Annotated in this window: 57 protein-coding genes, 1 pseudogene and 1 riboswitch (1 of these 59 only partly in view); of the genes and pseudogenes, 28 read left to right on the forward strand and 30 right to left on the reverse strand. The window is 39.7% G+C overall.

Annotated elements, in window-relative coordinates; all coding sequences use genetic code 11:
- From KME09_15570 to KME09_15590, 5 genes are all read right to left on the reverse strand, one after another.
- On the reverse strand, positions 1–130 hold the beginning of the coding sequence (locus tag KME09_15570) for a hypothetical protein (protein ID MBW4535354.1). Its footprint begins 455 nt before the window's first position; the window shows 130 of its 585 coding nt (coding positions 1–130); it begins with the start codon at positions 128–130; its stop codon lies beyond the left edge, outside the window.
- A 642-nt stretch (positions 131–772) separates the two neighbouring features.
- Entirely contained in the window at positions 773–1,249 is a 477-nt protein-coding gene (locus tag KME09_15575) for an Orange carotenoid protein (GenBank protein MBW4535355.1), read from the reverse strand.
- 243 nt (positions 1,250–1,492) lie between these two features.
- The gene (locus tag KME09_15580) at positions 1,493–2,353 is read right to left on the reverse strand and encodes a peptidase C39 bacteriocin processing (protein MBW4535356.1); all 861 of its coding nucleotides are present in this window, start codon (positions 2,351–2,353) and stop codon (positions 1,493–1,495) included.
- A 91-nt stretch (positions 2,354–2,444) separates the two neighbouring features.
- Positions 2,445–3,239, reverse strand: a complete 795-nt coding sequence (locus tag KME09_15585) for a biotin transporter BioY (GenBank protein MBW4535357.1) — start codon at positions 3,237–3,239, stop codon at positions 2,445–2,447.
- Positions 3,240–3,320: 81 nt separating this feature from the next.
- Positions 3,321–3,746 (reverse strand): gamma-glutamylcyclotransferase, encoded by a 426-nt coding sequence (locus KME09_15590; protein MBW4535358.1) that lies wholly within the window; start codon positions 3,744–3,746, stop codon positions 3,321–3,323.
- Between the two features lie 47 nt (positions 3,747–3,793).
- Here KME09_15590 and xth point away from each other — a divergent pair, with 47 nt between their 5' ends.
- The gene (xth, locus tag KME09_15595; GenBank protein ID MBW4535359.1) at positions 3,794–4,585 is read left to right on the forward strand and encodes an exodeoxyribonuclease III; all 792 of its coding nucleotides are present in this window, start codon (positions 3,794–3,796) and stop codon (positions 4,583–4,585) included.
- Positions 4,586–5,043: 458 nt separating this feature from the next.
- On the opposite strand, the gene KME09_15600 is transcribed toward xth, so the two are convergent.
- Positions 5,044–5,433 (reverse strand): hypothetical protein, encoded by a 390-nt coding sequence (locus KME09_15600; GenBank protein ID MBW4535360.1) that lies wholly within the window; start codon positions 5,431–5,433, stop codon positions 5,044–5,046.
- Positions 5,434–5,914: 481 nt separating this feature from the next.
- Here KME09_15600 and KME09_15605 point away from each other — a divergent pair, with 481 nt between their 5' ends.
- Positions 5,915–6,136 (forward strand): HAD hydrolase-like protein, encoded by a 222-nt coding sequence (locus tag KME09_15605; GenBank protein ID MBW4535361.1) that lies wholly within the window; start codon positions 5,915–5,917, stop codon positions 6,134–6,136.
- Between the two features lie 60 nt (positions 6,137–6,196).
- Here the strand turns inward: KME09_15605 and KME09_15610 are convergent, their stop codons facing one another.
- Together KME09_15610 and KME09_15615 are read right to left on the reverse strand one after the other, a co-directional pair.
- Positions 6,197–7,216 (reverse strand): sirohydrochlorin chelatase, encoded by a 1,020-nt coding sequence (locus KME09_15610; protein ID MBW4535362.1) that lies wholly within the window; start codon positions 7,214–7,216, stop codon positions 6,197–6,199.
- 32 nt (positions 7,217–7,248) lie between these two features.
- A riboswitch (cobalamin riboswitch) is annotated at positions 7,249–7,403 on the reverse strand.
- Between the two features lie 176 nt (positions 7,404–7,579).
- A complete protein-coding gene (locus tag KME09_15615; GenBank protein MBW4535363.1) occupies positions 7,580–7,720 on the reverse strand; it encodes a high light inducible protein in 141 nt (46 codons plus the stop codon).
- 473 nt (positions 7,721–8,193) lie between these two features.
- Between KME09_15615 and KME09_15620 the strand changes: the two genes are divergently transcribed.
- The 10 genes from KME09_15620 to KME09_15665 all read left to right on the forward strand — a co-directional run bounded on the left by KME09_15620 (position 8,194) and on the right by KME09_15665 (position 14,879).
- Positions 8,194–8,529: a cation:proton antiporter subunit C gene (locus KME09_15620; GenBank protein ID MBW4535364.1), complete on the forward strand. Its 336-nt coding sequence runs from the start codon at positions 8,194–8,196 to the stop codon at positions 8,527–8,529.
- The gene (locus KME09_15625) at positions 8,526–10,004 is read left to right on the forward strand and encodes a cation:proton antiporter (protein MBW4535365.1); all 1,479 of its coding nucleotides are present in this window, start codon (positions 8,526–8,528) and stop codon (positions 10,002–10,004) included. Before KME09_15620 ends, KME09_15625 begins: the two co-directional genes overlap by 4 nt.
- A complete protein-coding gene (locus tag KME09_15630; GenBank protein MBW4535366.1) occupies positions 9,977–10,378 on the forward strand; it encodes a Na+/H+ antiporter subunit E in 402 nt (133 codons plus the stop codon). Before KME09_15625 ends, KME09_15630 begins: the two co-directional genes overlap by 28 nt.
- A 362-nt stretch (positions 10,379–10,740) precedes the next feature.
- The gene (locus tag KME09_15635; protein MBW4535367.1) at positions 10,741–10,992 is read left to right on the forward strand and encodes a hypothetical protein; all 252 of its coding nucleotides are present in this window, start codon (positions 10,741–10,743) and stop codon (positions 10,990–10,992) included.
- Positions 10,989–11,276 carry a monovalent cation/H(+) antiporter subunit G gene (locus tag KME09_15640; protein ID MBW4535368.1) on the forward strand — a complete coding sequence of 96 codons (288 nt, stop codon included), beginning with the start codon at positions 10,989–10,991 and terminating at the stop codon, positions 11,274–11,276. The genes KME09_15635 and KME09_15640 overlap by 4 nt, the downstream gene beginning before the upstream one ends.
- A complete protein-coding gene (locus KME09_15645) occupies positions 11,269–11,823 on the forward strand; it encodes a DUF4040 domain-containing protein (protein MBW4535369.1) in 555 nt (184 codons plus the stop codon). The genes KME09_15640 and KME09_15645 overlap by 8 nt, the downstream gene beginning before the upstream one ends.
- Positions 11,823–12,485, forward strand: a complete 663-nt coding sequence (locus KME09_15650) for a Na(+)/H(+) antiporter subunit B (GenBank protein ID MBW4535370.1) — start codon at positions 11,823–11,825, stop codon at positions 12,483–12,485. The genes KME09_15645 and KME09_15650 overlap by 1 nt, the downstream gene beginning before the upstream one ends.
- A gap of 532 nt (positions 12,486–13,017) precedes the next feature.
- On the forward strand, positions 13,018–13,389 hold the full coding sequence (gene speD, locus KME09_15655) for an adenosylmethionine decarboxylase (GenBank protein MBW4535371.1): 372 nt from the start codon (positions 13,018–13,020) through the stop codon (positions 13,387–13,389).
- Between the two features lie 161 nt (positions 13,390–13,550).
- Positions 13,551–13,922: a hypothetical protein gene (locus tag KME09_15660; GenBank protein MBW4535372.1), complete on the forward strand. Its 372-nt coding sequence runs from the start codon at positions 13,551–13,553 to the stop codon at positions 13,920–13,922.
- Between the two features lie 93 nt (positions 13,923–14,015).
- The gene (locus KME09_15665) at positions 14,016–14,879 is read left to right on the forward strand and encodes a branched-chain amino acid ABC transporter permease (GenBank protein ID MBW4535373.1); all 864 of its coding nucleotides are present in this window, start codon (positions 14,016–14,018) and stop codon (positions 14,877–14,879) included.
- Between the two features lie 362 nt (positions 14,880–15,241).
- Here KME09_15665 and KME09_15670 read toward each other — a convergent pair whose 3' ends face one another.
- From KME09_15670 to secD, 9 genes and pseudogenes are all read right to left on the reverse strand, one after another.
- Positions 15,242–15,568: a DUF2488 family protein gene (locus KME09_15670; GenBank protein ID MBW4535374.1), complete on the reverse strand. Its 327-nt coding sequence runs from the start codon at positions 15,566–15,568 to the stop codon at positions 15,242–15,244.
- 878 nt (positions 15,569–16,446) lie between these two features.
- Complete coding sequence (locus tag KME09_15675; GenBank protein MBW4535375.1) at positions 16,447–16,668, reverse strand: DUF2283 domain-containing protein; 222 nt, start codon at positions 16,666–16,668, stop codon at positions 16,447–16,449.
- Between the two features lie 2 nt (positions 16,669–16,670).
- On the reverse strand, positions 16,671–16,904 hold the full coding sequence (locus tag KME09_15680) for a hypothetical protein (GenBank protein MBW4535376.1): 234 nt from the start codon (positions 16,902–16,904) through the stop codon (positions 16,671–16,673).
- A gap of 387 nt (positions 16,905–17,291) precedes the next feature.
- Entirely contained in the window at positions 17,292–19,022 is a 1,731-nt protein-coding gene (locus KME09_15685) for a hypothetical protein (GenBank protein ID MBW4535377.1), read from the reverse strand.
- A gap of 979 nt (positions 19,023–20,001) precedes the next feature.
- A pseudogene (locus KME09_15690) lies at positions 20,002–20,355 on the reverse strand (hemolysin XhlA family protein).
- A gap of 192 nt (positions 20,356–20,547) precedes the next feature.
- Positions 20,548–20,763: an acetyltransferase gene (locus KME09_15695; GenBank protein ID MBW4535378.1), complete on the reverse strand. Its 216-nt coding sequence runs from the start codon at positions 20,761–20,763 to the stop codon at positions 20,548–20,550.
- An 88-nt stretch (positions 20,764–20,851) separates the two neighbouring features.
- A complete protein-coding gene (locus KME09_15700; GenBank protein ID MBW4535379.1) occupies positions 20,852–21,226 on the reverse strand; it encodes a hypothetical protein in 375 nt (124 codons plus the stop codon).
- A gap of 177 nt (positions 21,227–21,403) precedes the next feature.
- The gene (secF, locus tag KME09_15705) at positions 21,404–22,360 is read right to left on the reverse strand and encodes a protein translocase subunit SecF (GenBank protein ID MBW4535380.1); all 957 of its coding nucleotides are present in this window, start codon (positions 22,358–22,360) and stop codon (positions 21,404–21,406) included.
- A complete protein-coding gene (gene secD, locus KME09_15710; GenBank protein ID MBW4535381.1) occupies positions 22,357–23,799 on the reverse strand; it encodes a protein translocase subunit SecD in 1,443 nt (480 codons plus the stop codon). The genes secF and secD overlap by 4 nt, the downstream gene beginning before the upstream one ends.
- 347 nt (positions 23,800–24,146) lie before the next feature.
- Here secD and KME09_15715 point away from each other — a divergent pair, with 347 nt between their 5' ends.
- Complete coding sequence (locus KME09_15715; protein ID MBW4535382.1) at positions 24,147–25,868, forward strand: peptide ABC transporter substrate-binding protein; 1,722 nt, start codon at positions 24,147–24,149, stop codon at positions 25,866–25,868.
- An 87-nt stretch (positions 25,869–25,955) separates the two neighbouring features.
- Here KME09_15715 and KME09_15720 read toward each other — a convergent pair whose 3' ends face one another.
- The 5 genes from KME09_15720 to KME09_15740 all read right to left on the reverse strand — a co-directional run bounded on the left by KME09_15720 (position 25,956) and on the right by KME09_15740 (position 29,993).
- A complete protein-coding gene (locus KME09_15720) occupies positions 25,956–26,531 on the reverse strand; it encodes a Uma2 family endonuclease (GenBank protein ID MBW4535383.1) in 576 nt (191 codons plus the stop codon).
- A 140-nt stretch (positions 26,532–26,671) separates the two neighbouring features.
- Positions 26,672–27,793: a tRNA (guanine-N1)-methyltransferase gene (locus KME09_15725; GenBank protein MBW4535384.1), complete on the reverse strand. Its 1,122-nt coding sequence runs from the start codon at positions 27,791–27,793 to the stop codon at positions 26,672–26,674.
- A gap of 34 nt (positions 27,794–27,827) precedes the next feature.
- Positions 27,828–28,409 carry a Uma2 family endonuclease gene (locus tag KME09_15730; protein ID MBW4535385.1) on the reverse strand — a complete coding sequence of 194 codons (582 nt, stop codon included), beginning with the start codon at positions 28,407–28,409 and terminating at the stop codon, positions 27,828–27,830.
- A gap of 156 nt (positions 28,410–28,565) precedes the next feature.
- Entirely contained in the window at positions 28,566–29,225 is a 660-nt protein-coding gene (locus KME09_15735) for a DUF1295 domain-containing protein (protein MBW4535386.1), read from the reverse strand.
- Between the two features lie 120 nt (positions 29,226–29,345).
- On the reverse strand, positions 29,346–29,993 hold the full coding sequence (locus KME09_15740; protein ID MBW4535387.1) for a hypothetical protein: 648 nt from the start codon (positions 29,991–29,993) through the stop codon (positions 29,346–29,348).
- Positions 29,994–30,353: 360 nt separating this feature from the next.
- Here KME09_15740 and psbU point away from each other — a divergent pair, with 360 nt between their 5' ends.
- Both psbU and nadB read left to right on the forward strand, forming a co-directional pair.
- Positions 30,354–30,764 carry a photosystem II complex extrinsic protein PsbU gene (gene psbU, locus KME09_15745; GenBank protein ID MBW4535388.1) on the forward strand — a complete coding sequence of 137 codons (411 nt, stop codon included), beginning with the start codon at positions 30,354–30,356 and terminating at the stop codon, positions 30,762–30,764.
- A gap of 129 nt (positions 30,765–30,893) precedes the next feature.
- A complete protein-coding gene (gene nadB / locus KME09_15750) occupies positions 30,894–32,510 on the forward strand; it encodes an L-aspartate oxidase (GenBank protein ID MBW4535389.1) in 1,617 nt (538 codons plus the stop codon).
- Positions 32,511–32,526: 16 nt separating this feature from the next.
- On the opposite strand, the gene KME09_15755 is transcribed toward nadB, so the two are convergent.
- Positions 32,527–33,090: a nicotinate-nucleotide adenylyltransferase gene (locus KME09_15755; GenBank protein ID MBW4535390.1), complete on the reverse strand. Its 564-nt coding sequence runs from the start codon at positions 33,088–33,090 to the stop codon at positions 32,527–32,529.
- Positions 33,091–33,236: 146 nt separating this feature from the next.
- Here KME09_15755 and KME09_15760 point away from each other — a divergent pair, with 146 nt between their 5' ends.
- The 4 genes from KME09_15760 (at position 33,237) to KME09_15775 (ending at position 37,536) form a co-directional block, all read left to right on the forward strand.
- Positions 33,237–33,554: an NfeD family protein gene (locus tag KME09_15760; protein ID MBW4535391.1), complete on the forward strand. Its 318-nt coding sequence runs from the start codon at positions 33,237–33,239 to the stop codon at positions 33,552–33,554.
- 20 nt (positions 33,555–33,574) lie between these two features.
- Positions 33,575–34,930, forward strand: a complete 1,356-nt coding sequence (locus tag KME09_15765) for a flotillin family protein (protein ID MBW4535392.1) — start codon at positions 33,575–33,577, stop codon at positions 34,928–34,930.
- A gap of 121 nt (positions 34,931–35,051) precedes the next feature.
- A complete protein-coding gene (locus KME09_15770) occupies positions 35,052–36,338 on the forward strand; it encodes a flotillin family protein (GenBank protein MBW4535393.1) in 1,287 nt (428 codons plus the stop codon).
- A gap of 49 nt (positions 36,339–36,387) precedes the next feature.
- Positions 36,388–37,536 carry an alanine--glyoxylate aminotransferase family protein gene (locus KME09_15775; GenBank protein ID MBW4535394.1) on the forward strand — a complete coding sequence of 383 codons (1,149 nt, stop codon included), beginning with the start codon at positions 36,388–36,390 and terminating at the stop codon, positions 37,534–37,536.
- A gap of 48 nt (positions 37,537–37,584) precedes the next feature.
- Here KME09_15775 and KME09_15780 read toward each other — a convergent pair whose 3' ends face one another.
- The 3 genes from KME09_15780 to KME09_15790 all read right to left on the reverse strand — a co-directional run bounded on the left by KME09_15780 (position 37,585) and on the right by KME09_15790 (position 42,137).
- Positions 37,585–38,337 (reverse strand): DUF3153 domain-containing protein, encoded by a 753-nt coding sequence (locus KME09_15780; GenBank protein ID MBW4535395.1) that lies wholly within the window; start codon positions 38,335–38,337, stop codon positions 37,585–37,587.
- Between the two features lie 97 nt (positions 38,338–38,434).
- Positions 38,435–39,739, reverse strand: coding sequence for a TldD/PmbA family protein (locus KME09_15785; protein MBW4535396.1), 1,305 nt, complete (start codon positions 39,737–39,739; stop codon positions 38,435–38,437).
- 139 nt (positions 39,740–39,878) lie between these two features.
- Positions 39,879–42,137: a ribonuclease R gene (locus tag KME09_15790; protein MBW4535397.1), complete on the reverse strand. Its 2,259-nt coding sequence runs from the start codon at positions 42,135–42,137 to the stop codon at positions 39,879–39,881.
- A 499-nt stretch (positions 42,138–42,636) separates the two neighbouring features.
- Here KME09_15790 and KME09_15795 point away from each other — a divergent pair, with 499 nt between their 5' ends.
- Together KME09_15795 and KME09_15800 are read left to right on the forward strand one after the other, a co-directional pair.
- Entirely contained in the window at positions 42,637–43,416 is a 780-nt protein-coding gene (locus KME09_15795; protein ID MBW4535398.1) for a hypothetical protein, read from the forward strand.
- A gap of 197 nt (positions 43,417–43,613) precedes the next feature.
- Positions 43,614–43,925: a hypothetical protein gene (locus KME09_15800; protein MBW4535399.1), complete on the forward strand. Its 312-nt coding sequence runs from the start codon at positions 43,614–43,616 to the stop codon at positions 43,923–43,925.
- Between the two features lie 29 nt (positions 43,926–43,954).
- Here KME09_15800 and KME09_15805 read toward each other — a convergent pair whose 3' ends face one another.
- Both KME09_15805 and KME09_15810 read right to left on the reverse strand, forming a co-directional pair.
- Positions 43,955–45,613 (reverse strand): MBL fold metallo-hydrolase, encoded by a 1,659-nt coding sequence (locus tag KME09_15805; protein MBW4535400.1) that lies wholly within the window; start codon positions 45,611–45,613, stop codon positions 43,955–43,957.
- A 458-nt stretch (positions 45,614–46,071) separates the two neighbouring features.
- Positions 46,072–47,997 carry a cation:proton antiporter gene (locus KME09_15810; GenBank protein ID MBW4535401.1) on the reverse strand — a complete coding sequence of 642 codons (1,926 nt, stop codon included), beginning with the start codon at positions 47,995–47,997 and terminating at the stop codon, positions 46,072–46,074.
- Between the two features lie 883 nt (positions 47,998–48,880).
- Between KME09_15810 and KME09_15815 the strand changes: the two genes are divergently transcribed.
- Positions 48,881–50,299 carry a glycosyltransferase family 39 protein gene (locus tag KME09_15815; GenBank protein ID MBW4535402.1) on the forward strand — a complete coding sequence of 473 codons (1,419 nt, stop codon included), beginning with the start codon at positions 48,881–48,883 and terminating at the stop codon, positions 50,297–50,299.
- 360 nt (positions 50,300–50,659) lie between these two features.
- Here the strand turns inward: KME09_15815 and KME09_15820 are convergent, their stop codons facing one another.
- The gene (locus KME09_15820) at positions 50,660–51,046 is read right to left on the reverse strand and encodes an AbrB family transcriptional regulator (protein MBW4535403.1); all 387 of its coding nucleotides are present in this window, start codon (positions 51,044–51,046) and stop codon (positions 50,660–50,662) included.
- A 249-nt stretch (positions 51,047–51,295) separates the two neighbouring features.
- Here KME09_15820 and KME09_15825 point away from each other — a divergent pair, with 249 nt between their 5' ends.
- The 6 genes from KME09_15825 (at position 51,296) to KME09_15850 (ending at position 56,129) form a co-directional block, all read left to right on the forward strand.
- Positions 51,296–51,739 (forward strand): RrF2 family transcriptional regulator, encoded by a 444-nt coding sequence (locus KME09_15825; GenBank protein MBW4535404.1) that lies wholly within the window; start codon positions 51,296–51,298, stop codon positions 51,737–51,739.
- Positions 51,740–51,900: 161 nt separating this feature from the next.
- Positions 51,901–52,290, forward strand: a complete 390-nt coding sequence (locus KME09_15830; protein MBW4535405.1) for a GFA family protein — start codon at positions 51,901–51,903, stop codon at positions 52,288–52,290.
- Positions 52,247–53,275 (forward strand): adenosylcobinamide-phosphate synthase CbiB, encoded by a 1,029-nt coding sequence (gene cbiB, locus KME09_15835; protein MBW4535406.1) that lies wholly within the window; start codon positions 52,247–52,249, stop codon positions 53,273–53,275. The genes KME09_15830 and cbiB overlap by 44 nt, the downstream gene beginning before the upstream one ends.
- Positions 53,276–53,719: 444 nt before the next feature.
- Positions 53,720–54,076 (forward strand): Mo-dependent nitrogenase C-terminal domain-containing protein, encoded by a 357-nt coding sequence (locus KME09_15840; GenBank protein ID MBW4535407.1) that lies wholly within the window; start codon positions 53,720–53,722, stop codon positions 54,074–54,076.
- Positions 54,077–54,120: 44 nt separating this feature from the next.
- The gene (locus KME09_15845; GenBank protein MBW4535408.1) at positions 54,121–54,888 is read left to right on the forward strand and encodes a hypothetical protein; all 768 of its coding nucleotides are present in this window, start codon (positions 54,121–54,123) and stop codon (positions 54,886–54,888) included.
- Positions 54,889–55,019: 131 nt separating this feature from the next.
- Positions 55,020–56,129 carry an ABC transporter ATP-binding protein gene (locus KME09_15850; protein MBW4535409.1) on the forward strand — a complete coding sequence of 370 codons (1,110 nt, stop codon included), beginning with the start codon at positions 55,020–55,022 and terminating at the stop codon, positions 56,127–56,129.
- Positions 56,130–56,179: 50 nt separating this feature from the next.
- Here KME09_15850 and KME09_15855 read toward each other — a convergent pair whose 3' ends face one another.
- Entirely contained in the window at positions 56,180–57,607 is a 1,428-nt protein-coding gene (locus KME09_15855; GenBank protein MBW4535410.1) for a glycosyltransferase family 2 protein, read from the reverse strand.
- Positions 57,608–57,671 lie beyond the last annotated feature (64 nt).

The following is a 57,671-nucleotide window of genomic DNA, read 5'->3' on the forward strand; positions in this document are numbered from 1 at the left end:
ATACTCGTCCATTAATAGCAATATGAGATTTAATTTCAATCTCAGCAGCAAAGTCTGAATCGACTTTGATAACTAATTCAGGTTCGATTTGTTCGACAATTCCCGTATCTTTGATAACTCCAATAAACATTTATACAGTTTTGTTATAAAAATTATTTTTACTTTAGCCAAACAGTTTGGATCGTAAACACTTCAGTAACTTAACATTTACTGTCCCTACTGCATAGTGTTTTTTTACAGATTATATAGCGAAGTCCTACTATACAAAGCCGTAGACATTTGGTTCTCTGACAATATGTACTGATTGCATACATCATATAACAAACCTAGTTTTTAGTAATCTCAATCTTATATTTATTCAAGAATTAAGTGGTAAAAAAGATTAAATTCCTGAGTTCATCTTATATTTTCAATATATTCACAGCATTGGATTCTAGTAAATTTTATCTATTTTGAATAATTGTATTCAGATTAAGAATAATATGCAAAAAACTCTTGCCGCGAAGGGGCAAAAGTCAATAATTTTTTCTGGTTAATTTTCTCTAGCAGTGGAACTGTAGAAGTAATAATCAGTGGCGTAACCTACAGAAATCTCTGTATTTTGGCGATCGCGATCGCAATTTTGCTTAGGAAGGTGATCGCCAGTCTTATACAAACGCTGAATCCATACTTTTAATTTTGCTTTTTAATTTTGCTATTTTTTAGCTTTTGTTGGGTTGCACTATTGTTTAACCCAACTTACTAAGTCTCCAATGACTTTTGAGAATTAGTATTAATTATTACTATTAAGACTCAAATTATCATCAGTACTATAGCCTACAGCATCACGCATAAATGTTAATTGCTGAGAAAAATCAATTGTTTTGAGAGATTTTACTAACTCTTGTCCTTCGTTAGATAACTGATAGTCGCTAGGAAACTCTACTACAGAACCTTGTTCCATTTCTGCTGCCAATTGATACCAGAAAAATAGTTTTTGATTAGAAGAATATGATTTATAAGTACTAAATTCTTCGCGATCGCTACCAGCTAAAATATCTTTTTGCACCTGTAGCTGATCCTCTTTTGACATTGCTTTAATACTGTCAATCAAGCTATTAGCCTGTTCTAAGTTTTCGCCTTCTCTCTCTGCCTCAGGAGTAATTTTATCCTTGACTAAATCTTGATATAAAAACCACAAGACAGCAAGTTGATCGTCACTAGATAATGACTGCAATTGGGAAATTTTTTCTTCTACTGCTTGACTCATAAATTACCTCTAAATTTTGTACAAGATCGCAGAATTAATTACTAACTATTTAATAATTAATTGCTTACTCTATGTTCATAATGAACAATAATCTTTAGCACAACACCTATAGTTAGTTGTAGATCTAAAAAATTATTTAAGTATTTAAAATTAAACTTTTGTTAGAGGTTTAAGCAAAATTATGATTTAGCATCATGCTTTTTGGCAATTAGGTTAAAAATAATAGTTGTAAGATCTGCTCATCTAATTTAAGGTTATTGCTTCTCCAAACCAGTATTGATCTAGCTCAGCAAAAGTTTTGATCTGTAGACCATAAAGAGGATTGCCGATTAAAACTAATTTTTTGGTACGATCAACTGCTAAATAGGCAACAGCATGAGAAAATCTTACTCCTTTACCTGTTTTACTTTTTTCCTTAACATGCATTAAAGCGGGTTGACCTAACGTGATTAAATCATTAACAGTTAGATTATGACGATACTGGGGATTAAGATCTAGATTTTTTAAGGCTCTGATTTCCGCTAAGGTAGTTGTGCCAAAGCGATTAGTTTTGGTTAACTTGACTGCTTCTTTTTCAGTCAGGTGAGGATATTTTTGCGTATATCTAGCCAAAGTAGCAATACTAGCAGGAGCGCAGGTATAGGGAGTCGTCTGCATCACAATTCCAGCAATAATTTTTGGCTGAGCAACTAAAGCTTGTACTGGTCGGAGAAAAAACAGTAAGATACTTAGAGCAAAGGCGATCGCACCTGTAGCCACTAGTAATTGAAAAATTTTTTGTCGGGAGCGTTTACCCGATAATTCTAAGAAAACCAGCAATCCTAGGAAAAAACAGCCTAAACCGAGCAAAATTTCATTAAAATAACCCGCCAGATAAATCAAGAGCATAGGTGGAAAGATCTTGGGGAGCAAAGGGGCAAGATGAAACTTATCCAGTAGGATTAAGCTACCCAAAAAAGGCGCGATCGCTAATAATAAGTACAATAAAGGCTTTTGATAATTTTTCAGCGCATTATCAGAAGTAATTCCCTTGGCAGCTAGATTCTTACCCAAGATACAGCCACCACCGAAAGCCAAGACAGATACCAAAACTAAACTAATCATAAATAACTTACAGGTACTTGAAGTAACTCTGCTTTGAGGGTCTAATTCCAGTATGGAAAGCTTAGTTAGTAATGTCAGTGATCCTCAAAATTTAGGTAAACATAATTTTGCGCATGACAAAGGCAATTAAACTGGTGGCACAGACGACAGCTATTTGTCCAGGAAGAGGCTGGAGAGAATAAATTGCGATCGCCTGCATTAAAGAATTGATTTCTGCTCCCAAACCAGTAATAAAATACATTACCGTCAGATAAAAAACACCAACTAAATGAATCGCAATCAAACCTACCATACAGCTAGCAATTAGGGTGGCAAACTTAGCCAGACTTTGAAACGCCAGCCAGCCACAAAGCCAAGCACCAACCACAAATCCCAGTAGATAGCCAAAGTGGGGTTGTTGCAGATAAATCGCACCACCACCGCGATCGAATATCGGCAGACCCAAAAGACCTAATAAAATATAAATAATTTGGGACAGCATAGCTGCATTTTTGCCTCCCAAGCAAGCCGTCAGCAAGACTGCTCCAACCTGATAGCTTACTCCTAAAGTTTGTATGCCAAATCCGCTTCCCCACCATGACCAAGGCGCAGCAAAACTAGAGGCGGGAATAAAAGTGCCAGCAGCCGTTAAAATAACGCCAATAGCCGTCCACAGCATTACTTCTGGTAACGGAGGCACATGGGGACGATTTGGCTTATCTAGAGTGATTTCAAGCTGATTGCGCAACCACTTATTTTCTTGCTGTAATTTGTCTAGATGCTGTTGTTTTTGCTGTAGTAGCTGCTGAAGCTGATTGATAGTTGATTTAACAGGAGGCGGAGTAATTCCCCACTCATAGTCGTTAATCTCAGAATTGGGTTTGGGTAATTCTTTCAAGTTGGACATAGACAAGGAAGGTTGTGAGCATGATCCAGTTTAGCTGTGGATTAATTATTTGTGGATTAATTATTTCTGGAACTTATCCAGTCATGTAGTTTGTAATTTGCTCGTCCAGCTAGTCGAATTGAGTTTAATACCCTGATACTGTTTAACTTTCGCTAGGGTCATATAGTATGCCCAGACTTGATTGATGGGGCGATCGTCAAGACTGTACACTGTAACAGAAGCACGATAATATTCGTTAAGATGGGCTGCCCTTTGTGGCTGATAATCTTCTAATCTATCCAAACTATCTAAGATCTGAGCATCGTTAAAAGACAAGAGCATCCCTTGAACTTTGCTGTTTCCTTCCGTTATCGCAGGATAGCCTACAGGTAGAACATATAAATCGCCCCAGGTGTAGGCAGGAGTTTGAGCAATTACTTTGCCCTCACAATAGGCAGAAAAGTTCGCCTCCCCAGGTTTAAGCGTGCCATAGACAAAAACATCACAGGTTGATGATTCAGATTTCATTGGATAATGATAATTTGTTTAATTGTTAACAACTAGGATTTGATCAATTGAAAGTAGCTACTTGGAACGTTAATTCAATTCGGACTCGTTTGCAAATCGTTACAGATTGGCTACAGCAACATCAGGTAGATGTACTCTGTCTCCAGGAAACCAAAGTTCAAGATCACGAATTTCCGCGATCGCCTTTTGAGGATTTGGGTTACAACATCTATATTTCAGGTCAAAAATCCTATAATGGCGTAGCTCTTTTAAGTTTAAATCCACTGACGGATGTTAGCTGTGGTTTTAGTCCCATAGTCGGCGAAATAGTCGGTGAGGTAGGGGATCTCGATTTACAAAAGCGGGTGATTAGTGGGGTGATTGATGGGGTCAGGATCGTTAATCTCTATGTGCCTAACGGTTCTGCGATCGCCAGTGACAAATATTTATATAAGCTGGCATGGCTCAAGATGCTGCGCACATATCTCCAAAAGTTGCAGGCTCAAAAACTAGAAATTTGTGTCTGTGGTGATTTTAATATTGCCTTAGAAGATAAAGATATCTACACAAACAAAGGGAGAGACCAACATATCATGTCTTCTGCGCTGGAAAGAGAGGCGTTAAACCAGGTATTGGCATTAGGTTTTCAGGATGCTTTTCGCAAGTTTACCAATGAGCCAGAACAATATAGCTGGTGGGATTATCGTTCTGGTGGTTTTGCGCGTAATCGCGGTTGGCGCATCGATCATCACTATCTTACAGAGAAGCTCTATCAACAAGCGATTAAATGCTGGATTGATGTTGAACCCAGGAAGCTAGAAAAACCCAGCGATCACGCCCCAGTAGTGGTGGTATTTTAAATAGAGGCGTTGCTGATTAACTAATGCTATACAAAGGATTACTGCTCGCAGCTATAAGCTATAAGCACGGGGCGTAAGCCCCAAGCGCGAAGCGCGCTTGCCCCGAAGGGGCTGTAGCTTTTAGTTAATTTTTACTGTTTGGTAGGGGAACAAAATATTTTATAAACATTACGCCTTTACCAACACCTAAATAGATTATCAATTTAGAACATCGACAAGTCTATAAAGCGATCGCGCCAGAGGTCAATAATCTTCGGCGTAATCCCAAAATGACGACCATAACTAAAGTTTCTGCTGGCAATACCTCATCACAGTTGCGGGACAGTGTTGGACTTGTACCAAACTTTCCCGATTACTTCTAAATAGATGTTGCTAATTAGAACCGAACAATACCTACACTAGCAAGATTAGACCAGATAGAGAGTACGTTGAGCAAAACTTAGCTTTAATTTAAATAACTAAAATTTTTCTTTGTTAATTGATTTGATTAACACAACAATTAATACAAAGATAGCGCAACAAAATACTGCCACCATATTTTCTTGAATTTGTGGTGATATTACGACAATAAATCCTTGTCCTTTGATCAACGCCGAAAAACTTGAAACGCAAAACGGCATCAGATATAGCCTCAATGTCTGCCAAGGATCTTTGAACCCAATTTTTTGGGAAGAAACACTCAAAATCAAACCAGTACCAATTACAGCACTAATTCCAATTGCATTAATCCATATTTTCGGTGAAGGATCGAAATAAAAACCAACGATTACAAAATACCAAATCAAATAACACCAGAGAATTGCTTTATCTAATTTGAGTTGATAAAAATACTTAGTCAACAATTTCATTTAGTTAAGATATTTTTTGACTGAGATTCAGGATCAAGCTTATCTAACATTGACTTGAAGCATTGTCTAATTGATTACCTTACCAAAAAAGGCAAAAACTCTAATAAACCCTAGTACATCTGTAGTTTTTTTACTACCTAATTTTTTACTACCTAATATGAGCGAATTTACCAGCAACAATATAGATAACTCTAATCAAAAAGCACTGAAATTCGCTTTTAAATTTATCTTTCGTATTGCACTAATATTTAGGTAGTAGTATTTCAAGAATGTCCTAACGTTTTTACGTATGACTATAATTTTGCTGGAACAGGTTTTTGATTAAAATGTCACTTCTAAAAGTCCAAACTACAAAACCTAATCCTCAAGTATTAGAAATCCCCTTAGAACATCGATAAGTCTATGAAGCGATCGCCTTGCAAAATGTAGATTTAGCTCAAGCAACAATTAAAGAACATTACCAGAGATCTTTAATCTTGCCTTGACGGAGTTGGCGGTAACCTCAGCGAAAACCCTGTTCGTCGGTGACTCAATTACTCACGATTATCAAGGTGCAATTAATGCAGGAATTGATTTTTGTTATTATCAAAAGCGATCGCCAACTGTGGAAGTCGTTCAATCGCAATCACCGAAACTAGATTTCCAACCTCAATACACCATTGAAAATATGAGCCAGTTAATTAATATTTTAAATCAGGGTTGATCGGGGCGAATGACCCTAAAGGATTAGTTCCGCGTCACCATTCGCCCCTACATTATGTATTTACGGTGCTTGCCAAATACGTTGATGATAATCTTCTAACTTAGCGTAGGGATCGCTAGCATGATGATGGTGATGTCCGTGTCCATGTTCGTGTCCGTGTCCATGTTCGTGTCCGTGTCCGTGTCCATGTCCGTGTCCATGTCCGTGTTCATCTACTGCTGCTAGGCGAAATTTACACATTTCGCAGTTCATGGCTACTTGACCCAACTGCGCTTCTATTTCCCTTTCCCGAAACACCTGTAGCAACTGAGTAGCAATACCCATTTCTGGTAAACAAGCAAAATCGATTTCAGGATGTTGTTCTTCTTGTTGAGCAGTAAGATTTTGGATCTTTTCCATCAATGTGCCAGTAAACAAGAAATAGGGCAGCACAATTACTCGTTTTGCCTGATATAGATATGCTCGATGGAAACCTTCTTCTAGACGGGGATGGGTAATACCAATAAAGCAAGTTTCTACTGTTTTATAGCCACTACCTTCCCACATAATGCGGGCTAGTTTGCAGACATCACCATTGGCATCAGGATCGCTAGAACCTCGACCTACAAACAGTAGTACAGTATCTGCACGGTCAATATTACGCGGATTATGTTCTGGCTGATCTAATTCTGCCAAGCGATCGCGCCAGAGGTTAATAATCTTCGGTGTAATCCCAAAATGACGACCATAACTAAAGTTAATTTGCGGATAGGGCGATCGCGCTCGATCTAGTTCGTTGGTAACATCAAACTTATTATGTCTGGCAGCAAATAATAAAATGGGCAGCGCTGTAATGTCTGTATAGCCTCGTTCGACACAAGCTTTAACACCCTCCTCAATTGTGGGTTCAGTTAATTCTAGAAAACAGGGAATTACAGGACGAGAAGTGTCTAACTTTTGGTAAGTCTCCACAAAATCAATGAAGGTTTGTCTGCCGCGATCGTTTCTAGTACCGTGACCGATGGCGAGTAAAGGTCTTTGATAGGGTAAGGGCGGTAATTGTAGGGAATTAGAGTTGGTTTGAACTAAAGCATTGACCATGAATATCTGTACCTCGCAGATTTAATTTAGCTAACTATGGCGATTAGATCGGCGGGCATCCTGACTAAGAGATAATCTGCTGGCGCTACCTCATCACAGTTGCGGGACAGCGTTGGACTTGCACCAAACTTTCCCCATTACTTCTAAATAGATGTTGCTAATTAGAACCGAACAATACCTACCCTAGCAAGATTAGCTTAGATAGAACGCGCTTTGAGCAAAACTTAGCTTTAGTTTAAATAAGTAGAGAGTTCGATCTGACAATGATCTAAATGATCTGTCGAACCAAACTCTCTTATTACTTAATATTTATGGAATTGATGAGTGCAATTTATGATTTAAAACAATCAAGAAGGCAAGACCTTACATAATCCCTAGCTGACCCAGAATGCCGTTCCCAGTAAAGTATTCCACTGCCATAGCAGTAACGAAACCTAACATAGCTAAACGACCATTCCAATCTTCTGCAAATTTAGTAAAGCCAAACTTATTTTCTGGTTCCATGAGTTTTTACCTGCGTTAGTAAGTATGAATATATATTAACGCAAGTAAATTTTTATTAATGTAAGTTGACATACAAAACTGTAATAAAATTCAAAATCTTCAAAATCTGTTTAAGTCAAAGCCAGTGCAAATATATTTGGACTTGTTTTTTTTTAACTTTTAGCATAGTATCTTAACTATGGAAAACAAATATTCATAGATTTAAGTCTATTTTCTAGGAAGCATCATGAATTACTTATTCTCAGGTCAAAATACTCTAGTTTGGTTGTGTTTCATTGCTTATGCTTTTACGGCAGTTTTTTTAATACCCAATATGAGCGAATTTAGCACCAACAACATAGATACCTCTAATCAAAAAGCATTAGAATTCGCTTCTAAATTTATCTTTCGTATTGCACTAATATTTCCGATGCTTTTTTTACTTAAAAATGCTATTTAGCTAGTTGCAGTTGTTTTAGATTGGTTGTTGGAAAATGTTAGAAGCTTTAGTATTCGCTACTGTTTTATGTGGTTTTTTTGGCATCATTTTTAAGCAAAATCTAGTGATGAAGATCATTTCAATGGACATTATGAGTACAGGAGTGATCGCCTACTATATTGTGGTAGCTTCCCGTAGTGGCTTATTTACGCCGATTGTTGGCAATAGAGAGCAGGTTACTTATGCCGATCCTGTACCTCAAGCGATTATTTTAACGGCGATTGTCATTGGGTTTTCGATTCAGGCTTTAATGCTGGTGGGGGTGATGAAGCTAGCAAAAAATAACCCTACTTTAGAAACTAGCGCGATCGAGGAAAATAATACGCCATGAGCAATATAACGATCGCCTGGCTAGCTTTGTCTTTTTTGATCGGGTTTGTGATTTATCTGTTACCTAAGCTAGATCGCCTTTTAGCATTAGGCATGGCTGTAGTTTCCGCTGCTTATGCCGTGCTAATATTTCTCGAGCGATCGCCTTTAAATATTCAGTTAGTAGATAATTTTGGCGTTACTTTAACCGTCGATCGCTTAAGTGGCTTTTTTATCTTAACCAATGCTTTGGTAACAGCAGCAGTGATTGTTTACTGTTGGCAAACTGGTAAAACCGCCTTCTTTTACATGCAGCTAATTATTCTTCATGGCAGCGTTAACGCTGTTTTTATTTGTGCAGATTTTATTAGTTTATATGTGGCGTTAGAAGTAATCAGTATTGCTTCATTTCTCTTGATTGCTTATCCTCGAACAGATGCAGCAATTTGGGTTGGTTTACGCTATTTATTTACCAGTAATGTAGCCATGCTATTTTATCTGGTGGGAGCGGTGTTGGTATATCAAGCACATCATAGTTTTAACTATGCGGGTTTACAAGGTTCTCCCCCAGAAGCTGTGGCGCTTATTTTTCTCGGATTACTAGTTAAAGGGGGAATTTTTGTGTCTGGCTTATGGTTGCCCCTAACCCATTCCGAATCAGAAAGCCCAGTATCAGCTCTACTTTCGGGAGTGGTAGTTAAGGCAGGGGTATTTCCGCTGGTGCGTTGTGCCTTAATGCTCGAAGAAATCGATCCGATCGTGCGCTTTTTTGGGGTAGCTACAGCACTTTTTGGAGTAGGTTTTGCGGTATTGGAAAAAGATACCAAGCGGATGTTAGCATTTCACACGATTTCCCAGTTGGGTTTTGTTTTGGCTGCGCCTGTGGTTGGCGGGTTTTATGCTCTGACTCACGGTTTAGTCAAATCCGCACTATTTCTGATTGCAGGTGTTTTACCTAGTCGTAACTTCAAACAATTACAGCAGCAACCAATTGAGAACAAGATTTGGCTGGTTTTAGCGATCGCCAGTTTTTCCATCTCTGGTTTTCCGTTACTGTCTGGTTTTGGTGCCAAGATCTTAACTAGTAAAAATTTACTCCCCTGGCAGGCGATCGCGATGAATATTGCTGCCCTAGGTACGGCGATTTCCTTTGCTAAATTTATTTTTTTACCACATAAAAACTTTCACCGACAAGTAGAAGAAAGCAAGCTGGAGGAAAAAGAACTTCAACCTGGGTTTTGGTGGGCGATGGTTATTTTACTCGGAGGTTTAGTGGCAGCTAACGTATTTTATTATGAAGCTTACAGCATCACCAATACAATTAAGCCTTTAGCAACCATCGCTTTAGGTTGGCTGGCATATCTTTTAATCTTTAAAAAACTAGTCATCAAACTACCCCGCCATTTTGAGCAGTTCGATCATTTAACAGGGGTAATGAGCTTGATGTTAATCCTACTTTTCTGGATCGTATGGACACAAACACAATATTTAACGTAATTTTACGACTCACAATTTGGTTGTTGCTGACCAATAATTTTGGGTTACTTAATTTTTCCATCGGTTTGGCGATCGCTCTTTTATTACCCCAGAGTAAAACCTCCCCAGAAAAAATCAAGGATTGGCTAGAGGTATTATGGAAAATTATCAAAGCAATACCCCAGGCATATCTTGAAGCAATTCAAATTATGCTGCGTCCCCACGAGCGAGAAGATATTGTCCGAGAAAGAGTCAAACCTAATCGCACGCCAGGATTAATTTTTCTCGATATTTTTCTGATTACCTTTACCCCTAAAACTATTGTTACCAAATATGACGAACGAGGTTGGTATGAAGTACATCAAGTTGCTAAAAAAAGACGAAATAATAGTTAAGAAATAATTTAGTAATGTGCATTTTAAAGCTAATAATTAACAAAAAATATTATCTACATGATTATAATTTTTACTTTGAAAATGTTCGTCAATGAACATTTTATACTTGATAAATAGCCCTTGAGCAAAGCACAAATAGCTCTAAAATTGATTGTTGCTAAATAATCAAAAAAATTGACTTATAAAAAAGCTGCTCTTATTGAGGCTTATATCATTCACTCAAAGCATTTTAGCGACATCAAAATGTTACCTTATGAACATTTTCAACCAGAGTAAAAACTAGTATGTCTTAAGCAAAATTTAAGCTAAAAACCAAAATAAATTTAAATCTAATATATTTAGCACTTGAGCAAATTGAAAAAATGGATTCAATTTTAATTGCCATGATTTTAGCTTTATTAATACCCATTTATGAAGCTTGGCACAATGATGATATTTGGCAAAAAATGTTGGCGGTTGCCAGTATTGCCAGCAAAACCTCAATTATAATGCTGTTCATTTCGGTTTTAAGAGATGATTGGTCAATTGGCGTGGTAGCGGTGATTATCCTCAGCGTGGGCAATGCAGGATTGATGTTGATGGCGCATTTAATTAAAAGGTTAAACAGAGCATGATTAATATTTTTAGTTACAGTTTGATAGTAATCGGGATGATCTTTTGGGTTTGGGGAACTTTGCCTTTAATTGGCAATAAATCAGTTTTATTTAAGCTTCACAGCCTTTCGGTTGCCGATACTCTTGGTTCAATGGCGATTTTAGCAGGATTACTAATCAAAGTACCCAGTGAATGGTCTTTCTTACTTTTAGCAATTATCAGCCTAGCAATCTGGAATACAGTGCTGGGTTACGTCTTGGCATATTGTTCTAGCGATCGACAACTAACAAGGGAACATGATTGATAAATACGTTTATATAATTGTTGCTTTACTGCCATTAACATCTTTAATGTTGGTATCTCAGGTAAATCCCTATTACGCTTTAGTGATGCGAGCCATTGTCGGAGCGATCGCTGCATTAAGCTATGTGATTTTAGGTGCTGCGGATGTGGCTTTAACTGAAGCTTTAGTTGGCACAATGTTGGCAGTTACGCTTTATCTAATTGCCGTGCGTTCTTCTCTAGTCATGCGTCTGGGAATAATTAAGCAAGATGCTTCAGCACCAGAAAGTTACTTTACAGAACTAGTAACTAACTTGAAAAAAGCCCTCAATAAATATTATCTACGTTTAGAACTAATTGAATATCCCGATCATAAATCTTTAAAACAGGCATTAGTTAGTCAAGAAATTCACGCCACCTGTATCGAACAACAGCCTGAACCTAACTCAGAGGCAAAATATCAAACGGCAATCAGAGTACATCGTTTATTTGAAATTATGCAGCAAGAATTAACAGCGCCCGAAACAACTTTGACTTATGTACCCATAGCAAATCAGGAGCATCAATAATGAAATGGGCTTATATTCTCGCTGGCATCGCCTTATTTATCAAGATGATTGTTATTCCCAACCCCACAGCAGAATTAGCAGGAATATCCATCGTCGAATCCATCGTCGAAGATACTGGTGTCAGCAATGTCGTATCGGGAATTATTTTCCGCAACCGCCTTTATGACACAATCTTTGAAGTCGTAGTGTTTACGATCGCCATTTTAGGAGTCAAGTTTCTTCTGGCAAACGAAACACCCATAGAAACTGTGGTTCAATTTAGCGATCGCCCTTCGATGATTCTCGCACGCCTGGGGGCAACTATTGCTGCCCTGGTAAGTATTGAACTGGCAATTCGCGGACATCTTAGTCCTGGTGGTGGTTTTGCTGCGGGGGTAGCAGGAGGTACGGCGATCGGCTTGATTGCGATCACTTCATCTACTGAATGGATGGAAGGGATCTATGAAAAATATCATGCTGTTACCTGGGAGAAAATTTCGGTACTCATCTTCATTGTCTTGGCTGTCATTACTTTGATTGGGTGGGAGTTACCCTATGGAGAATTAGGTTCATTGTTTAGCGGTGGTATTATTCCTCTGTTAAATATTTTAGTGGCAGTTAAAGTAGCATTAGGCTCTTGGGCAGCAATTTTACTTTTTACTCGCTATCGAGGATTACTTTAACTAGCTATAAGCGCAGCGCGTAGCGCAGATCGTCGTAAGACGACTGGGACGCGGTAGCGTCCGCAGCTATAAGCTCTAAGCTCTACCCCTGTTAAGATATTTTTATGTACTTTAATTCTTAATGTTAAAAACTTTGCCAAATGGTCTAATCCAATTGCTTATAGCTTGAAACCTCTAGCTTAAAGCTATAAATAATTATTCACCTTGAGTAAGAATTCGTGCAGGATTACTCAAGGATTTTTTGTCTAAATATACTAATTTTCTTAATGTTGCTACTAGTAATGGCGATCGCCTTGAACCAAGAACCTTACTGATGAAGTGTTTGGGTCATTAAATCACCTGTGTCAGGAATGCATCTAACTAAAGACCTAATTAAGATAGAGCGGGTGTTGGTGCTAATTAAATTACTCAATTTTGTTAAAAACAAGACACTTTACACAAATATCTAGCATAATAAATCTGGCAAGATTTTCATTGTAAACAATTCATTTAAGTACTAAGTTAATTGATAAAGGTTAAAAGAATGGAACAAATGGGGACTCATCTGGTCATAGACGCTTGGCAAGCACCGGCTGAATTACTCAACGATCCCGAAGCGATACGTGAAGCATTGATTGAAGCGATTACTGTGGGTAAGGCAACTTTGATTGACATGTGCGTTCATCAATTCAGTCCTCATGGTGTTACGGCTACGGCTACTCTGGCAGAGTCTCATATTGCAATTCATACCTGGCCAGAGCATGGTTATTTTGCTGCTGACTTGTTCTTTTGTGGCGCAGGTCAACCAGAAATGGCAGCAAAGGTTTTACAACGCGCGTTGAAAGCAAGACAGGTCAAAATCCAAGAATTGCAACGCGGTTTCATTCCAGCATCACTCAATACAATTTCATCTAGGGGAGGCTAGTACCATAAATAACCATGTCAAATTACCCAAAACAAAAATTAAAATTGACGACGAAGAAATATAAAATTATCCCCTAATTAATTGAGCTAGATGTGGTTAAGCAGGGATAATGGGTTGTAAAGTGATCAAACTAGCCCTCCACAATATTTATCTAGCTCAATATGGCTAATATTTCTACCGATTTTGTCATCAAGCTAGCTCTTATCCTGGTTTTAAGTGTATTACCGTCCTTAGTCTATTTATTCGTATTTCAAAAAGCTAAGAAGCGGTGGCAAGCAAGGTTAAGACGCGCTCAAAACTTAAATGCTTATCACTATGGCTATCGAGATGGGCGAAATCGTGATTCTTATAGCTATAGTAATGATTCGTATCTGCAAGCAGATCGCCGTAGACCAGTAACAAAATATTTTATTGGTGACACTACCTGTATCAATAATGCTCACTCGCCCTATATCCGCTGTGCCATCAACCCTGAAGGCCCTTGTGACGAATGCGTTCATTATGAAAAGCATAACAATGACGAATGTGACTAAATAAATTTCCTGAAGCTCAAATTAATTTAGATGCCGTTTGAGGATAGTTAAGCTAATTTACAACCGAAAGCGATTACTCATTTCACAAGATTAATGTCTGACTTCCTAGATCCCCAGCTTCTAATTAACGGCATAGCTATTGGTAGTATTCTTGCCTTAGCTGCTATTGGTTTAACTCTTACCTATGGCATCCTCAAGCTTTCTAATTTCGCTCATGGTGACTTTATGACCTTGGGAGCTTATCTAACCTGGTTGGTCAATGATAGCGGGTTAAATATCTGGCTTTCCATGTTAATCGCAGCAGCAGGAACAATTGTTGCCATGTTGATTGCCGAATATTTGCTTTGGAAACCCATGCGCGATCGCCGTGCTAGTGATACTACCTTGATCATTATTTCCATCGGACTAGCTCTATTTTTACGCAATGGAATTTTGCTAATTTACGGTGGTAGTAATCAGCAATATCTCTTACCTGTAGTCCGCGCTTTGGAGTTTGGGGATTTGAGGATTGCCTATTATCGCTTAGTTGTTGTGGGATTAGCGATCGCTGCGATCGTTGCTCTCCATCTGATCCTCAAAAACACTAAAATTGGCAAAGCCATGCGAGCCGTATCTGATAACATTGACTTGGCAAGGGTTTCAGGTATAAATGTTGAGCGCATTGTTTTATGGACTTGGGTGATTACAGGGACGCTAACCGCTTTTGCTGGGGCGATGTATGGTCTAATTGCCGTGGTGCGTCCTAATATGGGCTGGTTTCTAATTTTGCCTATGTTTGCTGCGGTAATTTTGGGGGGAATTGGTAATGTCTATGGTGCGATCGCAGGAGCATTTATTATTGGTATTGCCCAAGAGTTAAGCGTCCCTCTATTGGGTTCGGAATACAAGCTAGGAGTTGCCTTAGCAATTATGATCGTAATTCTTTTAGTACGCCCTCAAGGACTCTTTAAAAGGTAAAGACTATTCGTGACAAGTTAAGGGACTACGATGTTTGTCAACTGGTTTTAAGCTATAAGCTCTAAGCTTTAAGTATTTAAGATATTGTCGAGCAACTTTTCCTGCTTAAAGGGTGATCGCCTATAAAATCAAACACATCGATATTTAGTTTTAGTTCATTAACATCACACCATCTGTAGTAGTTGACTAGCATCAGATTATCTTAACTTGTCACCAATGCCCATTACCCATTACTCATTACTCATTACTCATTACTCATTACTCATTACTCATTACTCATTACTCGTTACTCGTCGTTACCCATTACTCATTACTTCAATAAATTAATGTGTCTACTCAATTGAAAACTGCTGTAAGTGAATCTAAGCAATTTCCAGGGTAGCTAATGGCTCAGGAATGCCTTCGGAAGGTGCTTCAAACTCTCCTGACAAGACGTATTCCAATCTTAACTTCAACCAAGTAGCCAACTGCTTATTAGTGGTAACAACTGCTGCTGAAGGTTGGGGAATTGCTGTTTTTACCTCAGCCATTTCTGGTGCTGACAAAAAAGCAGGCTGCTTAATAAACCAAAAATCGATTTCCTGATTTCTTTCCTTATAATTACGAATTCTTTCTTCGATTACCTCTTCAAAAGGTTCTTCTTCCAATAAAAACTTTTGGCTAGCAGCAACATAATAGTAGGTAGTCATAATCGATTTCGTAATGGTGAACAAGTATTTACTAAATTTTTGTGGATACTTTTACTTACTCTTAATAGCTGATGGCAACAGTTGTAACAACAGTCGTAAGTAGTGTGACCTATGTTTATTGTTTCATATTCAGGATATAAGACGGTAGGGAAACATTGCAATAAATTAAGCCAACCGATCAAAGATAAAGATAATCACCTCACGGGGTGACAAAGCGAGCGAAGGCAAGATGAACAGTTAAAGATAACGGTGGGATGGTAAAAAAAGAGGGTCGAGATAATTGAGAAGACCCTCTGATTAAAATTCGGGCGGTCAACATTCTGGGGAGACCCCAGAATTACGCCCTCAAAATGTTGCCTGAATATTATCACAAATGTATTTCCCAAAGATTAACTCCTAGACAATATGCAACTCTAAGAATACTAATATTGCTCTTACAAAGCTACAGAAACATTCAGATAGAAAAACTAGCTGCTATCCTACCGATTCCCATCAAGTGCAGGAATATCGGAGTAGTCAATATCTTCATCCGCAAGAATTGCTAATTTAGCTTTTTGCTCTTCTGTAAGCTGCGTTTTGGTATCGAAAAACCCTAATTGGCAACCTTTTAAGGTTGAAAATTGGCAGAGAATACAAGCTCTTAATGCTTGCTTAGACGTTATCAATCGCTTTCCGTTTCTCTTTATTCGTGATTGAAATAATAGTACTATTCTAATCCTGATAAAAAATGACTATTCTTTTATAGAAAGCGATCGCTTTTCTAGGGCGATTGCTACTAATCAAAATGTCTGTTGCGATCGCCTGTCAGAAAAATTATTAAGGAGATCGCATTATCACCACATCAAACAAAAAAGCGATTACGCGATCGCTCTAATTACTTACTTTTTAGCTAATGCAATAGAATTAATTGGTAAAGCTTCTGCTTCGAGACGAGTTAGATCGACAACCTGACTAGCATGGTTTATGTCAATACCAACTAAATTACCCTCACTATCAAAGTCAAGTACAATGCTAGAAGAGACTTCCTGAGAGTCTGTGCTAGGTTTTTCATTCAAGCTAATATAAAGTGAGTCTGTTTCGGGATAGTAATTAAATTTCATAGTTATTGGTTCTTAAAATTTCGGTCTGGAAAAGCATTATGTATTGTTTCCCCATCTTCTAGGGTAACGACTCTAAGATATTTACTCAGTTCGGTAATGTATATCCAGTGACGAATTCGTCCATCGGTTTGTATTTCCTTTTTGACCAACTCTTTAATTGCTTTTTGACACCATTCTCGCTTGATATAAGGTCTTTTTACTAATACTTGCTCCTCAAAATAACGAGTTGTTTTCAAAATAATTTTCCTTATTCCTTTGAATTATCTATCTTATCTTCTTGCCGATCGCTTTCTGGGATTGGTTTATAAAAGGAATCGCTTTTGCGAGCGCCTTATCACTACATCAAATAAAAAAGCCCTAAAGGACATTATACCCTTGTGGTATAAACGATCGCCTTAACATCAATTCAAACAGAAAAGCGATCGCCTTATCACTACATCAAATAAAAAAGCCCTAAGTGTATTAACTTTAATTATTAGAACTATACCGATTAATTAGTCAAAATGATCGCCTGTCAGGAAAATTATTAATGAGATCGCTTTAACATCAATTCAAATAAAAAAGCGATCGCATTTAGTAAGTGCGATCGCTTTAAAAACCTACTAAAGTTAAACTAGTTAAAGTTAGTCGGAATAAGTATCTGTAATACCATTTACGGTAACAGTTACAGTACCTTGACCAGTATTGCTTTCAGGGTCGCTTACTGTGTAAGTAAAGGTTTGTGGAGGAGTAGCCTGCTGTCCATTGTTAAGAAGATTTAAAGAAGCACTAGGTCTTGGATCGTATTTCAAAATATATTTTCCTTTACTACTATATTCTGACGAATTTGGGTTTAGAATAAGCTCAACTGTTGCACCCAAAGGAAGTGTAACTGGACTTCCAACACTAATTGCTGAACTACCAATTTTAGTTATAGTTAAATTTTCTTTGGCAGTATTAGGATCGCTATCATTTCCAAGAACAAAAATCGATGTGGCAGTATTTTCATCTGTAGTAGCCGTATCATTTACAGCAACAGGATCGTCAGCAACACCATTAATGTTTACTGTTGCAGTAGCAGTGCTTGTACTCTTAGAATCGCTAACAGTATAAGTGAATTGCTCGGGATTCTGCCCAGTTTGACCTGGATTTAGTGATTCAAATTTACCGTTAGGATTATAAATAATATCACCATTACTTTTAACTGTCAGTAATGCACCAGAGGCCATAGTAACCTGACGGCTAGTAGTCGAACTATCAAAAGTATATTCTGTACCTCCAACATTAAACTTAGTTACTGTTAAAGCATCTCCTTCTGGATCGGTATCTCTACCATTATTGTTTGCAGGATTACCTCTAATCAAGTTATAAGTTCCTGTTGTATCTTCATCTGTAGTAATCGTATCTGGTTGTGCAGAAGGAGATTCATTTGCCAAGGTGTCAGTTACCATAATTAAAGCAGCACTTTGAAGTACTAAATCATCGTTGGTAGATACAGTCCCTGTGACTGAAGTTTGTCCAGGAGTTACATAACTAGAAACATTAAAAGTATCTAAATCTACGCCATAAGTAGTTGATAAACCGAGAGTATTAATCGAAGAATTGAACTGGTTAGTAATTGGGTTCAGTAAATCGATTAAAGTATTATTATTGAACCCTAATTTTTCATTAACTCCACCTAGAGATGCATCGCCCTCCCAAAGTAACATTGTGAATTTGGCCACTGGGTTATTGGCAACTTGAATTCCACCAAGAGTATAGTTAACACTCTCATTTCTTGATGCTTTAAAGCCTTCGTATAATTTAATAGTGTTTAATTTATCACGTGGGATAGAAGGATCTTCATAAATTACAATCAAAGACCATGCAGATAAAACAGCGCTAGATCCACAATAAGTTGAGGAAGTATTTACCGATAAATCTTTAAACTGATAACTGCCATTTCTTTTATTGGCAACCGCGCTTGTCACGTCTTTTACACCTTGGAAAAAACTATATGTTGAGTACGTATCTGTGTAAGTCTGATCTGCTGTTAATGATGTTCCATCTAAGGTTACTGTTCTATCTACAGTAGAACCTGAACCACCCCAATAAAGATAGGCTTTTTTAACAGTTGCATTACTAGGGATTCCAGATAGTTGTGCTGTAGAAGTGGAATTTAAACTACACGGATTTATTGAATCTGGATTGCTTCTTAATGTACCACCTGTAACTGTGTAGTTTACTTTACCTGAAAAAGTTTCTTTAGCACTAAGTGGTGTTCCTGCTGATGCGCTAGAAGCAATAAAGGCTTGACTTGCTGCTAAGAAGCTTGCCGTTAAAACACCTAAAAGAGTAGTTGAATTAAGTTTTTTAAGATTAATAAATTTAAGCATTTGAATTGAATTCCTTCGTTTCTAAATAAATAGTTTGTGTATTAGTTAATTTGAATGTTTTCTATGTTTGTCAGACTTTTTCTGCCAGTGAATCAACAATAACCGTGATGAATAGGCAACGTAAACTCTTGAAAATACTGAACTTATTTAGCTTTTTATTGCAAAGCAATCATGTTTACTGATTGTCTTTGACGAATTTGCGATGAAGAAGGTTATAAAATGCAGAATGTAATGCTCAAAAAAAAGCGACCACACTTAAGGCGATCGCTTGTAATTAATAACTGTAATTATTATGTATTGGTTAGTTTTTATCTATAAATAATTAGGTTTATTTTCTAGATAAATATACGTAAAATCAAGTACGTTTGAATAGTTAAATATTTTGATTTGGGGAATTAGGGAATTGGGGGATTAGGGAGTAACCTGATTTAAAGTGATTATTCTTACTTGATATAAAATATTGAAATGACTATAAATTGGTTTTTTTGTACTGAAAAAATAATTTATTGACTGGCGATCGCCAAACGTGGTTTAATTGAAATTAAGATTTTCATAATGGGAACATTTGGAGCTATGTATCGAAGTCACCACTCCCATCATAAAAAAATAATACCACAACAGCGATCGCTGAGTAAACTCAGAATTTTAAATATTTTTGCGTTGCTGATTTAGGAATAATAAAAATGAACTGTTGGTTGGTGAGCGCATTATCCGTAGCTTTGCGATCGCCTATTCAGCATTAAGGATTGAAGGACAAAACAGAGCGCCCTACTAGGTTAAGAAAAATAGTTTTTTTGTACTGAAAAAAATAATCTATTGACTAGCGATCGCCAAACGTGGTTTAATTAAAATTAAGATTTTCATAATGGAAGCATTTGGACCTATGCATTGAAGTCACCACTCCCATTATAAAAAAAATTATAACATACCAGCGATCGCTGAGTAAACCTTGAATTTTAAATATTTTCGCGTTGCTGGATTAAGGATTGAAAGAGAAAAGCGATCGCCCTACTGCTACCAAGAAACCACCAACGGCAGTAATCAAAACTCCAATCAACGTCCCCTAAAGGACTAGCTTCGCGTCGCATATCTGTGCTTTCTGTGAACCTTTAATTTCCTTGATATCTTCTACTGTGCTGTCAAGTTTAGTCTCTACCTTGGTTAATCTCAGATTTATATCAGTAACGTCTTTCTGAAGATGATCGAACTTTTGCTCAAACTTGTGATCGATGTGATCGAGCTTTTGCTCAAACTTCTTGTCAATATTGTCTAGTTTTTGATCCAACTTATTGAGAATTTCTTTAAGGTCGGATTCTATCTGTATGTTGCTCATTCTTATACTTTAGAGCCTTTCTATTTATTATTCAAAATTACTCGCTTTTATTATGAATAATTATAGCAGTTTAGCGATCGCTAAGTAAACCCTAAAATTTAACATAAAATCATCAAAAAAGCGCTGTTAATTTAATCGGTTAACAGCGCTTGTATATCAATTAGAAATGCTAAAGATAATTAAAAAATCCGTTTAATTACTTTTTAACTTATAGTTGCTATCTAGCCAGCATAGTGGAAGAGCTTCTCCTGAAGGAAAAACCAAATCAGATTTCTTGACGGGTTCAGGAGGCTGTTCATTCTGCCCTTCTTGAATCTGCACCATCACTTCTTCTTTAAAAGGATCGATCAGATCGCTTACTTCGTTAATCTCCACCAATCCATCATCCTCTTTGCTTTTTAATAGCATTAGCAACTCCCTACTTATGTTTATTAATTAAATCTTTTACTATTCAAAAGTATTACCAATTGGGGGTTGTTTTCATCTAACTACAGGCTTATTTATTGATCCATTGCCACAGGGGGTGTTTTTTCCCCTTAGCCTGAATGCTCTTGACTTGCCTTGCTAGCTGACGTTGTTCGCTAGCAGGTAGTCCCCAGATAATATTGCGACTTTGCCAAATTAAAACAGAGACAGTCGTAGCGACACAAAAAGCCAAGCAGAGAGTTGGAATTAAATTAAAATGAAATCCATAATAAACGGCTGCCCAAGTGAAATAGTCAAACCAGAGGGCAATCTCTGACTTAAGCTGCCAGAGAGCATAGATTCCGAGCGTTAGCCAACTAACCAAAACAAATAACCAGCGACCATATACTGTCAGACGATGGAGTTTAGCTACCTGTTGTTTAAAATCAGATTGATTGTTAGTCACTGTGTCTTGTTAGATAAGATATGTGGCAGTGTTGTTTGGTTAACGCTTGTGGACTTGGGGACTTGGGGACTTGGGGACTTGGGGCAATAATCGTATTATCTCCCTATTTCCTATTTCCTATTTCCTATTTCCTATTTCCTATTTCCTACTTCCTACCTCCTATTTCCTAAATTGTCATTATTCCGATGCGGTCGTGTCAGCAATTGCGATAGGCTGGTTGCTTTTACGGTTACGCCACCAAGCCAACAGAGTACTGGCAACAAAGATACTGGAATATGCACCGAGAACAAAGCCTACAATTAAAGCCAAAGCAAAATATTTCAGGGTTTGCCCGCCAAAGAAAAATATACCCAGCAATGGTAGCAAAGTAGTCAGGGTGGTGTTAATCGATCGCCCTAGGGTTTGAGTAACGGCATCGTCAACTACTTGATTAACTGTATTCTCAGGACTAGCTGCCATGTTTTCGCGGATGCGATCGTAAATTACGACAGTGTCGTTAACCGAGAAACCGACAATAGTTAGCAGTGACACGAGGAATAAACTATCTACTTCGACACCCATCGTTAAACCCAACACAGAAAATACCCCTGCCGTAATTAGTACATCATGAAACAATGCCAAAATCGCAAACAGGGCATAATCGAACTGGAAGCGAATACTTAAATAGACAATAATGCCAAAGAAAGAAACTAATAAGGCTAATATTCCCGAAACAAACAGTTCTTCACCAACAGTTGGCCCCACAGAATCGATCTGAAGGGTTTTACTATCAAATGCACCGATGAGATCGGTTAAAGAATTTAATAATTCCTCACGACGCTCGGTATCAAGATTTTCTGTCCTTACAGAAAGAATCTGTTGATCCTCCCCTATTAGCTGAATTGTACCGTTGCCTAATCCTTGCTCATTTAGTACTTCTCGTACCTGCGCTGCATCTATAGGCTGGTCACAATTATTGGCGATGGAACAATCACGGGCAATTTGGATACGAGTACCACCGACAAAGTCGAGACTAGGGCGGAGTGGTGTACCCAAGGTAGCAAAGGAAAAAATCATAGCGGCAATGCTGGCGACCATTGCTATTGCCGAAATTGCCCACCATAAGTTTCGTTTTTGAGTGACTCTAAATTTCATGAATTAATTACTGATGACTGATTGCTAGGGACTGAATTAATATTTGGGCAGAATAATTCTGGTTTTTGACGGATTTTCTTGTTGCTTAACACTACTAATAACATTAGAGTACGGCTACAGGTAATGGCGGTAAACATACTAACCACGACTCCAATCAAGAGAGTGATGGCAAAACCTTTAACCAGACCCGAACCTAGCCATAACAAAGCCAGACAGGCGATCGCTGTAGTGACATTACTGTCTAAAATACTCGAAAATGCCCGAAAGAAACCTGATTCGATCGACTTATAGAGGGTTTTACCTGCCTTTATTTCTTCTCTGGTACGTTCAAAAATTAGCACATTAGCATCTACTGCCATTCCAATACTGAGAATAAAGCCAGCAATTCCAGGTAGAGTCAAAGTAACCCCGATGAGGGCATAACAAGCCATGGTGAGCAAACCATAAACAATCAGAGCAACATCAGCAATTGCTCCTGGCAGACGATAGTAAGCCACCATAAAGACTAAGACCAAGAACAAGCCGACACTACCTGCAATAATGCTCTGACGGATACTATCTTGCCCCAGAGTTGCCCCAACGGTACGATTTTCCACCACAGATACGGGGAAGGGTAAAGAACCGCCTTTAATTTGGATCGCAAGATCTTTTGCTCCTTCAAGGTCAAAGTTGCCTGTAATGACGGCACGACCACCAGCAATTCCTGTATCGGCAAACTCAGGCCCAACTACGGGAGCGCTGAGGAGATCGTCATCCAGGAAAATACCAATACTCCGACCAGTCCCCGCCAAGTTTTTGGTTAACTCGGCAAATTTCTTACCCCCAGCATCATTAAAGTTAATAGCGACTTCCCAACGATTACCCGTTGCATCAGGTTGCGGGCGAGCATCAGTTAGATTTGTCCCTGTTAAACCGACGGATTCAAATAGGCTGGCGATCGCTTTATTTGATTCTTCCAGTGATTGTTTTACTTCGGCTATCTTCTCTTGATTTGCCTTTGCTAGCTCTCCCTGGGTCAAAATAGCCAATGCTGAAGTCTTTTGCTGCTTGACTTGATTCTCGGCTATAAATTCCCCTTCTGTGCCTTGTTTTTGCTGTTTAAACTCTAATTTAGCCGTTCCTTTTAAGCGTCTTTCTGCTTCTTCAGGCTGGCTTTCCCCTGGTATCTGGATCAAAATTTTGTCTTCGCCGATAGTTTGTACCGTGGTTTCGGAAACACCAAACTCGTTGATCCGATTTTCTAAGACTCTTTGTACTGCCTCAACATCTTTGATCGTTGGCTTGACGTTGGGGTTTTCTTTGGTTGGGTTAACCTGAATAGTTAACTGAGCGCCACCTCTTAGGTCAAGTCCTAGCTGGGGTGGAATGGTTAAAAGAATGGCGATCGCTGCTGCGACTAATGCCAAAATTAGAATAATGTAGGCTCTTTGTTTCTGCATTTACTATCACCTGCCGTAGTATATAAATATACGTAAGTTTTTATATGACGTTTGTATTACTGAGAACTGATGTTATGACTATTAATACAATTAATTCAGTCTACTACTTTAGATTGTCAAGTGAAAAACAGGCTAATGAATCAAGTAGGAAATAGGAAATAGGAAATAGGAAGTAGGAAAAGTCTCAATATTTTTGCGTAGTGCTATAGCTATAGATTTATAACTGATTTACTAGAGCTGGAGAACGCCAGCAAGGATTGATCGCGAGTTACAAGGTGATGCTTAGTTTGCGAACCTAGATAAGATCGAGTATTATCCATAGTCAACACTGGTTTGAGGAATAGTAAGTGGTTGCTAACAAGTTTTTAGCTAAATTTTTAGTCTCAATAGGTTTAACTCTTGCCATTGCCGCCTGTAACAGCAATAGTACAAATAGCACAAACACCAGTCAAGACAGCACTTTAAAATTACTTTATTGGCAAGCACCAACAATTTTGAATCCTCATCTCTCCACAGGATTTAAGGATGCGGAAGCTGCTCGTATTACCCTTGAGCCATTGGCTAGCTTTGATAATCAAGGTAAATTAATTCCTTTTTTAGCTGCCTCAATACCCACGAAAAATAACGGAGTTGCTGCGGATGGTAAATCTGTTACCTGGAAGCTGAAGCAGAATGTCAAGTGGTCTGACGGTAAACCTTTTACAGCCAAAGATGTAGTTTTTACCTATAAGTTTCTCAGTAATCCCAAGGTAGGAGCGACTTCGGCGGGAACTTATGAGGTGGTCAAAAGTGTTGAGGCGATCGATGACTACACGGTAAAAGTCAATTTTAAAGAGGTAAACCCTGCTTGGTCGTTAGTATTTGTTGGCGGAGAAGGGATGATTCTACCTCAGCATATTTATGCACCTTTTAATGGGGAGAATGCTCGATCAGCACCAGGCAATCTTAAACCTATAGGAACGGGAGCCTATCGTGTCGTTGATTTTCGACCAGGGGATACAGTGACTTACGAGCCAAACCCTGAGTTTCGTCAAGCAGGACAATTAGGTTTTGAAAAGATTGAACTCAAAGGTGGTGGGGATGCTACCTCCGCAGCCAGAGCCGTGCTACAGACAGGAGATGCGGACTTTGCCTATAACCTCCAGGTAGAAGCTCCCGTATTAGATGAATTAGCCGCAGCAGGACAGGGAAAAGTAGTCTCTAATTATGGCGCTCTGATGGAGCGGATTGTGATTAATCATAGCGATCCTAACAAAGTAGCTCCTTCGGGAGAACGTTCTAGCGTTGATTTCCCCCATCCGTTTTTAAGCGATCGCTCTGTCCGTCAAGCTTTAGAATTGGCGATCGATCGCGATACTATTGCTCAGAAGTTATATGGCGTTACGGGTAAAGCCACCGCTAATTTTTTAGTCGCCCCACCAGAATATGCTTCAACTAACACTAGCTATAAATACGATCTAGAACAAGCTAAACAGTTATTAGACCAAGCAGGCTGGAAAGATACTAACGGCAATGGAACTCGCGATAAAAATGGCACTGAGATGGAGATGGTATTTCAAACTTCAGTTAACCCGTTGCGCCAGAAAACCCAAGCAGTTGTTAAACAAGGGTTACAGTCGATTGGGGTAGGAGTTGAACTAAAAAGTATTGACCCTGGTGTTTATTTTTCCAGTGACCCTAGTAATAACGATACGGTGGAGCATTTTTATGCTGACTTGCAAATGTATTTTACAGGTAACACTAGTCCCGATCCTACTGCTTATATGAATTTTATGACCTGCTCCCAAATTCCCCAACAGGCAAATAACTGGTCTGGAGATAATAATTCGCGCTATTGTAATCCTGAATATGACAAACAGTGGCAATCGGCAAGTCAAGAATTAGACCCTAAAAAGCGCCAGCAGTTGTTTATTGCCATGAACGATCTTTTAATTAAAGATGTAGCAGTTATTCCGTTAGTCCATCGAGCAGACGTGATGGCTTTTGGTAATAGTTTGACAGGTTATCAGCCTACAGCTTGGGATATGCAAACTTGGGATATTATGAACTGGAAAAGAAGTGGGAAATAGGAAATAGGAAATAGGAAATAGGTCAGACCGAAATTTTTTCGTTTAAATATAGCTATAGCTAAGATGACGAGAATTGAACTTGCTAGCTTATAATATTCTCGATAAATCAACAATCAACCCTGGCATCAATTCTTCTCCAAATAAGCTTTGAGGGTTGTTTAAAATTTCTCTTTTTTGTCCTATTTTATAAATCTCAACTTGCTTATCGGCACGATTAATTAGCCAACCTAATTTAACGCCACAACTCATATATTCTGTCATTTTTTGTTGTAGTTCGTCTAAATCATCAGTAGGTGACATGAGTTCAATCACGAAATCAGGATCGATTGGAGCAAATTTCTGTTGTTGTTGAGCATCTAGACTATTCCATCTTTTAATAGCAATCCAACTGACATCAGGAGATCGTACAGCACCATTAGATAGTTTAAAACCTGTAGAAGAATCAAACACTTCTCCCAATTTAGTTTGACGATTCCAAGCTTGAACTTGATAGATTAAATCGGCATTTTTTTGTCCTGTAAGACTTCCTGTGGGAGGCATAACAATCAATTTTCCATCTTTTGTGGTTTCAAACTTGGTTTCGGGATTATCAGCACATAGTCTTTCAAAATCGCGATCGCTTATTTTATCTGTAAAAGTTTTAAGATTGATAGCAATAGACATCTTTTTTATCCGCTCAAAAAACAAAATTAAATTAGAAGTAATTATAATTCCCAACTCCAAAGAGAGAGTGTCCCGTCTTAGCTTGAAAAAGCAATCAGTTGACCATAAAAGTTGTTTATTTAAACTTTGACAGATTAGCTCTAAATGTTGGTTGCGATCGCACTTGCTACCGCAATAATATCCTCCATCTTGGCATTGGTTTTAATTCCTGCGGGTGAAATATGAGTGGCTGCTGCTTGATAGCCTTGGTCTTGTAAGGCTTGAATTAAATGCGATCGCTTGGGTAAATCTAGTTTACCTCGATTGCCAATTTGCCCCAGGGTATAAAAGTAGGGAGGGAAATTGATTTCGCCTTGCATGAGATTTAGCAACTTGACTATTTTTTGCCAATTCCACTCTTGAGCTAAGGTTTGAAAACGTTTTAGCTGTTGCTCATCGTGCAGTTTACCCAACCACATCGCCCCACTGATAGTAATGGCAGGTTCTTGACAGGTACAGCCAACTTTATTTAATTTACGCCAGGAAAAGGTTTGATAGTTACCGCAATGATGACAATAGGCAAGAAAGCCATAGTTATTTGCAGTTAGCTGAGGTTTAGATACTAGACGCAACATCACGCGATAGGTTTGCCCTGTAAAAAGGGAAAATATTGGTTCAATACCCAATCCTTTAGTTGCAGCCTGTTGTTGAGTTGCCCCAATGAGTAATCTTAAAGCCTGTTCTTGAATAGCGGGATGGGAACGAGCGATCGCATTATAAGCTTGAACGGTTTTTTCGGGAGGATGCCCTGTAAGAGTCCTGCCATCGGTGCAGGTAAGATACATCAAGCCACCAATTTTAGTTGCCCAAAGCATCGTATTGAGATAGGGTACAGCACTACCAAAGCAATCTACATCTACTAGATCGTAGTAGTCACGCTCTTGATAACAGCGAAAGAAAACTCGATGGGCATCTTGGTGAGTAATCTGAAAATGTTCAGGGGCGATCGCTAAACTTAAGTTTTGCTGTATTGTAGAGTTAAGCTGGTAATTCCCGTCATTGACCCACAAATAATCAGCATTGCTTTCTAGATAGTAACGTAAGCTACGAACCCCACAACCAGCTAGAGTATCTAACACTTTGAGGCTGCCGTGGTCTTGTTTATAGACAGCAGCAGCAAGTACTCCAAGATCCCGCACAAATTTATTACGAGGATTATAAAAAGCCTGATTAACTTGAAACTTGGCTTTTTCTTCCTGATGCCAATGAGGTAGATTTTTCAACTAATGTCCTAACATTGTCTAGTATTACTATAAATTAGGCTTCGCTAAATTCAACATTTTTATATATATCAGCAATTTTTAGTTTTAAACCCACTGAGTTTAAATTGAGAATAACTTGAGGATCGGTGTATTCCGAAAGCAACCATTGATTAGCAGCAGTTTTAAGGCAATGTTCTACCTGAATCTGATACTGATTGACTAGAAGATATTCCTGAAAAGTTTCGATGGTACGATATGCCAGAAACTTCTCACTGCGATCGTAGTCTTTTGTCGATTTGGAAAGGACTTCGGCGATCAAACAAGGATTCATTACCGTATCAGTTCGGCTTTCCTGTAGCTGAATCGGTTTTTCCAGAACCATAATATCAGGATAAGTATAGAGATTGCGTTCTGGAATCCAAAGACGTTGGTCTGTAACAAAGGTTTCATATGGTTGCTCTTTAAAAGCTAGTTCCAGAGCAATTAGCAAGTTACGGCAAATCCTATTGTGGTTTGGCGTGCCTCCCGTCATTAATCTAAGTTCTCCATTGTCGTACTCATGACGTTCTGCTGAACCTAGCTCAAATTCAAAATATTCTTGAGTTGTATAGGTCTTTTTCTCAATTGCTTGTGTCATTTTACCTAACGCTGAATGTTGCCAGTAATTACATTTACTCTGTTTGCTCCCATGTTTACTAGCAACAGTCGTTTATTTATCCTAACTATTATCCTAATTTTTACAGTCACAAAAAAAATAAAATTATACAGCGATCGCCTAGCTCAGACGACAAAACTAATTAATTTCTGCTGCTTGTGTAGCTTGTGCCGCTGACTTGCTCACCCATAACTTAGGGAAGAGTAAACCTGAACGTGCTTTATAGGCTGCAAACTCTGGATAACGCGCTAGAGATTGATCTTTTTTCTGCATGTTGGGAACAAAGACCAAAGCACAGAACACGCCCAAAATAGCTAACGGCAGCCAATGTTGCGTCAATAGCGCAAAACCAAGATAGATTAAAATTTCGCCTAAGTAGTTTGGGTTCCGACTACGACTAAAGAAACCTTCGGTGATTAAGCCTTTTTGATACTTAAGAGTAAAGTATTTTTGGGCATCGCTACCATAATGGAGAAACACACCAAATAAGTTAGTGGCGATCGCTATTGCGATCAAAGGCGCACTCGGTTGGACTCCACTACTAATTAAAATAAAGGGCGCAACCCAATATGAGAGGAGAAAAACAAAAATACCCAACCCTGTGCCGAAATTAACTTCTTTTTCCCATTGGCGATCGGGATAAAGACTATCTTTAATCAGCCACATGATGCCATAAGTTCCATGTAGAGCGAGATAAATCCAAGGTGTGAGCGTAAAATTGTGATAAACAGCCATCAAGCCTAAAACAACGCCAGATGTTAAGAATTTGTGTAAATTGATTGCGTATTTTATTTTCATTACTTTTGAGTCCAGAAGTATGTAAAGTTTTTTAACATCATAACCTTAGTTTTATTTTACAAGTCTGGAAACTCGGAACTCACGTTACCCTAGTTAGAGATAGCTAACCGCTTCGCGGGTTTAATTTTTATCCCAATCACCAATACTTGAACCTCGACAGGAAATATATAGAGATTCGCTTTGTTTACGGCGATAGCGAGATATTCTTTTACGCGACTTAAGGGCTTCTCTGGCTATGTAGCTAAACCATTTATGGACATCAGCCCCAGATTGATAACCATCAATCAAAGCTTCTTCCGAAACTTCGATTAAAATCTGCACTAAATCGGCACTACGCAGTTCTAAATAGCGATTGTAGAGGTTAGGCTCTTGTGACCAATGAGGCAAAGTCTCGTCTCCTACGCCCATATTTCTGGCCAATTCAATCAAGTCGTAATGATCGGTGTACCAAACATCTTCATAATCCATATCAGGAAAGATGCTAGCTTTGCTGGTCAAAATATCGATCGCCGAAATGATAATGGCATTAATTTTATTTTGTTCTGCTGAAGCATAATGCTCTTTGACCACAGCCCGTAGAGTTTTGGCTAAATCAGCATATCTGTCTTGAGCCGTATTACAAGCCTGGCGGTAGTTTTGATGAGCTAAGAAATAAAATTTATCGTTCTCAGTTTTAGGTAAGTTATGATGTCTTGCTCTAGCTCGATCTAATTGAGGATTATAGGTGGGTTCAGATGAGAATAACGTTAATAATTTAGATAGCAACATATGAAATAATGTTTAAAATGTCTCAGTAATAGAAAAAATCATTCTGGGAAAACTGTATTTTAAAATCATTACCTAGATCATATTGAAGAGAAATGATTTCGATCGCTTTATTTATAGATCTACATCTTCGATGCGATCGTGCTGTTGTCGAGCTAGAACTGTAATTGCGCCAAATTGGTATTTAAAAAATGGATTGAAAGAATTATGATATATATCAATGCGATCTGCTAGCAGGTTTCCAGCGTCATTTAGACGTTAGAACCTTAAAAGAAAATAAATAGCAAACAAAAATTATTAACTATAGAGAGATATTATTTCTCTAGTCGTAACATATTTTTCAATCAGGAGAAATTAAAATCAATGAAGAGACTTGTAGGCATTGTAGCTGCCTTATTATTAATTGTCGGTGCTTGGGGATTTACTCCCACAGCCAATGCAAGTGCAGCAGGAATATATACTATTCAGCCTTCAGCACTTTTAGCTCGTGTCAATACATCCGATGCTAAGCGGAAAGAATTCATTAAGGGTAAATTAGACCTGAATAACAGTGATGTCCGTGAATTTCGCAGACTGCGTGGATTTTATCCCGATCTAGCCAGTAAAATCATTCAAAATGCTCCCTACAAAGATGTAGAAGATGTCTTAGATATTCCTGGCTTGAGTCCAACTCAAGCTGAACGCTTACAGGCTAACATAGATGAGTTTTTTGTGACTGATGTAGAAGCTTCCATGAATGCTGGTGGCGATCGCTATAATCCTGGACTATATTAGACTAACTTAATAGCTTATAGCTTATAGCTTTTACAAGGTAACTTTTATGACCACGTTTATTGATTGAGCGTGGTTTTTTTAGCCCTATATGGCATGATGATCTCCAATTAAGATTTAAAATAACTAAAATTGATTTACCCTAAGTTTGATGTCATAGTTGTGGGTTCAGGGGCTGCGGGGCTTTATGGTGCTTTATGTCTGCCCGATAATTTGTCAGTAGCTTTAGTCACCAAAGATCAGTTAAATACAGGAGCTAGTGATTGGGCCCAAGGTGGGATTGCTGCTGCTATCAGTGGGGAAGATTCTCCTGAGTTACATTTAAACGACACTCTTAAGGCGGGAGCGGGATTATGCGATCGCCATGCAGTTCAATTTTTAGTAGATCATGCGGAAAGTTCAATTAAATCTTTAGTAGAGATGGGAGTGGCATTCGATCGGCATCAAAGCCAGCTTGCTATGACCCTAGAAGCAGCCCATTCTCGCCCCAGGGTACTCCATGCTGCGGATACTACGGGGAGGGCGATCGTCGCGACTTTAGCCCAGCAGGTATTACAAAGAAAGAATATTCAGGTATTATCCCAAGCATTTGCCCTCAAACTTTGGCTGAATTCCCGCCAGGAGTGTCAGGGTATCAGTATTTTAAAAGACTATCATGTGAGTTGGATTCAAGCTGGGGCTGTTATTCTTGCCACGGGAGGAGGCGGACAGGTATTTTCCCAGACTACCAATCCCGAAGTAAGTACGGGGGATGGAGTAGCGATCGCCTGGCGCAGTGGAGCAATAATCAGAGATCTAGAATTTGTCCAGTTTCATCCCACCGCTTTAACTGTACCTGGCGCACCCAGATTTTTAATTAGTGAAGCGGTTAGAGGCGAAGGGGCGCACTTGATTGACCATAGTGGCAAGCGTTTTGCTTTTGACTATCATCCTGACGGAGAATTAGCCCCTAGAGATATAGTCAGCCGAGCTATCTTTAGCCATTTACAAAAGACAGGAGCAAGTCATGTTTTTCTCGATCTCCAAGCAATTCCTCCAGAGCGCATCCGCTATCGGTTTCCTAATATTATTCGCGTCTGTCAACATTGGAATGTAGATATCTTCACCAAGCCAATACCCGTAACGCCTGCTGCTCATTATTGGATGGGCGGAATTGCCGTTGATACCATGAACCAAACTTCGATTCCTGGACTATATGCAGTGGGCGAAACCGCTAGTACTGGAGTACACGGAGCAAATCGTCTGGCGAGTAATTCTTTGTTGGAATGTGTCGTTTATGCTGCTCAACTGGCAAAATTACAGCCTCCTTCCCTCCCAACCATTGATGCCCCAGCAATTCAAGCAATATCTGCTGACTGGGAAACAGAACTAAATTTAGTCACTTCCATTAGAAATAAATTACCCGAATTAATGTGGCAAAGTGCGGGAATCTGCCGTACGGCGACTACTCTGGCATCGGCGATCGCTCAGGTAAGGGATTGGCGATCGCAAATGCACAATTTAAGCTTGAATCAATATGTGACTGCATCGCCCACACAGCAGTTTAAACTACCTGATGCCACAGCAGAATCTCAGTTAAAACTATATGCAGAAACACTCAATTTACTTGATATCGGCTATCTAATTCTTCAAAGCGCAGCATTCCGCACCGAAAGCCGTGGTGGACATTATCGTGTAGATTATCCCGACACTTTAGATAGCTGGCAGAAGCATACAATAATCCACCAGGAACAGTGGCGTAAATCTTGAGTAAATTTAGCTATTTTTAGATTTGATATAAATTCCGCTGCTCAATATAATCTTTAACCGCAGGGGTAACTAAACTTTGGTCTTTTTGCACACGATAATTACTAGAAGATGCTTCGGCTACTTTTAAACTGGCGATCGCATATTCTCCACCCAGACGATTCAAGCTGGCTAAATCTGTTGTTTCAATGCCATATCCCGCACGGGGTACAATTAACAGTTTTACTTGCTCTAGTAATTCTTTAATACAATACCAACTATGGATTTGCGGGAGAATATCCGAACCAATTACCAAGCTCAACTCAATCTTCTGTCCCCATTTTTGCCTCGCTTTGTTGACGGTAATTAAAGTATAGCGATCGCTTAATTCTGGATGGAGACTAATATTATTCAGACCAAGATCGTCAACTACTAGCTGCAACATCTCATTACGGTATTGCAAGGCAGTTTGCTGCTGTTTAAACGGATTATCTGATGCCCAAACTACTACGCGATCGTAATGCTGTGATAGCCAGTGTAAAATAGTCTGATGTCCTATGGTTGGGGGATCGGCACTAGTGCCAAACAAAGCAATTTTTTTCATTAATGGCTAGTTACTGAGTTTAGTTTTGCTAATAAGACTAGAATACGGAGAAAGCAAACGATGAATACTTTTCAATTAAATTTAATTACTATCGATGCAAAAATCTGGGGCAGATCGCAGTTAGACATTAACAGTATGACAAGCCCATGAACTATTTTCTGTTAACTATCACCGTGATTTCGATCACCGTGGGTATTTTCATCGGGGCATTAATTGTCTGGTTTATTTATTTTTGGCGACAACGAGAGATTGTTGATAGCTTAATGAAGCCAGAAGATTTAATCGGCTTATGGGCCATTGTCGAACTGCCTTTTGATGCCCAGAGCAAGGGGAAAGTGCGAGTTGAGGTTAAAGGTTCAATAGTAGATTTAGTGGCACTTACCGATGACCAGCAAGAATTTTTACAGGGCGATCGCGTTTTAATTATTCAGATGCAGGGCAATAGAGTTTGGGTCACGCGCTAAAATATGGCAAGAATTTAATTATGACAACTCATAACAATTATTCAAAGATAAAACTGCAAAAAACGGTAGTTGCACAGCTGGAAACACCGCAGTTAAATAGTAACAATAACTTAGATAGCTTATTTATACCGATGGTAGTGTCTTTAGGCATCTTCGGTACAGTACTTTTAATCTGGTTTCTCAACTCATTCTTATGTGTCTGCAAACCAAATGAGGTGGTGATCCTGTCGGGACGTAAACGCAAAACTGCCAGTGGACAAGAAGTAGGCTATCGGGTGCTTACAGGTGGACGAGGTATTAGAATTCCTATTTTAGAGACAGTAAAACGTATCGATGTCACCACCATGCCAGTAACGGTTAAAGTGACCAACGCTTATGCCAAGGGGGGTACACCTTTAGATATTCAAGCGATCGCCAATGTCAAAATATCCAGCGATCCGCAGGTAGTGGGCAATGCGATCGAGCGCTTTCTAGACCAAGATCGCCAAGAAATAAGCCGAGTGGCTAGAGAAACCCTAGAAGGTAATCTTCGAGGTGTAGTGGCGACTCTGACTCCCGAACAGCTAAACGAAAACCGTCTCCAGTTTTCTGAACGGATTGCTTCTGATGTCAGGCGAGATTTAGTTAAGTTGGGTTTACAGCTAGATATTCTCAAAATTCAAACCATCTCCGATAACGTTGATTATCTTAATTCCTTGGGACGCAGACAAATTGCCCTGGTGATTAAAAATGCTGAAATTGCCGAATCTAATGCCCTGACAGAAGCCGAACAAATTGAAGCACAGTGCCAAGAAGAAACTGCGGTAGCCATTACCCAAGATCGAATTGTGGTTCAAGATAAAGAGAATGAACTGCGCAAAGTGACGGCTGAATTAGAACAAAAAGCGCGATCGGAAGAAGAGCGCACCACCGCAGCAGCTCTAGAAGCGGCAGCTAAAGCACAGCAGCAATTACAGACAGTTAGGGCGCAGCTAGAAAGGTTGAGGCTAGAAGCAGATCGGGTATTGCCCGCTGAAGCCGATAGGGTGGCAAAAGGTTTACGGGCAAAGGGTCAAGCAGCAGCCTTAAAAGAAAATGCCGAAGCAGCAGCCTTAGTTAACGAGATGCTGGGAAAAGTATGGCAATCAACAGGCAAAGATGCCAAAGAATTATTTCTTATTCAACAGCTAGAAACTGTCTTAGCTGAAGCTGTCGCCATCCCCGAAAGATTGAAACTAGAAAAAGTAAATGTAATCGATAACGGTGACGGTAAATCTCTTGCCAGTTTAGTTAACGTCTATCCCGAAATCATCGCTCAATTCCTCAACAGCGTTAACGACACCTTGGGTATTGATGTAATTGGCACTCTTAACAGCCGACAGAACACAGAACAATGAGCAGTGAACAGTAATCAGTAATCAGAACAATGTAGGGTGGGCATCGCCAATAATTAGAATAAAGATCGATCGCCTAAAATAATGCCCACCAATCGATCAGTAATTAGTAATTAGTAATCATATGAGTATCATTGCAACTTTATTAGCAATTTTTGGTTTAGGTACATCAGCGGGATGGTATGTAATCAGCAAACTTTATTACATCTGCCAACCCAGTGAAATTCTGATCTTTGCGGGGACAAAAACTAAAGGACAAGACGGGATCGAGAAAGGCTATCGATTAGTTAAAGGAGGTAGCAGCATTCGGACTCCTCTTTTAGAACAAGCCTTCCGTATGGACTTAACTAACATGATCATTGAGTTACAAGTTGCCAGCGCCTATAGCAAGGGTGGTATTCCTTTGACCGTTGAAGGTGTAGCTAATATTAAGATTGCTGGTGAAGAACCGACAATTCATAATGCAATTGAAAGGTTGCTGGGTAAAAGCCGTAATCAGATTGAAATGCTGGCTAAACAAACCTTAGAAGGAAATCTGCGCGGAGTATTAGCGAGTTTAACACCCGAACAAGTGAATGAAGACAAGATTGCTTTTGCGAAAAGCTTATTGGATGAAGCAGAAGAAGATCTAGAAAAATTAGGTTTGGTCTTAGATAACCTGCAAATTCAAAATATCTCCGACGAGGTACATTATCTCAATTCGATTGGGCGACAACAGCAGGCAGAACTCTTAAGGGATGCTCGTATTGCGGAAGCTACAGCCAAAGCGGAATCTAACATTAAAGATTCGGCGAACAAAAAATCTACTTCCCTCAGACAAATTGGGCGAGATTTAGAAATTGCCAAAGCGGAAGCGGAAAAAAGAATCCGTGATGCCGTAACTAAACGATCGGCCTTAGTTGCCGAAGCGGAAGCGGAGGTAATAGCTAAGATAGCCAAAGCCGAAGCCGAGTTAGCAGTTCAAAATGAACGGATCAAACAGGTAAAACAACAGCTACAGGCAGATATAGTCGCCCCAGCCGAAGCACAATGTAAACAAGCGATCGCCAAAGCGAAAGGAGATGCTGCTAGTATTATCGAAGATGGGAAAGCTCAAGCTGAAGGTACACAACGTTTAGCAGAGTCTTGGAAAGCAGCAGGGGCAGATGCTAAAGATATCTTCTTGTTCCAAAAGCTAGAAACTTTAATGAAAATGATGGCTGCGGGAGTACCCAACGTAAAGGTTGAAAGCCTGACGGTAATTGACGGTAAAGACGGTGGTAAGGCCACTCAAATAGCTTCTTTTGTGGAACAGCTAAGACAAACCACAGGGGTAGATGTTGCCCAGGTAGCCCAGAATCTTACTGGTAATGAGGCAGTTAAATCAGCCAAATCAGTTAAGAAACTGCAACCAAGCGAGATTGAATCATAACCCCATTGATACACTAGGCAATAACTAAACCAGTTGAGAGATTAAAGATATGGTTGCAACCACAGGAATCAGCGATCGCTATCGCCTTAAAACCAAACAGCTTGATATGCCTCCCCGCCTCTTGTTAGGGCCAGGCCCCGCCAACGTCAATCCAAGAGTCTTAGCAGCCACCAGCGTTAGTCCTGTTGGACATTTAGATCCAACCTATCTTATGTTGATGGATGAGATTAGAGATTTGCTGCGCTATGCTTGGCAAACAGAAAATGAATTAACCATCGCCGTAGCGGGAACAGGAACAGCAGCCATGGAAGCAACTTTGGCTAATTCCGTTGAACCTGGAGATGTGGTTTTAGTTGGGGTTAAAGGCTATTTTGGTAATCGTTTGGTCGATATGGCGGGGCGATATGGCGCAGATGTGCGCACGATGACTAAACCTTGGGGACAGGTATTTTCGCTTGAGGAGATTAAAAGCAACCTAGAAACCCACCAGCCAGCTATTCTGGCTTTAGTTCATGCCGAGACTTCTACAGGCGCACGCCAACCCTTAGAAGGAGTGGCGGATTTATGTCGTCAGCATAACTGTCTGCTGCTGGTAGACACCGTTACTAGCTTGGGTGGTGTTCCTTTATACATCGATGACTGGGGTATCGACCTCGCCTATAGCTGTAGCCAAAAAGGGTTAGGCTGTCCTCCTGGAGCATCTCCCTTTACCATGAGTCAGCGTGCTGTAGCCAAGTTAAACAACCGCGCCAAACCCGTGCCTAACTGGTATTTGGATATGACTCTGTTGGCAAAATATTGGGGCGAACAAAGGGTTTATCACCACACTGCGCCAATTAATACTAACTATGGCTTACGGGAGTCCCTACGCATCGTCGCCGAAGAAGGATTAGCAGAACGCTGGCAACGTCATCAACGTAATGCTGAAATGCTCTGGTCTGGTTTAGCTGAAATTGGTTTAAGTTGTCACGTAGAACAAGAATTCCGCCTCCCGACTTTAACTACAGTTAAAATTCCTGATGGCGTGGACGGTAAAGCGATCGCCAAAAAACTGCTGACAGAATACAATATTGAAATTGCTGGTGGTTTAGGGGAATTAGGCGGTAAAGTCTGGCGTATTGGCTTGATGGGCTACAACAGTCGTCCTGAAAATGTTTTGTTGTTACTAAATGCTTTGGAAAAAGTTTTAAAGTCTTAGTTTGAACTTGAAATTTAAGGGCGAATACCATTCGCCCCTACGGTTAAATTACGCTACTCCAGGAAAACGACGGTATTTGAGTAAGTAACCCAAGATCCCTAAAAGGACGATAACTGCTGCACCGATACCAATTGGACTAGGTAGCCAAAATACCGCTTCAATATGATTTATTTCCCCTGGCTTCAGTTGCCAAACCAAACCTTTTTGGAGGAGATTGTTAGTTGGCTGAAGCTGATCTGCATTAGAAATGCTGTGGGCAATCCAAGGAGTAGTTAGCTGAAACTTTAAGTTAGCCACAGAATCTGGATTAATAATGATTTTATCCTGTTGAGTCAGAACTTTTAAAGCTCTTAAATCGATCGCCAGATCTAAATTATTTCTTTCTACAAAAACTAGATTGCTTTGATGTATCCATACCTGAGAATTAAGCTTAATTAGATCTGCTTTCTCCTTGGGGATAGTGGCATTAGGCACAACATTAGTTTGAAAAAGCTGATTAAACTTTTCGGCTAATTCTGCACCATTTCCAAAAGGAATAGTTAACATCAATTCCTGAGTATTTAGCTTTTCTACTTTGCCACCTAATTTACGCGATCGCTTTTCTAAACTATGCAACCACTTTTTTGTCTCGTTTGGCGCTAAGTTACTCAGCTGATCGCTAACTTTAATCTGCTGGGTAATCTCTCCACTATAGGGAGTCGCAAAATTGACCCCCACCTGGTAATCAACACAGCCTGTAAGTAAAGTAGCTAAACATAAAACAATCGGCAACAGAAACCTTACAATACTACTGCTTTTCATGATTAGTTATTTATAACTTCCCCTTGACTAATTTACTTTTGGTGGGCATGATTACCCATTACCCATTACCCATTACCCATTACCCATTACCCACTATTCATTGCCTCGCTGCGACTCCTAAGCCAGCAAACAAGATATAAGGAACATATGCACTACTGCCGACCCATTCAGGGCGATCGCTTAAATCGACGAGGTTAGAAAAAGCCTCAAAAATATTCCCTGCTACCATTGTATCTTTTACTCTGCCGACGATTTTACCCTGCTCGACTTTGTAACCTAAATCTATATTGACGGAAAATTCTCCCGCCAAAACATTAGACTGTCCCGCACCCAAAACCTGATCGACAATAATGCCTTCTGAGATCCCTGCGATTAGATCTTCAACCGCTGTTTTACCAGGAGCAAGACAAACATTAGCTAGACTGGGGCTAGGACGGGAAATTCCGCCCCGAAAACCATTTCCACTAGAGTTAATGCCCTGACGAGCAGCCCAGCGTCTATCCCAATAAAACTGCTTAACTACGCCCTGCTCAATTAAATGTTTCTTGCTAGTAGGTACTCCTTCATCATCAAACTCACAGGCAGAAACCCCAATACTGGGATCTTCAAACACAGAAACGCGCTCATCAACGATCTTTTCTCCCAGCTTATCCGTTAACGGAGAGGCTTTTTGGACAATAGCTTGACCAGAGAAAATTGTGCCAAACATGCTGCCCATCGTGCTGCTGACGGCACTGGGAGTAAACAGCACAGGATAAGTACCACTAGTAATACTCGCTGATCCTTCCGCCTGCTGATACTTCGTAATTAGCTTTTGTAAGATCGCTTGATAATCAGGTTGGCGATCGCGAGTTACTTCATAAGCATATGCCTGTAAAAAGTCTTCCCCGCGAACTAAATTGCCCGATATAACTGCACTCAGACTTTGACTATGCTGTTCGGTATAAACATTGGTAGTGGTGGCTAATTTCGCTTGACTAGTACGGCTATGGAAGCTGACATCTACCAAGATATCAGGATTATATTGATGCACCTTGCTAATCAAATCTTCTCCAACTCCGACTAAGGTAGCTGTATTAGGGGGTTGATAATCGCTTATTCTCTCCACTGAATTAACGTCTTGAGCAAAGTCAAACTCGACTGGATCGCCAATTTCCGCAGTGGCGATCGCTGCATCAACTAAATCCTCTAAACGAGTTAGATCGCTAGAGCTGGCAAATCCCAACTTGCGATCGGCAATTACCCGCAAAGCAATCCCTTCCGCAGCTTTTGTTTCCAGAGACTTTAAACGATTATTGCCAAACTCAATTGGCGTATCCTGACTAGCAACATAAAAAACCTCCGCCTCAATTCCTTTTTTCTTTGCCAGATCGATTACCTGTTCAATTATCTGATCCTTCATGTCTGATCCTTTAATAGTCTTGCTTTTTGATTAGCTTCTAACTTTGTCTACTTATTACTCGTTACTCATTACTCGTTACTCATTACTCATTACTTAATTACTCCTCTTCCCTACTCGTTACTCATTACTCATTACTTAATTACTCCTCTTCCCAGTCAGCATTTTGCGCTTCACTGCCACCACCAACGGTAACGAGATCGATTTGTTGACGATAGTAGTCAACGCTTTTAACTTCTACTTCAACGCGATCGCCTAAACGATAGGCAGTACGATTTTTTCTGCCGACTAAACAGCTATTACGGGAACGATATTCATACCAGTCATCCTTAAGGGAGCTAACATGAACTAAACCTTCGACGAGTAAGTCTTCAATCTCGACAAAGAAGCCGTAGGATTGTACCCCAGTAATTAATCCTTCAAAGATTTTCCCAGTGCGCTCTTTCATTTGTTCGGCTTTTTTCAAACCTGCCAGATCTCGTTCTGCGTCTTCTGCCTGTTTCTCGCGATCGTTGAGGAAAGGCAACATGGTTTGAATGTCGGTTTCAATTTGTTCCTGAACATTAGGTGGCAATACCTTCCAGTTAATCTGTCCATGACAGCTGCTGCTGGTCAAATCTATCCCTTCTTTTGTCCGACTGTGACGGCGATCGCGTCCATGCTCAAATACGGCTTTAAGAATACGCTGAATAATTAAGTCAATGTATCTTTGACCAGGGGAAATGCAGTGAGTATAACCTTCTTCGTAAGCTAAACCAAAGTGTTTTCCTGGTTTAGTCAGATACTTAACAGGTTTAAAAGTACTCTGTAATAGATAATTCAACACCATTACAGCAGAAGAAGTATCAAACTGTTCGATTAAACGTTGGTAGTCTTGAGAAGAAACTCGCTCTTCGACATTTAGGTCAATAGCTAAACCTAAATTACTCCCCAGCTTAATTAAATCTTCTAATTCTTCTACATCAGGCTCAACTTGGGTGCAATAGATGCCTGGTAGTTCTAATGCCTGTAAATGCTCTGCCACAGCTTTTCCTGCCAAGATAGTCAACTCAGTCAGCATGGAGTGAACAGGTAGAAAAGCAACGCCTAAAATAGCACCGACTCGACCCTCATCTTTGAACAGGCTATGATTTTCTGGAGTAGTTACCTCTAAACCGCCTCTTTGTAAGCGTTGTGCCTTGACTAGAGGACTAATCGTAAAGAATAAGTCTTTCAGCGCTGGTAGTAGACTCGCTAATTTTTTCCCAGGTTTTTTATCGTCGCTAATTAATTCTTGAGTCTCTTGATAAGTAAGCTGGTGGTCTACCGAGATCACCGAAGGAATAATTTGATACTCACTAGTATTACCCTGAGAGTCGATAGTTAACATCACGGAGATTGTTAGGCGACTTCTTCCTGGAATTAAAGAACAGAGTTTACTAACTTTTTCGGGAAACAAAGGTAGTACTTGTTTGCGTAGGTTGACAGCTACACCACGTTTTCTGGCAATCCGATCTAAGATAGTGTCTTGTTCAATGTAGTGAGCAACATCAGCAATATGTACCCCTAACTGCCATTCCCCTAAACTTGTTTGCTCTAAAGTAAAAGCATTTTCAATCCAGGAACTGTTTTCCAGATTAAACTCTGATTCAATGGTAAAAGTTAGCTTATCGCGCAGATCGTGACGATTCTTAATCTCTGCTGCGGGAATTCGCGCACCAGGTAAAGTTGCGGTTGCCTTAATTGCTTTTTCGGGAAAATCTAAGGGCAAATCGTGTTTACAGGAAACAATATCGATATCCGCTGCTTCTTCTGCATCACTGCCTAAAACTTTAGTTACAGTTCCCAAAGGAGGAAGTTGCCCCAAAGGATAGCGCAAGACTGATACGTGAACCAGATGTTCTACAGCTGCCTTAAGATCTGCTTCTTTTTCCTTTAGGTCTAATTCAAATAAGAGGCGATCGTCTAGAGGAATGGCTTTATATTTGGACTCGTTTTCAATTACGGTAGCTAATAAAGAGGGATTAGAGCGTTCGAGGATTAACTTAACTTCTCCTTCAGGGGAACGACGACGACTTCCTTCTTTAATAATTTTGACAAAAACGCGATCGCCATTCCAAGCATTGCTTAAATGACTTTCTCGCACATAAATATCATCGGCACTCTCTTCCTCTTGAATCGCAAAGCAAAATCCTTTACTAGAGCATCTTAATTTGGCTTCAACTACCTTATCTTCATAAATACGACGATATTTTCCTCTTTCTTTGACTAAAACATTGATTTTCTCAAGAGCATCCAAAGTAACCTGTAATTTGTGAATACTCTCGTTATCTTCACAACCTAATTTCTTTTCTAGATTTTTACCCGCGACCAGCTTATCATCAACAAACTGAGCAAGTAGTGTGGCGATTGAAAATTCCATCTAAAAATTATCCTTATCCAATTTTAATTTAGTAACTACTACAGAAGCGAAGAAAACTATAGTAACTCGTATGCTCTATTTACACACCTAGCCCTATATTTTTCTGGGTTAACTGAGACGGAAACTACCTGTTTCACGGCTATTCCTGAATAGAGAATCAATGGTTTTGAGCGGTGGCAGAGCTAAAATAACGAAGTGTGGGTCGTTGAGCTTTACCTTTACCTTCAACTGATTGATGTCGTAGGAGTTATGAGATAGTATACTCCTTACCTTATATGCTGCAAAATTATCACGGATGTTTATTGACAAATCAGTGTTTTTGCAAATGCTTTAGGTTTCCCTGGCGACAATTAAATAATTATATAGATTACTTGACTCGCAAAGACTAGCAAAATTACAGATTAGCCAACTTCACCAATTTCCTTCGACGCAGCGCCATAAAACGTAGATTAGTAGTAGATTGGTACTGAGATGATGATTAAAAATAAAACTGAGAATAATGATCCTAGCTAAATTTCGTCATAAATATCCTCAAGGAAGTTTGGTCAGTGAATTAATCGAAATAGACCGAGGTACATACATTGTCAAAGCTATAGTGCAAATAGATAATCTTATTTTAGCTACTGCTCTAGCAGGTGCAGCCACAGTAGAAGCTGCGGAAGACGCTGCCAAAGAAAGAGCGATCGCCAGCTTATTTTTAGATCGGCAGCCCAATGTTAGTTCTCTTTTAACCCAACCCGATCCAGCAAAAGTTCAGCCACAGCCTGAGACATCTTCGTCGATCAATTCAGAGATTAAATCAGAGAAAACTAGCAATCATCAAATTGTTAATTTTTCTAAACCTCAAGCTGAACCCGCAATTGAGAGTCAAAATTCATTTCCCGATCTTACCCCTGTGACCGCAGTAGAAGCGCAGATCCCCCAATCTCAGCCAGATTTGTCAGCAAAAGTCCCTGTGGTGAGTTTAGATCCCCCAAGGGAAACTAATTTATTTGGCGATACCTTTACTGCTGAAACTTCCACCGCAATTTTGACAGAAGAGAATCATGATGTCGATGCTCCAGCTACGGAGCTAATTTCTTCTGAGCTAGAAGCAATGGATTTTAATGAAATTAAACAGAAAACCGATATTGAAATCAAACGCTTAAGCTGGACTAAAGATCAGGGCAAAGAATTTTTGATGAGTCGTTACGGCAAAAGAAGTCGTCTACACCTGACAGATGAGCAGTTATTAGAGTTTCTGCGCTATTTGGAAAAATTACCGAATCCTGTGCAATAACAGGTTTTTGGTCGCATCATTGACCAGTAAACTTTCTCTCAAGTAACAAAATAATCTTGAGCTGCTTACTGCAAAATTTTGTTAATCTCAAAGATAATAATAATAAATTATTCTTGTATCGTCGTGTCAAAATAGCAATAATAATAGATACAATCAGATGCAAGACAAAAATAGGAGTTACTCGTACAGGAGAATTCATGCTACACCGCAAGATTTATCAACTCTGTCAAGATGGTCGTGAAGTTTGTGTTTTCTTGCGGGATCAACAACGCTGGATCGAGAGCGGTCGTATTGTTGATTTCGAGGGAGATATTGTCACAATTCGTTACGAAACCGAAGAAGAAGATGAAATCAGCTCCTGGGAAGAAATGGTTCGTCTAGAAAGCATTGGTGCTGTCACCAAAAAATTAGCTTCGGTTTCTAAAATTAACACTGAAATTCTGGTTTCTGATGATTGTCCCGAAGCAGAACAAATTTACCCAAAATCATCTGAACATAATCAGGAGTAATGTATTGCTGTCCAGGATGTTTAATTAATTCAGCCAACTTCATCTATTTCCTTGGCTTCAAACACAGGGCAGTAACCTTCGGGAATGACTTTAAAGCCATAGAGGGGAGAAAATTGATTCCAACAATGTTGGTTATGATAGTGAAAACAGCGATCGCAGCAGTCTAAATCTGCTGAGATTCTCCCCTGACTATTGGAGTTTAATAGTTCTCTTTGAGATACTCCTTTAATCACTAGCTCATTACCCTGCCAGCGAGCCTGAATGATACCTGTGTCTGCCACCTGCTTCCATCTAGAGTCATTGCTAATATGTTCGGGCAAGACAATGGCGATCGCCGAGTTAGTTTCGTTAAGTTCTCCCTCATAGTAAATTGGTTCGGGAGTCTGGGGTTGCACAAAGCGATCGCCGATAGGTAACTCTAGCAATGTCCCAGAGGCAGGAGAATGTATTTGATATCGATTACGCAGCTCTTCTAAACTAGCAAGTTCTAGCAGATAGTTTAAAGAACCATGAACTAAAATAACGTGCTGTGGTCGTAGGTTGTGAATTAATTGTGTAGTATTTCGTCCATCACTATGCTCTGCTAGCAAGTAAGTTTCAATCTCAATTGAAGATAAATTGTGCAGTAATTCTAATTGAGGGGATTGTGGATGAATATAGTTTAAAGGATGTTCTGGCAACAAAACTAGCCAGTCAGCTACCTTATCGGACATGTAACTCCATAAGTTACTGTGATAATCTACTAGGAAAACTCGGCGATTTTGACTAGTAGCAAAGCGACTAGGATGATTAAGACGGCGCATACGTGGACAAATTCTTTCATCCCAAAATAAGGCTTGATGTTTGGCAAAATTTTGCACGGATACAGGAAACTGAGACAGTAATTCTAGATAGATATCACAGGTCAAAGCAACTGAATCATCCACCCAAATATCTAAATCTCGTCCTGTAAATTGATGATGAGAACGCAATAGTTTGAGGATTTCTTGTCCTAAACCAATTGGTGGGACAGGTAGCAATACATCTTTTCCTGCCTCTAAAGCACGATTAATTCGCTCCATTAGCTGTTTTTCTTGAAGACGACGATGAGGATGACGCATCGTACCGTAGCTTCCTTCTAAAATCAGCACATCTGGGGCTAAACCACGCAAATGCTCGATGGACATTCCTTCCACCAACTGAAAGTTAGAAACCGAAAAATCTCCACTATACATCACCCGATAGCTACGTTTGGCGGTAGTGTAGGTGATAATAATCGCTGCTGCACCAGGCAAGTGTCCCGCAGGCACTACCTCAATTTGCAGATCGTCCGTAATCTTTAAAGTTGAACGCCAGGGTAACACCTGGCACCAGGATAAATCTTCTCCCTGGAGTTGACCAACCCAATTACAGGGTAGGAGTTTAGCTGTCACCTCACTAGTGTAGATCGGTATTTGAGGGAAAGCTCGATGTAGCTCTAACAAACCACGACAGTGATCCTCGTGGGCATGGGAACAAAAAATTAGATCTGCTGGAGGTTGATTTTGATCTAATAATGGGGATAAGTCTGTTAGACCACAATCTAGCAGAATACGATGTTTGCCCAAATGCATCATTAAACAAACACCCTCATCCTCATGACCTGCTGCGTAAGTAAAGCAGGATAAAGGCAGGGAACTAGATTTAGCTTTTCCCTGACTTATTTTCATAATCTTTACCCCCAATAACCCAGATTTTGCTCAATTTTTAACGTCATTTTGATTAACGTCTCTAATTAAAATCTTAGGTTATGTCAGCAAAGAGATTTATTTTTAATTGGAGAGAGGTCAGATTTTTAACCAAATTTAAGAATATAAGTTGAGTTTAGGCAGAGCATTAGTTTTTGCTTAAACTAATTGAACCAAATTTAAAATTAGGCTGCATTTAACGAATTAGTGAGCAGATCCATTGCCATCATATTTGTCTGTATCGTAATAACCACCCTTAGTACCAAAATACAAGCAGGCTACTGTAAAAATTCCTGTTAAGACTAAAATTATTAACTTGACATCCATACCGCTCAAAATTTATTTAATTAACTTCATATACCATGATAGTTTGACCTACTAAAAACAATTCTGCAAAAAATCTATTAATTATCTATTAATTAAAAGTAAGCCCAAAGAATCTAAATAGCCTCTTCAACTTTCTCAGAAGATATTTGGGGGATCGATGTAGCCAAAGAGATTTCTTCCACTTCGGGCAAGCGCTCTAAAAGTAAGCGAGAAGATTGATTTCCTCCCGAAAGACGTTTCAATAATTTTGGTCTGGGGTCATGAAGCAAATAATAAATTTCGTCGTCCGCCTGCCATTCTTCATCTGCTACCGCCACTTGAAAGCTATCTCCACGCTTGACGATTAGAGGCAGCATTTCACCAGCACGAATTAGAGCCTGTAGATGAGCCGATTTAAAAGAAAAATCTAATTCTTGAATAATGGTTCGACCCAGTTTAATCTGACCATCATCAATATAGCTATTCCAAATTTTAATTGGTAATTGGGAAATTAACGCTTGACTAACTTTGCTGGCGCTGTTGCCTTCGGTAGAGTTATTTTGCGGGAAAGCAGCTAGTACCCTAGGGGGTTTAAATTCTTCTGCCGCTCTTTGAGCCAGAACTAAATTTACTTCGCCATTATTAGTTAAAGCCAAAAAAGTTCCCATGGATTCGATCCCTGCCTCAGCTAAGACCTCAGTATCGAGCGCACTGCTTTGGAAAACTGGCAAGTTATCCGCCTCTGCCTTCTTGCACGCATCAGGATCGGTATCAATCATGACCACCGACTCCCCTAGCTGCTGAAACAAGCGACCCATAAAGCGACCCAACCCATCACAGCCAATAATCACGGCTCCCTTAGCATCACTGGAGGTAATATTTAACCAGTTGGCGACCCACCGTGCTGTCAACCCTTGAAAGAAAACCGTCATTAAAATAGTCAAAAAGACTAAAGCTTTAATTGCATCTCCACCGTTGATTCCTTTTTCGGTCAATAAAATAGCAAATAAAGAAGCTACCGAAGCCGAGACAATTCCTTTGGGGGCAATCCAGGCTAAAAAAGCTTTTTGTCGCCAATTTAGATCGCTATTCCAGGTGCAAACAGCAATACTAATGGGTCTGACTACTAACATTAAAACTGCTACCGCTAGGACACTACCCCAGCCTAGAGCAAAGACACTGGCAATGGAGAGATCGGCAGCCAGCAAAATGAACAGCACAGAAACACACAGTACCGTTAGTTGACCTTTAAATCTTTTCAACAGCCTTTCTTCAGGGAGAGCCGAAGCTTTAACGACAATACCCGCCACGACAGTTGCCATTAGTCCAGACTCGCTGCGTAAACTCTGGGAAAGCCCGAATAGTCCCCACACCCCAGCCAAGACTACCAGATTTTTGAGTTCATCTGAAATACTGTTTGCCTGTTTCAAGAGTAATCCTAGCAACCAGCCTCCAAGTCCACCGACTATCGCCCCGATACCGAGACGTAGCAGTAGACCACTCATGATATCCATTGGTGCAGCATTGGTATTGAGAATAGTATTTAGCACCACTACGGCTAAAATTGCCCCTACAGGGTCGATTAATACGCCCTCCCCTTCTAATAGGGTAGCTACCTGCCGATCTACTCTCACTTGTTTTAATAGCGGGCTAATTACAGTCGGGCCAGTTACCACCACCAAAGAAGCATAAAGAAAAGCGATCGACCAGGGAAACTCTGCCAGCCAGTGGGCAGCCATTCCGCCTCCAATCAGAGTAATTAGAGTGCCGATAGTGACTAGGTTACGCAAACTACCTGATACCTTACCCAGTTCTCGCAACTCTAAATTTAAGCCTCCTTCAAACAAGATGATCGCCACTGAAAGAGCCACAAGCACTTCTAATCCAACCCCTAAGTCATGAGGATGGAGTATATCTAGCGAACTTGAACCCAATAAAATGCCGAACAATAACAGAAAAACAATACTGGGGACTTTAAAATATTCGGCTACAACTTGGGCGCTGATACCTGCTAGAACCGCAATAACTATTTGGATGGTAATTTGAAAAGATTCTTCCATAAGATAAGCAAAAAATTAGCGTTCTATGCAGGCTGTTAGTTGAGAGTTTCGAAAAAACAGATTGCTCAATTCGGTAAGGCGGCTTTTTTGTCCTAAAGGACGACGCGCAGCTAGTCCTAAAGGATAAGCTCCGCAAATGCTTTAGCATAAGCTTCGCAAATGGGCAGCTTCCTGCAAAAAACGCGCCGTAATAGTTACCTTATTTCATTTACCATTCAAGTATATTAGTCAACCTAAAAATTGTGGATCTAACCAGAAAAAACCTGGACTCATTAACTAGTCTATTTCACCTTGACAAGATCGAGAAAATTTCTGAATGCAATATATGATGATTAAGCAAAAGGTTTTGAGAGAAACTGCTAAATTTTTTAGAGGTATCTGATAATATTGTTGCCTATGACGATTGGGTTCCGCCCACGCTTCGCGATCGCAATTACTTTATGTTGAGTTATCTTAGCATCTCCATCTTAGATTACTCTGCTATTTTCTCTCAATATTTGGTCAAGCTAATTCGATTAAATTTAGTTTACAGTAAAGTTATTCAGGAATTTGAATAATTCAAAAATAACGTAGTAGTTGCCAAAAAAAAAGCTATTTAAGATGGATTAATCTCGTTTTAAGCGACATAAAGAGATAAACTATTGAGGGCAAATCTCAAGGCGAAATTTTGCTAAGTTGTTTTGGAACAATCTTCGGCGATCGTTGAATAGACTGAATTAATAAATCTTTGAGTACTGCTGTGCTAATCGGGATTGCTCTAGTTTAGACTCACGCTAAATCTGTTTAAAATAAAAAAAAGCTATGTTTTGAGCTTCATGTTTTTACACTCTTACTAATCAAAATTGTCAAGATCAACAATTAGCTTTAGTTGCTTCGTTAACTTATGTCCATTCACCATGTATCGATGTGGAGACGCTCATCTAATCGGCTGCGCCAAAGTGAAATTTGGCTCGAGTTTCTGTGCCTAACTGGGTTATTGCTAGCAGCAGCAGCTTTGTTTTTGGTAAATTTATCAAACTTACCTCTGCTAGATTCTCATGAGGCAACCCTGGCACAAGTGGCAAAAGAGATTTATCGCAGTAGTGATTTAAGCACCTGGATTTTCCCAACTCTATGGCATGAACCATATCTAGGACAGCCTCCTTTGGTACATAATTTAGTGGCGATCGCTTATGGAATTAGTGGCGTAGGGGAGATGACAACTCGGTTTCCTGGAGCTTTATTAGGAGCCTTATCGGTGCTGTTGCTCTATCAGATCGGACGTGAAATCTTTGTTGCTCGTCTTCCTGCCTTGTTTTCGGCTCTAGTCTACCTGACTTGCGTACCTGTAGTGCGTTACAGTCGATTAGCTACCTTAGACGGGCCGTTGCTGTGTTTTGAACTATTGACGATTTGGGCAGTTTTACGCTCGCGCCGTGACCTGAAATGGAGTTTAATCACAGGAATTGGCTTTAGCTTGATGAGCCTGACGAATGGATTATTCGGGATTCAAGTTTTAGCGATCGCTTTGTTATTTTTATTTTGGGACACTCCTCGATTACTTAGTTCGGTTTATTTTTGGGGTGGATTATTACTTGGTGCAGTTCCTAGCCTGGTGTGGTATTCTGCTCAATTCTTCCACTATCGTCAGCTTAATGTTGGTGGCGGCTTCTTAAATTTACTTCTGACTGAACCACAGCAGCATTTTGCCGTAGTTGAATCGTCTCCTGGCTACTATCTGCTTCAAAGTTTACAGTATTTGTTGCCCTGGCTGATGGTTATGTTTGCGGGAATACAGTTAATTCAGCATAATCTTCATTGGGGATGGGCAAAGCTCTTGGCGGTATGGCTGGGAGGTTACTTAGTCCTGGGATTTTTAATGCTTAACCAAAATGATTGGCTCATATTGCCCCTATATCCCGCTTTGGCTTTGGCAGCAGGCAAGCAGCTAGACCGAATTCGCAATTTACCTAGCTTTGTTCTTTACCCACGAAACTGGATATATGGCTTTGCTTTGATGGCAGCTTTGGCAGCCTTAGCAGGACTAAACTGGGGTATCCGCAACTATATTGATTTTTACTTACCGTTTATTTGTGGTTCTTTCAGTATTACTTTTGGCGCTACAGCGATCGCTATTGCTCAGCAAGACAAGCAATTTATCTCTTTGTTATTTTGGGGTCTTTTTGTCTCTATTTTTTTGCTAGTGATTTCTCCTCATTGGATTTGGGAACGTGGAGAATTACAGCCAACCACACCGATTGCGGAACTTGTGCAGCCAGCAAACTCTTTCTCAAACAGTAGTTCGCCCCAGTCTCAATTTTGATCGCGACAATCGCCAAATGATTTCTCAGTCGATTTCTGAACTGTACTATTTTGACGACAGACAGAAGAAGTGAGTTTGCTCTATTGAATTAATTAGATTAACTAATTAGCAATCAACCAGGAAATTAGAACAATTAAGTTTGATTATCACTGCATTTTTTAGCTGTTATTAAATAAACTATAAGCTATTAATAGCAGAAAACTACATAATTAATTTCTCTTCAAAAATTAAGTCGCAAAAACAAAAAAGAGGTCGAACGGTAATAAATCTAGATCAAACCGACCCCCTCTAACTAGTTTTATTCTTGATTGCTTAGCTGACATAAATTATATGATCTCTGTCTATAAAATTTATAGTAGCCTAGTCTTCATCATCAACACCAATCTGCCGTAGATGAATATGCTTTCTGCCTAAAGTTATTTCAAACTCATCTCCTTGTTCTAACCCCATTTTTTTGGTGTAAGCAGAGCCAATTAATAAATTACCATTAGACTGGACGCTAATCCGATAGCTAGCAGAACGTCCGCCTCTACCTTGTCCATTGGAGGTGCTATCTAATTCAATTCCTTCTGCATCGATTAATGCATTAAGAAATTTCATCATGTTGACTCTTTCTACTCCGTTTTTGGTGACTGTATAATAGCCACATTTTTTGGCTTTCTCTTCTTTTGAGAGAGTGCCAAGCTCTTTTACTCTATCTATTAACGTTGAACCGACTAAAGGTTGTGGTTGGGTTGTTTTTGCCATTAAATTTGAAACAACTAAAAATCTATTTGGTTTACAATTTTACTTTCAGCTTAAAGTTTAGCTTGGGCTGATTTTTTTACTTTTTTATTTGCCTATAAAACTATATTACACTTATTGAGCATAATAAACTAAATTAAAAAATTTAATTTTATTGATCTATGCTGACATTGCCAATAATTAATATTTATAAGTTAGTGAAAAAAAATCGACTAATATACGCAGGTTTTACTAAGGATTAAAATTTTATCAATGAAATTAACTACTCGCGGTCATTATAGTGTGAAGGCATTATTGGATTTAAGCTTACAGCCAGGATATCAACCAACATCAGTTAAAATGATTGCCCAAAGACAAGATTTACCCGCACCTTATCTGGAAAAGTTATTGATAGAAATGCGACGAGCTGGCATTGTCAATTCAGTTAGAGGGGCAAAAGGAGGTTATCAGCTAGCAGCTAAACCAGAGCAAATTTCATTGGGCAAAATTTTAGAAGCGGTGGGCGAAACTATTGAACCTTTACCTCGTCAATTTCCCGATTGCAATTTAGCCGAAGATTGGGTTACGTTTAGTCTTTGGCGTAGACTACATCAAAAACTAAAAGAAGCTTTATATGGAATTACTTTAGCCGATCTATATTATGATGCTCGCAGTTGGCAGGCGGCTCAGGGAGAAGAAAATAATTTTGTGGTTTAAAGCAGTAAATAGCTTTGGTTTTAGCGCAAGATGGCAAAAATTACGCTTAATTGTGGATCACAAAAAATAACTCTGATGGGGGTTAATCTAGCAAAAAATTACACTCTTAAAGCTGTTTCTGTATACAATATATAGAGGTTATATCTTCAATTTTAACTGAATTGACTAAATCTCAAAAAGCTTTAACTTATCAAGGTGGCTGCCATTGCGGTTCAGTCCGCTTTCAAGTATTAATAGATAGATTTATAGCAGAAGATTGCAACTGTTCTATTTGTCGTAAAAAAGGGTTTTTGCATCTGATTGTTCCTGCCGAAAATTTTGAGCTATTGCAGGGATTAGATAGTCTGACCTGTTATAGTTTTCATACCAAGGTTGCTCGACACACTTTTTGTTCGATCTGTGGCATACATGCTTTTTATCGCCCTCGGTCTCATCCCGATTCAATTGATGTTAATCTGCGCTGTTTAGATCGAGATATTACGGACAAATTTACTATTCGCTCATTTGATGGCCAAAATTGGTCAGATAACATTGCTCAAATTCGCGATTAATTCAGCTTTAGGTCTTAGTTCATCTCCAAGCATAATTCTCTTATTGGCAGCTTGGTTAGACTATCTTATTGGCGATCCTTGGGGGTGGCTACACCCAGTGCAGGTGATGGGATGGATAATTCAAAACTACACTGATTTAACAGTCAAAGTTTGTCCTCCTGGTTGGCAACGTCGTTTAGCGGGAGTAGGGTTAGGTCTCGGCTTAATTATTGGTAGCGGATTAATGAGCTGGTTGATGATCTGGCTTAGTAAAACTGTTCATCCTATTCTGGGATTAACTGTCCAAATAGTCCTTCTAGCTAGCTGTTTGGCGGGTAAAAGTCTGCGCCTTGCCGTACAGGATGTTTTAGTTCCAATTAATGCTCATAACTTAATCGAAGCGCGATCGCGTCTTAGTTTATACGTCGGACGAGACACCAAGAATTTATCACAGCCAGAAATTCTGCGAGCCTTATTAGAGACTGTGGCGGAAAATGCGGTCGATGGTGTGACTGCGCCACTATTTTATGCGATCGCTGGTTCTTTTACTCCTCTTGGTGCTGTTCCTGTCGCCTTAGCTTATAAAGCTGCTAGTACATTAGATTCAATGGTCGGCTATCTTCGTGAACCCTATACAGATATAGGTTGGTTTAGCGCTCAATTAGAAGATCGTTTAACCTGGCTCCCTTGTCGTCTAACGGTGCTGACTTTGTGTCTTGGTTCGCTTAGACCTTTAGAGATTTGGGGAATCTGCCGTCGTGATGGCATTAAAGATCCTAGTCCTAATTCAGGCTGGAGCGAAGCTGCTTATGCAGGAGTATTAAAAGTCCAACTAGGAGGAGAAAACACTTATCAAGGGGTGGTGCGAGAAAAACCTTTGCTAGGCAATCCTACAGAACAAATCTCTCAAGCAAAAATTAATGATGCTTTAACCTTAACTCGCTATATTTTTTTAAGTTGGCTGGCGATCGCGATCGCTATTAATTATCTAGGTCAGATTTTTTAACTCACTTTGATAATCATTTAATAAATAATGCATTTTTAGCATGGTTAAGCACAGCATAACAACATAAATGTGACTTAAATAACAATCCGCCTCAAATTTATCTGTTACAACAGAAGCTGTGATTTTTCCAGATCTATTCAGATCTCTATTTAAATGATGTTTAGTGCTGTGTTCAATCCTTATGTTTACAAATAATTAACCATAACTTCAGACAAACTTTACAGCAATTAGGTAATCTTGCTCAGGCAAAATGAAGAGGAAATCGTGCAGCATAAGATTGAATAAAAAGTTGATCAGCCAATCAGCTTTTTTACAGATTAAACTTCGCCAACCAACTAGAATTCTCTCGTTTAAGTCGGCGCATTTAACTAGACAACTAGACATAAAAGAACCATAGTCAATCAATTAATACCGTTAGTAAATACTGATATTGAGGAGTCCATGATGAATTTAGTACAGCATACATTTGAAAGCTTGCATCCTAGCTTGTGGCTAGCTCGTATACAAGCTATATCTCCCATTACCTTAACCAAGCAAAGTAAAATCGATCTGCTATCTCCTGTGCGTAAATGGTTAGACGATCTGGCAATTAAAGATCGTGCTTTTGCCCATCGCATCTGTAGAATAATCCCTAGCCAATGTCCGTTTGAGCGAGAAATAAAGTTATTGGGACGTACTTTGGTCAAAATTCCCCCCATGTGTAAGCTTAATCCTGTTTACGATGAGGTAATTGCCTTGCGTTTCCGAGCAATTTGCTATCTAGCCGATACTTGTGGTGAGGATGTTAGCATCTACTGTTGACTATAGATTAAAATTGAGTGATCTTAATCTTTTAACAGACAATCGTGGCAATTATTGCACTCAAAGCTTGGTATTTAGCACAGTATGAACCGATTAAGCAGGTAATTCAACGGCCTTTTACTTTACGCTTAAGTAGAAATAGCCTGTTAAAAACAGGTTTGCGGGCAGATTTTTTAGACGATCGCCTTGAAGTAGAAGGCTCAGACTGGTTTCAACTATATCTATCAGGCAAAACAGTTGAATTTTATATCCAAGGTAGTGGTACTTATGTAGTATCCAATATTGATTTAGTTTCTCAAGAAATTTATTTCACCAAATCTACCAGTATTTCGGGGTTGCAACCAACTATTTACTACAGTCCTCAAACTCATCACCAGGCTGCTAATGAAGCGATTACCTCGGCTTTAACCACCATTATCGATAATCTCGCAACGCGATCGCGAATTCCCCTAACTCTAGAGGTTACTCCCCGCACTCCAGGCTCACCGCTACGCTTGAGTAACAGTCAGTTTAGCAAGATTGGGAAAAGTTTACTGTTAATTGCCGATGTCACCCCGATTGAGAACATTACGACAGGGGATCGGTCTGAGTTACTTATGGACTCGAACGTCTGTATAGAATTGGGCTATGGGATTCAAACTAAAGATCATGGTCAGATTTTGCTTTTAAGCCAAGAACGCGCTGATTTATCAGGAACGTCACCTTTCGATATGGCTGGCTATAAACAATTGAGTTTTACTGACGGTAAGCAACTAGCCAAGAGTCTGCCCAAATTAATCGACACCCTGTTGCAGAGATACAGCCTGTTTTAAAGGCAATTAACTCACGATCTTAAAGACAAAGTAAAAAGAGAAGGTTCATAAGGTAGACTTTAATTGAGAACTATTCTTATAAAGAGCTAGAGAAGTTACCCAAATTTCTGCTGGCGATCGACATCTAAATAATGAATCAGTCAGTAATTCTCCAGCTTAACAACATTACTAAGACTTATCCTGGTCGAGCAAGCTCTGGCATCAACAGTCAGTCCATGGCAGTTTTAAATGATGTCAGCTTAACTCTTAATCATGGTGAATTATTGGGCTTATTAGGGCCATCTGGATGTGGGAAAACCACCTTGCTGAGAATAGTGGCGGGATTTGAGTCCATATCCCAGGGAACAGTGGCGATCGCGGGCAAGGTAATTTGTACTAACTGCGAATCCTTAGCAGCGGAGAAACGTCAGACAGGCATGGTGTTTCAAGATTACGCCCTGTTTCCTCATTTGACGGTGGCAGAAAATATTGCCTTTGGTTTGAAACGTCAGCACAAAAACTTGGGTAAGGGTTTATTTTCTCGTCAGAATCAGCCCCAGATTAAGCAGAGAGTGAGAGAAATTCTGCAACTGGTCGGATTAGAAGGTTTTGAACAGCGTTACCCTCATCAACTTTCAGGAGGGCAGCAGCAACGTATTTCTTTAGCCAGAGCCTTAGCACCTGAACCAGCGCTGATCTTATTAGATGAACCCCTGAGTAATTTAGATGTCCAGGTACGCCATCGTCTGCGAGCTGAAATTAGGGCTATTCTCAAAGCAGCAGGAACATCAGCTATTTTTGTCACTCACGATCGCGAAGAAGCTTTGGCAATCTCTGATAAAATTGCCGTGATGCGCCAGGGCAAAATCGAGCAGGTAGGAACTCCAGAAGAAATTTATCTCAACCCAGCAACGCACTTTGTAGCCGAGTTTGTTACTCAAGCTAATTTTCTACCTGCTACTAAACAGGGACAAGTTTGGGTTACAGAAATTGGCGAGATAACCGCGCCATCTCAAACTAATCAAGCAACAACTGGAGACTTAATGTTGCGTCCTGAAGATATTACCCTAGTAGCCGATCCCAACTCAAAAATTGTGGTTAGATCGAGACAGTTTTTAGGTCGAGAGTACTATTACGCAGTAGAGACAGCTTCAGGCAAAATAATTTATGTACGGATGGGTTTGGCTACAGCGATCGCTGTGGGGGAAAAAGTGAGCTTATCTTTCAATAGCGATACTCCCCAGATCTTTGCCAAAGGATAAGCTTCGCAAATAGGAAATAGGAAAGAGAAAGTAGTAGGTAGTAGGAAATCTCAACTATTTAAGCTGGTAGAACCTTCATGTACAGTTTTAACCCACTTTAAGCGTTTGGGACGGATGGACATGCGAGCAGTAACGCTAAACATGACTATTTGCCAATGAAGCATGTAGACTAAACCCCGTAAAGATTGAGCCGTAATTTTAAATAAAACAGGTATTACTGGTTGAGCAGAAGCTTTTTGTACTCGAACTAACCCCCGAAACATCCCCACGAAACCCCAGGCAAATAGTAAAGCGGTCACAGGACTGAGGATTGGTAAACGGTGACGAGCGATCGCCATAATGCCATCAGGTACATTAGCTGCGGGGACAAGGTATTGCAGCAGCATCCAGCAGAGTAAATCGATTCTCTTGCCAAATCCCATCGGCGTACGGAAAATATAGCGCCAATAGTCGAGGTAGCGTTGATAGCCACCTTCTGCCCAACGATTGCGCTGATGCCAAAGGGAATAGGCGTTAGTAACACCCTCTTCTAAGACAGGGGGAGTGAGCAGAAAACCAATTTTCCAGTTATCGAGATGAAGACGGATAGTCAGGTCTAAATCATCGGTGATCGTTTCTTCGTTCCAACCACCACAGCTATGAAGGGCTTGACGGCTGACAAATTGACCATTACCTCTCAGTTCGCCGATTCCACCTACGGCAATACGTTGCTGCTGGACATAGCTATCTAAAGCCATCTCTGCTGCCTGTCCTTTCGTCCAAAAGTTTTCGTCAGAGTTAGCGATCGCTTTTCTGACCTGGACTGCTCCCATTTGAGCATTATCAAACAATGGTACAACTCTTCTCAACAGGTCGGGTGAAACCTTGGCATCCGCATCAAATACGCCAATAATGTCGCCAAAAGTTTGCGGAATTACCTGATTTAACGCCCCTGACTTACCACCTCCAGCATTAGCCCCCCGATGAACTACTTTAAGTTGCGGATATTCTTTCGCTAGCCGATCTAAAATTGCGGGAGTATTATCAGTACTGCGATCGTCAATTGCCCAAACTTCATATTTGTCGGCTGGATAATCGAGGTTACAGAGCATTGCGACTAGGTTACTGATGACAACTTCCTCATTCTTGGCAGCTACTAAAAGGGAGACTTGAGGCGCATCTGTCAAACAGTCATCGGCTAAAGGATTGGGTACAGGATCCGACTTGGCAAATAAATAGCGTAATATTTGCATCCCCACCAGAGATGTGAAGCCGAAAACCAACCAGATGCCCCAACTAACTAAATTTAGAATAATTACAGTTAGCCAGACTGTCATTAGTAAAAAGGCAGCTTTTTGTCTACGCCCCGCTAAACCCTGAAAAAAGTTCTCCCGAAACTCTTCTTCGGCAACTTCTGGGTCGGATAATTCAGCTAAAAGAGAATTAATAGGATCTAAATCTGAATCGGCTTGTTCTTTTGACCAATAATTCTCTGTCATAATTATGTTTTTAAATCTCTGCGCTAGGCTCAAAACTTTAGGCGATCGCGTCTTTGATGTTGCA

This window comes from Pleurocapsa minor HA4230-MV1, from assembly GCA_019359095.1.
Lineage (GTDB): Bacteria > Cyanobacteriota > Cyanobacteriia > Cyanobacteriales > Xenococcaceae > Waterburya > Waterburya minor.

Excerpts from the sequence above, each read along its gene's own strand:
- KME09_15575 (MBW4535355.1), bottom strand. The coding sequence starts at position 1,249 with ATGAGTCAAGCAGTAGAAGAAAAAATTTCCCAATTGCAGTCATTATCT.
- KME09_15580 (MBW4535356.1), bottom strand. The coding sequence starts at position 2,353 with ATGATTAGTTTAGTTTTGGTATCTGTCTTGGCTTTCGGTGGTGGCTGT.
- KME09_15585 (MBW4535357.1), bottom strand. The coding sequence starts at position 3,239 with ATGTCCAACTTGAAAGAATTACCCAAACCCAATTCTGAGATTAACGAC.
- KME09_15590 (MBW4535358.1), bottom strand. The coding sequence starts at position 3,746 with ATGAAATCTGAATCATCAACCTGTGATGTTTTTGTCTATGGCACGCTT.
- KME09_15600 (MBW4535360.1), bottom strand. The coding sequence starts at position 5,433 with ATGAAATTGTTGACTAAGTATTTTTATCAACTCAAATTAGATAAAGCA.
- KME09_15610 (MBW4535362.1), bottom strand. The coding sequence starts at position 7,216 with ATGGTCAATGCTTTAGTTCAAACCAACTCTAATTCCCTACAATTACCG.
- KME09_15615 (MBW4535363.1), bottom strand. The coding sequence starts at position 7,720 with ATGGAACCAGAAAATAAGTTTGGCTTTACTAAATTTGCAGAAGATTGG.
- KME09_15620 (MBW4535364.1), top strand. The coding sequence starts at position 8,194 with ATGTTAGAAGCTTTAGTATTCGCTACTGTTTTATGTGGTTTTTTTGGC.
- KME09_15625 (MBW4535365.1), top strand. The coding sequence starts at position 8,526 with ATGAGCAATATAACGATCGCCTGGCTAGCTTTGTCTTTTTTGATCGGG.
- KME09_15630 (MBW4535366.1), top strand. The coding sequence starts at position 9,977 with ATGGACACAAACACAATATTTAACGTAATTTTACGACTCACAATTTGG.
- KME09_15635 (MBW4535367.1), top strand. The coding sequence starts at position 10,741 with ATGGATTCAATTTTAATTGCCATGATTTTAGCTTTATTAATACCCATT.
- KME09_15640 (MBW4535368.1), top strand. The coding sequence starts at position 10,989 with ATGATTAATATTTTTAGTTACAGTTTGATAGTAATCGGGATGATCTTT.
- KME09_15645 (MBW4535369.1), top strand. The coding sequence starts at position 11,269 with ATGATTGATAAATACGTTTATATAATTGTTGCTTTACTGCCATTAACA.
- KME09_15650 (MBW4535370.1), top strand. The coding sequence starts at position 11,823 with ATGAAATGGGCTTATATTCTCGCTGGCATCGCCTTATTTATCAAGATG.
- speD (MBW4535371.1), top strand. The coding sequence starts at position 13,018 with ATGGGGACTCATCTGGTCATAGACGCTTGGCAAGCACCGGCTGAATTA.
- KME09_15660 (MBW4535372.1), top strand. The coding sequence starts at position 13,551 with ATGGCTAATATTTCTACCGATTTTGTCATCAAGCTAGCTCTTATCCTG.
- KME09_15665 (MBW4535373.1), top strand. The coding sequence starts at position 14,016 with ATGTCTGACTTCCTAGATCCCCAGCTTCTAATTAACGGCATAGCTATT.
- KME09_15670 (MBW4535374.1), bottom strand. The coding sequence starts at position 15,568 with ATGACTACCTACTATTATGTTGCTGCTAGCCAAAAGTTTTTATTGGAA.
- KME09_15675 (MBW4535375.1), bottom strand. The coding sequence starts at position 16,668 with ATGAAATTTAATTACTATCCCGAAACAGACTCACTTTATATTAGCTTG.
- KME09_15685 (MBW4535377.1), bottom strand. The coding sequence starts at position 19,022 with ATGCTTAAATTTATTAATCTTAAAAAACTTAATTCAACTACTCTTTTA.
- KME09_15695 (MBW4535378.1), bottom strand. The coding sequence starts at position 20,763 with ATGCTATTAAAAAGCAAAGAGGATGATGGATTGGTGGAGATTAACGAA.
- secF (MBW4535380.1), bottom strand. The coding sequence starts at position 22,360 with ATGAAATTTAGAGTCACTCAAAAACGAAACTTATGGTGGGCAATTTCG.
- secD (MBW4535381.1), bottom strand. The coding sequence starts at position 23,799 with ATGCAGAAACAAAGAGCCTACATTATTCTAATTTTGGCATTAGTCGCA.
- KME09_15720 (MBW4535383.1), bottom strand. The coding sequence starts at position 26,531 with ATGTCTATTGCTATCAATCTTAAAACTTTTACAGATAAAATAAGCGAT.
- KME09_15730 (MBW4535385.1), bottom strand. The coding sequence starts at position 28,409 with ATGACACAAGCAATTGAGAAAAAGACCTATACAACTCAAGAATATTTT.
- KME09_15735 (MBW4535386.1), bottom strand. The coding sequence starts at position 29,225 with ATGAAAATAAAATACGCAATCAATTTACACAAATTCTTAACATCTGGC.
- KME09_15740 (MBW4535387.1), bottom strand. The coding sequence starts at position 29,993 with ATGTTGCTATCTAAATTATTAACGTTATTCTCATCTGAACCCACCTAT.
- psbU (MBW4535388.1), top strand. The coding sequence starts at position 30,354 with ATGAAGAGACTTGTAGGCATTGTAGCTGCCTTATTATTAATTGTCGGT.
- KME09_15755 (MBW4535390.1), bottom strand. The coding sequence starts at position 33,090 with ATGAAAAAAATTGCTTTGTTTGGCACTAGTGCCGATCCCCCAACCATA.
- KME09_15760 (MBW4535391.1), top strand. The coding sequence starts at position 33,237 with ATGAACTATTTTCTGTTAACTATCACCGTGATTTCGATCACCGTGGGT.
- KME09_15765 (MBW4535392.1), top strand. The coding sequence starts at position 33,575 with ATGACAACTCATAACAATTATTCAAAGATAAAACTGCAAAAAACGGTA.
- KME09_15770 (MBW4535393.1), top strand. The coding sequence starts at position 35,052 with ATGAGTATCATTGCAACTTTATTAGCAATTTTTGGTTTAGGTACATCA.
- KME09_15775 (MBW4535394.1), top strand. The coding sequence starts at position 36,388 with ATGGTTGCAACCACAGGAATCAGCGATCGCTATCGCCTTAAAACCAAA.
- KME09_15780 (MBW4535395.1), bottom strand. The coding sequence starts at position 38,337 with ATGAAAAGCAGTAGTATTGTAAGGTTTCTGTTGCCGATTGTTTTATGT.
- KME09_15785 (MBW4535396.1), bottom strand. The coding sequence starts at position 39,739 with ATGAAGGATCAGATAATTGAACAGGTAATCGATCTGGCAAAGAAAAAA.
- KME09_15790 (MBW4535397.1), bottom strand. The coding sequence starts at position 42,137 with ATGGAATTTTCAATCGCCACACTACTTGCTCAGTTTGTTGATGATAAG.
- KME09_15795 (MBW4535398.1), top strand. The coding sequence starts at position 42,637 with ATGATCCTAGCTAAATTTCGTCATAAATATCCTCAAGGAAGTTTGGTC.
- KME09_15800 (MBW4535399.1), top strand. The coding sequence starts at position 43,614 with ATGCTACACCGCAAGATTTATCAACTCTGTCAAGATGGTCGTGAAGTT.
- KME09_15805 (MBW4535400.1), bottom strand. The coding sequence starts at position 45,613 with ATGAAAATAAGTCAGGGAAAAGCTAAATCTAGTTCCCTGCCTTTATCC.
- KME09_15810 (MBW4535401.1), bottom strand. The coding sequence starts at position 47,997 with ATGGAAGAATCTTTTCAAATTACCATCCAAATAGTTATTGCGGTTCTA.
- KME09_15815 (MBW4535402.1), top strand. The coding sequence starts at position 48,881 with ATGTCCATTCACCATGTATCGATGTGGAGACGCTCATCTAATCGGCTG.
- KME09_15820 (MBW4535403.1), bottom strand. The coding sequence starts at position 51,046 with ATGGCAAAAACAACCCAACCACAACCTTTAGTCGGTTCAACGTTAATA.
- KME09_15825 (MBW4535404.1), top strand. The coding sequence starts at position 51,296 with ATGAAATTAACTACTCGCGGTCATTATAGTGTGAAGGCATTATTGGAT.
- cbiB (MBW4535406.1), top strand. The coding sequence starts at position 52,247 with ATGGCCAAAATTGGTCAGATAACATTGCTCAAATTCGCGATTAATTCA.
- KME09_15840 (MBW4535407.1), top strand. The coding sequence starts at position 53,720 with ATGAATTTAGTACAGCATACATTTGAAAGCTTGCATCCTAGCTTGTGG.
- KME09_15850 (MBW4535409.1), top strand. The coding sequence starts at position 55,020 with ATGAATCAGTCAGTAATTCTCCAGCTTAACAACATTACTAAGACTTAT.
- KME09_15855 (MBW4535410.1), bottom strand. The coding sequence starts at position 57,607 with ATGACAGAGAATTATTGGTCAAAAGAACAAGCCGATTCAGATTTAGAT.